This is a genomic window from Chryseobacterium sp. WX (assembly GCF_029542485.1).
In the GTDB taxonomy this organism is placed as follows: Bacteria; Bacteroidota; Bacteroidia; order Flavobacteriales; family Weeksellaceae; genus Chryseobacterium; species Chryseobacterium cucumeris.
On the sequence record NZ_CP120710.1, the window covers coordinates 4,092,922 to 4,150,592 of the forward strand.

The 57,671-nt window shown below is 34.3% G+C and carries 48 protein-coding genes and 2 pseudogenes (2 of these 50 only partly in view); 31 read left to right on the forward strand and 19 right to left on the reverse strand.

Annotated features, from left to right (window positions below; genetic code table 11):
• From PZ898_RS18550 to PZ898_RS18570, 5 genes are all read left to right on the forward strand, one after another.
• Window positions 1–744: the 3' portion of a tetracycline-inactivating monooxygenase Tet(X2) gene (locus PZ898_RS18550; RefSeq protein ID WP_008651082.1), read on the forward strand. 423 nt of this gene lie to the left of the window's left edge; only the last 744 of its 1,167 coding nucleotides appear in the window; its start codon lies off the left edge, out of view; it ends in the stop codon at window positions 742–744.
• A gap of 184 nt (window positions 745–928) precedes the next feature.
• Window positions 929–1,561 (forward strand): hypothetical protein, encoded by a 633-nt coding sequence (locus tag PZ898_RS18555; RefSeq protein WP_277693920.1) that lies wholly within the window; start codon window positions 929–931, stop codon window positions 1,559–1,561.
• Between the two features lie 235 nt (window positions 1,562–1,796).
• A complete protein-coding gene (locus tag PZ898_RS18560; RefSeq protein ID WP_069148676.1) occupies window positions 1,797–2,654 on the forward strand; it encodes a penicillin-binding transpeptidase domain-containing protein in 858 nt (285 codons plus the stop codon).
• Window positions 2,655–2,829: 175 nt separating this feature from the next.
• Complete coding sequence (locus PZ898_RS18565) at window positions 2,830–3,105, forward strand: hypothetical protein (RefSeq protein ID WP_139351754.1); 276 nt, start codon at window positions 2,830–2,832, stop codon at window positions 3,103–3,105.
• Window positions 3,102–3,605 carry a dihydrofolate reductase gene (locus PZ898_RS18570; RefSeq protein ID WP_038694170.1) on the forward strand — a complete coding sequence of 168 codons (504 nt, stop codon included), beginning with the start codon at window positions 3,102–3,104 and terminating at the stop codon, window positions 3,603–3,605. The genes PZ898_RS18565 and PZ898_RS18570 overlap by 4 nt, the downstream gene beginning before the upstream one ends.
• Window positions 3,606–3,808: 203 nt before the next feature.
• Here the strand turns inward: PZ898_RS18570 and catB are convergent, their stop codons facing one another.
• The gene (gene catB / locus PZ898_RS18575; protein WP_014043450.1) at window positions 3,809–4,438 is read right to left on the reverse strand and encodes a type B chloramphenicol O-acetyltransferase; all 630 of its coding nucleotides are present in this window, start codon (window positions 4,436–4,438) and stop codon (window positions 3,809–3,811) included.
• 362 nt (window positions 4,439–4,800) lie between these two features.
• On the opposite strand from catB, the gene PZ898_RS18580 reads away from it, so the two are divergent.
• The 4 genes from PZ898_RS18580 to abc-f all read left to right on the forward strand — a co-directional run bounded on the left by PZ898_RS18580 (window position 4,801) and on the right by abc-f (window position 9,904).
• Window positions 4,801–5,748, forward strand: a complete 948-nt coding sequence (locus tag PZ898_RS18580) for a phosphotransferase (protein WP_091101976.1) — start codon at window positions 4,801–4,803, stop codon at window positions 5,746–5,748.
• Between the two features lie 310 nt (window positions 5,749–6,058).
• Window positions 6,059–6,829, forward strand: coding sequence for a lincosamide nucleotidyltransferase Lnu(H) (lnu(H), locus tag PZ898_RS18585; RefSeq protein WP_064964663.1), 771 nt, complete (start codon window positions 6,059–6,061; stop codon window positions 6,827–6,829).
• 351 nt (window positions 6,830–7,180) lie between these two features.
• Window positions 7,181–7,951: a lincosamide nucleotidyltransferase Lnu(H) gene (gene lnu(H) / locus PZ898_RS18590; RefSeq protein WP_064964663.1), complete on the forward strand. Its 771-nt coding sequence runs from the start codon at window positions 7,181–7,183 to the stop codon at window positions 7,949–7,951.
• A 357-nt stretch (window positions 7,952–8,308) separates the two neighbouring features.
• Entirely contained in the window at window positions 8,309–9,904 is a 1,596-nt protein-coding gene (abc-f, locus tag PZ898_RS18595) for a ribosomal protection-like ABC-F family protein (protein ID WP_090410526.1), read from the forward strand.
• Between the two features lie 192 nt (window positions 9,905–10,096).
• On the opposite strand, the gene ere(D) is transcribed toward abc-f, so the two are convergent.
• Window positions 10,097–11,323, reverse strand: coding sequence for an EreD family erythromycin esterase (gene ere(D), locus PZ898_RS18600; protein ID WP_277693921.1), 1,227 nt, complete (start codon window positions 11,321–11,323; stop codon window positions 10,097–10,099).
• Between the two features lie 372 nt (window positions 11,324–11,695).
• Here ere(D) and PZ898_RS18605 point away from each other — a divergent pair, with 372 nt between their 5' ends.
• The gene (locus tag PZ898_RS18605; protein ID WP_010257826.1) at window positions 11,696–12,559 is read left to right on the forward strand and encodes an AadS family aminoglycoside 6-adenylyltransferase; all 864 of its coding nucleotides are present in this window, start codon (window positions 11,696–11,698) and stop codon (window positions 12,557–12,559) included.
• Between the two features lie 144 nt (window positions 12,560–12,703).
• Here PZ898_RS18605 and PZ898_RS18610 read toward each other — a convergent pair whose 3' ends face one another.
• Window positions 12,704–12,967, reverse strand: a complete 264-nt coding sequence (locus tag PZ898_RS18610; RefSeq protein WP_277693922.1) for a hypothetical protein — start codon at window positions 12,965–12,967, stop codon at window positions 12,704–12,706.
• Window positions 12,968–13,118: 151 nt separating this feature from the next.
• Here PZ898_RS18610 and PZ898_RS18615 point away from each other — a divergent pair, with 151 nt between their 5' ends.
• From PZ898_RS18615 to PZ898_RS18650, 8 genes and pseudogenes are all read left to right on the forward strand, one after another.
• Entirely contained in the window at window positions 13,119–13,415 is a 297-nt protein-coding gene (locus PZ898_RS18615) for a hypothetical protein (RefSeq protein ID WP_277693923.1), read from the forward strand.
• 236 nt (window positions 13,416–13,651) lie between these two features.
• On the forward strand, window positions 13,652–14,500 hold the full coding sequence (locus PZ898_RS18620) for a DUF5694 domain-containing protein (protein ID WP_277693924.1): 849 nt from the start codon (window positions 13,652–13,654) through the stop codon (window positions 14,498–14,500).
• Window positions 14,501–14,845: 345 nt separating this feature from the next.
• Window positions 14,846–16,561 carry a S41 family peptidase gene (locus PZ898_RS18625; RefSeq protein ID WP_277693925.1) on the forward strand — a complete coding sequence of 572 codons (1,716 nt, stop codon included), beginning with the start codon at window positions 14,846–14,848 and terminating at the stop codon, window positions 16,559–16,561.
• A 212-nt stretch (window positions 16,562–16,773) separates the two neighbouring features.
• The gene (locus PZ898_RS18630; protein ID WP_059137248.1) at window positions 16,774–17,139 is read left to right on the forward strand and encodes a hypothetical protein; all 366 of its coding nucleotides are present in this window, start codon (window positions 16,774–16,776) and stop codon (window positions 17,137–17,139) included.
• Between the two features lie 19 nt (window positions 17,140–17,158).
• The gene (locus PZ898_RS18635; protein ID WP_005807145.1) at window positions 17,159–18,067 is read left to right on the forward strand and encodes an IS1595-like element ISBbi1 family transposase; all 909 of its coding nucleotides are present in this window, start codon (window positions 17,159–17,161) and stop codon (window positions 18,065–18,067) included.
• A gap of 71 nt (window positions 18,068–18,138) precedes the next feature.
• Complete coding sequence (sul2, locus tag PZ898_RS18640) at window positions 18,139–18,954, forward strand: sulfonamide-resistant dihydropteroate synthase Sul2 (RefSeq protein WP_001043260.1); 816 nt, start codon at window positions 18,139–18,141, stop codon at window positions 18,952–18,954.
• A gap of 1 nt (window position 18,955) precedes the next feature.
• Window positions 18,956–19,456: pseudogene (locus PZ898_RS18645) on the forward strand (IS1595-like element ISBbi1 family transposase); the annotation flags it as partial.
• A gap of 38 nt (window positions 19,457–19,494) precedes the next feature.
• Complete coding sequence (locus PZ898_RS18650) at window positions 19,495–20,046, forward strand: hypothetical protein (RefSeq protein WP_059137249.1); 552 nt, start codon at window positions 19,495–19,497, stop codon at window positions 20,044–20,046.
• A gap of 56 nt (window positions 20,047–20,102) precedes the next feature.
• Here PZ898_RS18650 and PZ898_RS18655 read toward each other — a convergent pair whose 3' ends face one another.
• Window positions 20,103–21,104, reverse strand: a complete 1,002-nt coding sequence (locus PZ898_RS18655; protein WP_277693946.1) for an IS110 family transposase — start codon at window positions 21,102–21,104, stop codon at window positions 20,103–20,105.
• Window positions 21,105–21,539: 435 nt separating this feature from the next.
• Here PZ898_RS18655 and PZ898_RS18660 point away from each other — a divergent pair, with 435 nt between their 5' ends.
• Complete coding sequence (locus tag PZ898_RS18660; RefSeq protein WP_277693947.1) at window positions 21,540–22,367, forward strand: carboxypeptidase-like regulatory domain-containing protein; 828 nt, start codon at window positions 21,540–21,542, stop codon at window positions 22,365–22,367.
• A 107-nt stretch (window positions 22,368–22,474) separates the two neighbouring features.
• Here the strand turns inward: PZ898_RS18660 and PZ898_RS18665 are convergent.
• The 8 genes and pseudogenes from PZ898_RS18665 to PZ898_RS18700 all read right to left on the reverse strand — a co-directional run.
• Window positions 22,475–22,570: pseudogene (locus PZ898_RS18665) on the reverse strand (single-stranded DNA-binding protein); the annotation flags it as partial.
• A gap of 534 nt (window positions 22,571–23,104) precedes the next feature.
• The gene (locus tag PZ898_RS18670; protein WP_024564046.1) at window positions 23,105–23,944 is read right to left on the reverse strand and encodes a toprim domain-containing protein; all 840 of its coding nucleotides are present in this window, start codon (window positions 23,942–23,944) and stop codon (window positions 23,105–23,107) included.
• A gap of 115 nt (window positions 23,945–24,059) precedes the next feature.
• Entirely contained in the window at window positions 24,060–24,296 is a 237-nt protein-coding gene (locus PZ898_RS18675) for a hypothetical protein (RefSeq protein WP_123903502.1), read from the reverse strand.
• Window positions 24,297–24,359: 63 nt separating this feature from the next.
• Window positions 24,360–25,484, reverse strand: coding sequence for a hypothetical protein (locus PZ898_RS18680; protein ID WP_024564044.1), 1,125 nt, complete (start codon window positions 25,482–25,484; stop codon window positions 24,360–24,362).
• 50 nt (window positions 25,485–25,534) lie between these two features.
• On the reverse strand, window positions 25,535–25,762 hold the full coding sequence (locus PZ898_RS18685) for a hypothetical protein (RefSeq protein WP_024564043.1): 228 nt from the start codon (window positions 25,760–25,762) through the stop codon (window positions 25,535–25,537).
• 51 nt (window positions 25,763–25,813) lie between these two features.
• Complete coding sequence (locus PZ898_RS18690; protein ID WP_185226163.1) at window positions 25,814–26,524, reverse strand: hypothetical protein; 711 nt, start codon at window positions 26,522–26,524, stop codon at window positions 25,814–25,816.
• A gap of 2 nt (window positions 26,525–26,526) precedes the next feature.
• A complete protein-coding gene (locus tag PZ898_RS18695; RefSeq protein ID WP_024564041.1) occupies window positions 26,527–26,778 on the reverse strand; it encodes a DUF3853 family protein in 252 nt (83 codons plus the stop codon).
• Entirely contained in the window at window positions 26,778–27,062 is a 285-nt protein-coding gene (locus tag PZ898_RS18700; protein ID WP_185284395.1) for a DUF3853 family protein, read from the reverse strand. The genes PZ898_RS18695 and PZ898_RS18700 overlap by 1 nt, the downstream gene beginning before the upstream one ends.
• A 133-nt stretch (window positions 27,063–27,195) precedes the next feature.
• Here PZ898_RS18700 and PZ898_RS18705 point away from each other — a divergent pair, with 133 nt between their 5' ends.
• The 5 genes from PZ898_RS18705 (at window position 27,196) to PZ898_RS18725 (ending at window position 33,526) form a co-directional block, all read left to right on the forward strand.
• Window positions 27,196–27,645: a hypothetical protein gene (locus PZ898_RS18705; protein WP_088264813.1), complete on the forward strand. Its 450-nt coding sequence runs from the start codon at window positions 27,196–27,198 to the stop codon at window positions 27,643–27,645.
• Between the two features lie 2 nt (window positions 27,646–27,647).
• Window positions 27,648–28,337, forward strand: a complete 690-nt coding sequence (locus PZ898_RS18710) for a hypothetical protein (protein WP_185226549.1) — start codon at window positions 27,648–27,650, stop codon at window positions 28,335–28,337.
• 15 nt (window positions 28,338–28,352) lie between these two features.
• On the forward strand, window positions 28,353–29,618 hold the full coding sequence (locus PZ898_RS18715) for a site-specific integrase (RefSeq protein WP_185226548.1): 1,266 nt from the start codon (window positions 28,353–28,355) through the stop codon (window positions 29,616–29,618).
• A 112-nt stretch (window positions 29,619–29,730) separates the two neighbouring features.
• On the forward strand, window positions 29,731–32,931 hold the full coding sequence (locus PZ898_RS18720) for an N-6 DNA methylase (RefSeq protein ID WP_185226547.1): 3,201 nt from the start codon (window positions 29,731–29,733) through the stop codon (window positions 32,929–32,931).
• Window positions 32,921–33,526 carry a hypothetical protein gene (locus tag PZ898_RS18725; protein WP_185226546.1) on the forward strand — a complete coding sequence of 202 codons (606 nt, stop codon included), beginning with the start codon at window positions 32,921–32,923 and terminating at the stop codon, window positions 33,524–33,526. The genes PZ898_RS18720 and PZ898_RS18725 overlap by 11 nt, the downstream gene beginning before the upstream one ends.
• 570 nt (window positions 33,527–34,096) lie before the next feature.
• Here PZ898_RS18725 and PZ898_RS18730 read toward each other — a convergent pair.
• From PZ898_RS18730 to PZ898_RS18740, 3 genes are all read right to left on the reverse strand, one after another.
• Window positions 34,097–35,395 carry an HlyD family efflux transporter periplasmic adaptor subunit gene (locus PZ898_RS18730; RefSeq protein WP_120233592.1) on the reverse strand — a complete coding sequence of 433 codons (1,299 nt, stop codon included), beginning with the start codon at window positions 35,393–35,395 and terminating at the stop codon, window positions 34,097–34,099.
• 170 nt (window positions 35,396–35,565) lie between these two features.
• On the reverse strand, window positions 35,566–37,761 hold the full coding sequence (locus tag PZ898_RS18735; protein ID WP_277693948.1) for a peptidase domain-containing ABC transporter: 2,196 nt from the start codon (window positions 37,759–37,761) through the stop codon (window positions 35,566–35,568).
• A gap of 190 nt (window positions 37,762–37,951) precedes the next feature.
• On the reverse strand, window positions 37,952–39,466 hold the full coding sequence (locus PZ898_RS18740) for a thioredoxin domain-containing protein (protein ID WP_123279551.1): 1,515 nt from the start codon (window positions 39,464–39,466) through the stop codon (window positions 37,952–37,954).
• Window positions 39,467–39,992: 526 nt separating this feature from the next.
• Here PZ898_RS18740 and PZ898_RS18745 point away from each other — a divergent pair.
• A complete protein-coding gene (locus PZ898_RS18745; RefSeq protein ID WP_277693949.1) occupies window positions 39,993–41,720 on the forward strand; it encodes a response regulator transcription factor in 1,728 nt (575 codons plus the stop codon).
• A gap of 186 nt (window positions 41,721–41,906) precedes the next feature.
• Complete coding sequence (locus tag PZ898_RS18750; RefSeq protein ID WP_277693950.1) at window positions 41,907–44,099, forward strand: CocE/NonD family hydrolase; 2,193 nt, start codon at window positions 41,907–41,909, stop codon at window positions 44,097–44,099.
• Between the two features lie 443 nt (window positions 44,100–44,542).
• Here the strand turns inward: PZ898_RS18750 and PZ898_RS18755 are convergent, their stop codons facing one another.
• From PZ898_RS18755 to PZ898_RS18770, 4 genes are all read right to left on the reverse strand, one after another.
• Entirely contained in the window at window positions 44,543–45,502 is a 960-nt protein-coding gene (locus tag PZ898_RS18755) for a DUF3810 domain-containing protein (protein ID WP_277693951.1), read from the reverse strand.
• Between the two features lie 91 nt (window positions 45,503–45,593).
• Window positions 45,594–47,039: an MFS transporter gene (locus PZ898_RS18760; protein ID WP_062672479.1), complete on the reverse strand. Its 1,446-nt coding sequence runs from the start codon at window positions 47,037–47,039 to the stop codon at window positions 45,594–45,596.
• Window positions 47,040–47,069: 30 nt separating this feature from the next.
• Entirely contained in the window at window positions 47,070–47,807 is a 738-nt protein-coding gene (locus PZ898_RS18765; protein ID WP_082798740.1) for a lysophospholipid acyltransferase family protein, read from the reverse strand.
• Between the two features lie 3 nt (window positions 47,808–47,810).
• Window positions 47,811–48,269 (reverse strand): GtrA family protein, encoded by a 459-nt coding sequence (locus PZ898_RS18770; RefSeq protein ID WP_062672481.1) that lies wholly within the window; start codon window positions 48,267–48,269, stop codon window positions 47,811–47,813.
• A gap of 365 nt (window positions 48,270–48,634) precedes the next feature.
• On the opposite strand from PZ898_RS18770, the gene PZ898_RS18775 reads away from it, so the two are divergent.
• The 5 genes from PZ898_RS18775 to sprA all read left to right on the forward strand — a co-directional run.
• Window positions 48,635–48,898, forward strand: a complete 264-nt coding sequence (locus tag PZ898_RS18775; RefSeq protein WP_062672483.1) for a hypothetical protein — start codon at window positions 48,635–48,637, stop codon at window positions 48,896–48,898.
• A gap of 85 nt (window positions 48,899–48,983) precedes the next feature.
• Window positions 48,984–49,835 carry an ATPase gene (locus tag PZ898_RS18780; protein WP_062672485.1) on the forward strand — a complete coding sequence of 284 codons (852 nt, stop codon included), beginning with the start codon at window positions 48,984–48,986 and terminating at the stop codon, window positions 49,833–49,835.
• A 16-nt stretch (window positions 49,836–49,851) separates the two neighbouring features.
• Window positions 49,852–52,140, forward strand: coding sequence for an NADP-dependent malic enzyme (locus PZ898_RS18785; protein ID WP_062672487.1), 2,289 nt, complete (start codon window positions 49,852–49,854; stop codon window positions 52,138–52,140).
• Between the two features lie 226 nt (window positions 52,141–52,366).
• On the forward strand, window positions 52,367–52,951 hold the full coding sequence (ruvA, locus tag PZ898_RS18790; protein ID WP_120233586.1) for a Holliday junction branch migration protein RuvA: 585 nt from the start codon (window positions 52,367–52,369) through the stop codon (window positions 52,949–52,951).
• Window positions 52,952–53,008: 57 nt separating this feature from the next.
• Window positions 53,009–57,671, forward strand: partial view of a cell surface protein SprA gene (sprA, locus tag PZ898_RS18795; protein WP_277695611.1) — the 5' portion only. Its footprint extends 2,372 nt past the window's final position; 4,663 of the gene's 7,035 nt are visible here — the first part of the coding sequence; its start codon is at window positions 53,009–53,011; the stop codon falls past the right edge of the window.

The window sequence follows — 57,671 nt, forward strand, 5'->3', positions numbered from 1 at the left end:
CTTGAACCTGGTAAGAAGAAGTGGACACTAACTTTTGAGAATAAACCGAGTGAAACAGCAGATTTGGTTATTCTTGCCAATGGCGGGATGTCCAAGGTAAGAAAATTTGTTACCGACACGGAAGTTGAAGAAACAGGTACTTTCAATATACAAGCCGATATTCATCAACCAGAGATAAACTGTCCTGGATTTTTTCAGCTATGCAATGGAAACCGGCTAATGGCATCTCACCAAGGTAATTTATTATTTGCTAACCCCAATAATAATGGTGCATTGCATTTTGGAATAAGTTTTAAAACACCTGATGAATGGAAAAACCAAACGCAGGTAGATTTTCAAAACAGAAATAGTGTCGTTGATTTTCTTCTGAAAGAATTTTCCGATTGGGACGAACGCTACAAAGAATTGATTCATACGACGTTGTCATTTGTAGGATTGGCTACACGGATATTTCCTTTAGAAAAGCCTTGGAAAAGCAAGCGCCCATTACCCATAACAATGATTGGGGATGCCGCACATTTGATGCCGCCTTTTGCAGGGCAGGGAGTAAATAGTGGGTTGGTGGATGCCTTGATATTGTCTGATAATCTAGCCGATGGAAAATTTAATAGCATTGAAGAGGCTGTTAAAAATTATGAACAGCAAATGTTTATCTATGGCAAAGAAGCACAAGAAGAATCAACTCAAAACGAAATTGAAATGTTTAAACCCGACTTTACGTTTCAGCAATTGTTAAATGTATAAAATGGAATAAAACGGCACATAACAAACAAATTGGCAATAGAGCCGGTGAAGTACTTCTATTGAACTTTTGTGCAATGTTGAAGATTAGTAATTCTATTCAACATTTGTGCTAAAAGTCGGCTCCATCGCCAATTTGCCAAACGTTAGCTGCAATATTTCCAAAAATCCGCATAAAAATTAATTGATGAAAAACATAGACAATTTTGGACTTTCGTTAACCAATAAAGACTCTACAAAAAGAATTAAATTAAATGAAATTGATATAGAAGAAATTGTTGATTCTGGGATTTTGGATGCAATTCCTTATTTAGGTGATGCAATTTCAAGCTACAAAGGAGTAATGAATTTAAGAGACAAAATTTTCACAAAAAAATTCATTCGTTTTCTACAATCTTTCGAAAATCAAACAATCAGCGAGAAAGAATATAACGATTTTGTAAATCGAATTACAAATGATAAAAAATACAGAATTAAAGTAACAGAAACATTAATCGAATATATTGACAATTTCAAAAGTAATGATAAAATTGAAGTTTATAGTAATTTATTGACAGCATATATCGAAAATAAATTTTCTTGGGAACATTTTATTAAACTTTCGGAATGTTTAGAAAAAGTAGATTTAAATTATTTAACAATTATTCCCAAAATTGACACGACAGAAGATAAAGAAGTACAAGAATATAATGAAGATGAAACGACTGGTGAATCAAATTTGGAATCTTCAGGATTAGCAATTAGAATGAGTGTTTGGTCGTCAGATATTTATCCAACTAAATATGGGAAAGATTTATTTCAATATGGTTTGAAAAAATAATACTGCAGCTAACATCGTATTGCTAAAATGCGGGATTGAAGGCTCTTGCGTCGAAAATTTTGTAAAATTTAGTCGCAAAAAATGTTTCCGCCTCCATTTTTTTATTAATTTAGTCAGCGGAAAATATTTTTTGCTTAGTGCAGTTTTTAGTAGAAATTTCAGGTGTAAAAAGCCCGCACTTCAGCAATACGTTTCCCGTTACCTGCAAGCATAAAACAAAACCGTCAAACAAAAAATGAAATCAAGAAATCTAATCTTTTTTATTGCAATACTATCTTTTATTAACGGATGTTCGTCAAGTAAAGAAGCAGACAAAAAATCAAATAATTTACATCTAAACGATATGACTGTACGGAACGACTTCAAAGGCTACTTTGACAGTTGTGGAGTTGATGGCTCAATAGCTATTTATGACGTAGAAGGTCAAAAATGGATTGTATCAGACACGGTTGGAATAGAGATTGAAACGCTTCCAGCTTCTACATTCAAGATTATAAATTTATTGATTGCCCTTGAAACTAATACAATCAAAGATGAAAACGAAATAGTTAAATGGGTCGGAAGTACAGATACAATTAAATATGGGTACAGACCTGAGATTTATCACGATATGCCAGTTAAAGAAGCTTTTGAATCATCAGCAGGTTGGGTTTTTGTTGAACTTGCAAAGAAAATTGGAAAGGATACTTACAAAAAATACCTAACTGAGAGCAAGTATGGGAACAATAATTTGTCTCAAACAGAAGCCGATTTTTGGAATTTTGGAAACTTTGGAATTTCACCTAAAAATCAGGTTGAATTTCTAAAATCTTTATATGAAGAAAAACTTCCCTTTTCTAAGCGTAATACTGACATCGTGAAAAATGTAATGATTACAGAGCAAACAGACGACTATACTATAAGAGCTAAGACAGGTTGGACAAGAGAAAACAATACCAATACAGGATGGTGGACAGGGTATGTTGAAGCCAAAAAGGGGACTTATATTTTTGCAACAAGAATTCTTCAAAATAGAAAAATGAATAGGTCAGATTTCGGTAATTGCAGAAAAGAAATCACCAAAAAAGTATTTAAAGACTTGAATATAATTTAAAAGAATGCCAGCAGGTAACAGCACCTACCCAAAAGTGGCGGTTCAGTGGTTAAATCAAGCTTTCTGCATCTATCAAAGTTTGTGCTTGGTTGACAGTGAACCGCTTCGAAATCGCCACCTTCGGGTAGCTGCAAAACGTTACCTGCAAGCATAAAACAAAACCGTCAAACAAAAAATGAAATCAAGAAATCTAATCTTTTTTATTGCAATACTATCTTTTATTAACGGATGTTCGTCAAGTAAAGAAGGGATACTTCGCAATCCAATTAATTTCTCAAAAAAATTCACCCCAACGATCCACAAGGTGGTGGCTCCGGATGGAACCTATCATTGGGTAATTGGTTATTTTCTCACGGAAGAAGAGGCCAGGGGAACACAGGTTCACGATGCAGTAATTCCAAATCCCCGCATGGTGTTCATTTCACCTACAATTTACAAAGTACTTCCATGAAAGTAGCATTGATTGTTGCTGTTGATCAGCAATTCGGTATTGGAAAGAACAATGATTTGATGTGGCATTTGCCTGCAGATATGAAATTTTTCAAAGAAACAACCACGGGACATATTGTGGTTACAGGTAGAAAAAACTACGATTCCATTCCGGAACGTTTTCGGCCGTTGCCCAACCGCGAGAATGCGGTCTTAACACGCAATACCGAATATCATGCTCCTGGAGCAGTTGTTTTTTCTTCCTTGGAATCCTGTTTGGATCATTATAAAAATGAAGTGGAACGAACCGTTTTCATAATTGGAGGCGGACAAATTTACCGAGAAGCTTTAGCGCTTGATTGTGTTCAAGAGATGTTTATTACCCATGTGCAGGGCGAATTTGGTGCAGATACCTTCTTCCCGAAATTCGAAGCTGTCGCTTGGAATGTTGAAACGGTAGCAACCCAAGCAGTGGATGAGAAAAATGCCTATGCGTTTGAAGTGAAAAGGTATTGGAGGTAACGTGATTACTTGATGAGAAATAAGAAATCATTGTCTACCTACTTTCGTTATATTTGATCAAATAAAGAAACAAACCTGCACAAAAACATCAAGTATTATGCTGTTTTGTACAGAAAAGCCGTATCAATAAATAAGTTATGTGTAATTTTAGCCGCAAACGCAGTTAAAACAAAAAGGCTCCGAATTTCGGAACCTTCTTTTTATCATTTCATTTTTCTAAAAAACTTGTACAACAAATCGATTTTATTTGAACAAAGAATTGGCATTGCTTCAAAAAGGGTTTCTTCATCCCATTCCCACCATTTCATTTCCTGCAATTTTTGGATGTCATCATCACTAAATCTCTTTTTTATCAATTTGGCTGGATTTCCCCCTACAATTGAATAAGGTTCAACATCTTTTGTAACCAAAGCACGACTGCCAATAACAGCTCCATCTCCTATCTGAACTCCTGGCATTATCATAGCTTCACTACCAATCCAAACATCATTCCCAACAACTGTATCTCCTGCTTTTTGAAATCCATCTTGGCTTTTACTGAAAACATCAAATTCAGACATATAAAAAAATGGAAAACTGGAAATCCAATCATATTTATGACCTTGATTACCTGCCATTATGAAACTTGCACCGCTCCCTATTGAACAATAAGAACCGATAATTAGTTTATCGACATCATTCCTGTCCGGAAACAGATAACGAGCACAATCGTCAAATGAATGACCGTGATAATAACCAGAATAATAAGAATATTTACCCGAAATTATATTGGGATTAGTTATGTGGTCTTTGATTATTTTTCCTTTAAAAGGACTTTCGAAGAAATTTTTCATTATTTAACATATTTAATTTACAATAAGAGACAATAAGGAAACGAAGAATAATACTAAACTATTCTCTTCCTATACGTTGCGTAAAGTAAATATGCTAATCTGATAATTTCATCTGACAAAGATACAAAAAAACTACACATAACATCGCATTGGCAAAATGGCGGGTTAAGTACAAAATTCAACTTTTGTGCTTTTTATTCCGCCGAATGTGTTCCACATTCAGCTTTTTTTTAATAATTTAGCTTCTGTGGAAACACATCGGCTACGTTACTGCTAAATTGAACTTTCGGTTCAATTTATCCGCCACTTCGCCAATGCGTTTCCCGTTACCTGCAAGCTGAAAACAAAAATCCGTTTAAGAGATGAATGAACTATTGATAAAAATTTTACAAGAAAAATATCTTATTAATACGAACTATGTTTCTAAACAGCGAGGTGGTTGGGCTTCTTTAGCTTATAAAGTTGAGAGCGAAAACGGAAAGTTTTACTTTTTAAAAGTTTACGATAAAAGCAGAAAATCCACATCTTATTTAACTGAACACATAGATATTTATCTTCCAATAGTGAATTGGATTGAGAATCAAACGTCACTTAACGGAAAAATAATTCGATTAGTTAAAACTCAATTCGGAAATTTAAAGTGCGAAGATGAAAATTATCTCTACATTTTGTTTGATTACATTGATGGAGAAACAGTTGGGGAACAGAATTTGACAGAAGAACAAGTCATACAATTAGCCGAAATTGTTAGCCAACTACATAATTTAAAAAATTTTCCTTTTGATGTTGAACAGATTTCTGAAACATTTGAGCTTTCGTTCATCTCTAAATTATTGGATTGGACGGAAAGAAAATTTGATGATTTAAAAGCTGATATCCAGGAGGTTTTAAAACCCAATATTTTAACTATTAAAAATCAAGTGAATGAATGGAATAACTTGTCCGAATTTTTAAAAGGACAAAGTTTGAATAATTGTTTATGTCATACAGACATTCATCATTGGAATATAATCACTGACAAACAGCAATTGTATCTTTTGGATTGGGAAGGAATAAAGTTTGCACCACCCGAGGCAGATATATTCAGTATTTACGAACAACCTTATTTCAATTCGTTTATGAAGAAATATTATGAACTCAATCCCAATTATCAAATAAACGACAATACATTACGCTATTATCAGATAAGCAGAAAACTTCAAGATATTTTTGAATTCATTGAACAACTACAATTTGATAAACTTAATTTGGAAGAATATGAAACCAATTTGAATTATTTAAGGGAAGAAGTTGATAAAATAGCAACCTAAAAATATATACATTTCAAAAAGCCAGCCAGCAGGTAACAAGGGTTTTGCAAGAGAGCGGGTTAAGTGCTTCGTATGAAACTTTTTGCTAAATTTGTAGTTCGGTTCTTCGATTGAGCGTTTGTGCATAAAATCCGCTCCCTCGCAAAGCCCCGACCCGTTGGCGGTAATTTTACCAAACAGAATGTTGAACATAAAAAAGTATAATCCGATGAAGCTATAAGTAACTGTCCAAAATAAACAACGTAAAACTTTTTCATTGCTTTCAAAAAGTAGTGAAAATTTCTATTATCAACATTTAAAAATTAGAAAAATGACACAGTTACAAATGATTGACAAAACAAAATATATAGCTCAACAAGACGAAAATGTTTCCGCCGTTTTTATGTATGGTTCATTTACCAAAAACGAAGGAGACAAATATTCTGACATCGAATTTTACATCTTCTTGAAAAATAAAGAAAATTTCTCGACAGAAAAATGGGTAAATCAAATTCATCCTTTGGCTTTATATTTTACAAACGAATATGGAAGTGAAGTTGCTATTTTCGAGAATATGGTCAGAGGAGAATTCCATTTTTTAAAAACGGAGGAAATTGAAATTATCAAATCTTGGGACGGAATTGTTGAATTTAGCGATTTTGACCAAATGAACCTAACCGACAAAGATGGACTTTTAACGAAAACGCTTAATCAAATCAAAACGAAATCGCCCGAAAGAATAACAAATGAAAATATTTTGTGGTTAAGCCAATCATTACTGAATGTTGTACTGACAACAAGCAACTTGATTAAACGAGAAGAATTTGCTCACGCTCATCACAGTTTATCAAATGTGCAGAAATACTTGCTTTGGCTTATAAGAGCAAGAACAAGCAAAACGCAACATTGGGAAAGTCCGACTAAAAGTCTCGAAAAGGACATTGACACGATTTGGTATTCAGAGTATAAAAAAGTAACATCAGATTTAAATCCCAAAAACATCGTTTTGGCTTTTGAGAACTCATTAAATTTATCGGAAAAACTATTTGATGAACTAAATATTGAACCCAAACTGAAAGAAATCCTACACAAAATAAGATAAAAAAACTACCGCCAACATCGGTTTTGCAAAAGAGCGGGTTAAGTGGTTAATTCAAGGTTTGTGCATTTAATCCGCAAAACCATTTTTTATTTGCTTTTAAAATGTAAATTAGCAAATAGAAAAAATGGTTTTGCTTAAGTTAGTTCAAAATTGAAAGTTTAGTCTTTCTAATCCGCTCCTTCGCAAAGCCGTCAAACGTTGGCGGTAATTTTACCAAACAGAATGTTGAACATAAAAAAGTATAATCCGATGAAGCTATAAGTAACTGTCCAAAATAAACAACGTAAAACTTTTTCATTGCTTTCAAAAAGTAGTGAAAATTTCTATTATCAACATTTAAAAATTAGAAAAATGACACAGTTACAAATGATTGACAAAACAAAATATATAGCTCAACAAGACGAAAATGTTTCCGCCGTTTTTATGTATGGTTCATTTACCAAAAACGAAGGAGACAAATATTCTGACATCGAATTTTACATCTTCTTGAAAAATAAAGAAAATTTCTCGACAGAAAAATGGGTAAATCAAATTCATCCTTTGGCTTTATATTTTACAAACGAATATGGAAGTGAAGTTGCTATTTTCGAGAATATGGTCAGAGGAGAATTCCATTTTTTAAAAACGGAGGAAATTGAAATTATCAAATCTTGGGACGGAATTGTTGAATTTAGCGATTTTGACCAAATGAACCTAACCGACAAAGATGGACTTTTAACGAAAACGCTTAATCAAATCAAAACGAAATCGCCCGAAAGAATAACAAATGAAAATATTTTGTGGTTAAGCCAATCATTACTGAATGTTGTACTGACAACAAGCAACTTGATTAAACGAGAAGAATTTGCTCACGCTCATCACAGTTTATCAAATGTGCAGAAATACTTGCTTTGGCTTATAAGAGCAAGAACAAGCAAAACGCAACATTGGGAAAGTCCGACTAAAAGTCTCGAAAAGGACATTGACACGATTTGGTATTCAGAGTATAAAAAAGTAACATCAGATTTAAATCCCAAAAACATCGTTTTGGCTTTTGAGAACTCATTAAATTTATCGGAAAAACTATTTGATGAACTAAATATTGAACCCAAACTGAAAGAAATCCTACACAAAATAAGATAAAAAAACTACCGCCAACATCGGTTTTGCAAAAGAGCGGGTTAAGTGGTTAATTCAAGGTTTGTGCATTTAATCCGCAAAACCATTTTTTATTTGCTTTTAAAATGTAAATTAGCAAATAGAAAAAATGGTTTTGCTTAAGTTAGTTCAAAATTGAAAGTTTAGTCTTTCTAATCCGCTCCTTCGCAAAGCCGTCAAACGTTATCGGCAATACGAAATAAAGTAGTTCAGAAAAAATATTATATTTGCAACATAAATAAAAAGTAAGCAGAAAATGTAAAAATTAATTTCTTAGACAATCTAACAATCAGCTCAAAAAATTGGGCTCCCACTTTTGTTAAACTCAAAAAGAAATTAATTATGCTTACGATTCAAAATTTATCCTATTCACATCCCAATAAAAATACGCTGTTTACTAATTTAAGTATGACAGTAAACCATTCCGATAAAATTGCATTAATTGGCAATAATGGTGTTGGAAAATCTACTTTACTCAAACTTATAGCCAAGGAATTAGAACCTGATGACGGACAAATTTCCTCCGAAACCAAACCCTATTATATTCCTCAAATTTTCGGTCAGTTTAATGATTTGACAATTGCCCAAGCCTTACAAGTTGAAACCAAACTCAATGCTTTACACGAAATTTTAAACGGAAGTGTAGATGAAAAGAATTATAGCCTTTTAAATGACGATTGGACGATAGAAGAAAAATGTCAAGAAGCCCTAAGCTATTGGGATATTTCTGATTTATCACTATCTCAAAAATTAAGCGAATTAAGTGGAGGACAAAAAACAAAAGTCTTTCTCGCAGGTATATTTATTCATCAACCATCATTTGTTTTATTAGATGAACCCAGTAATCATCTTGACAAATCCAGTAGAGACTTACTATACGATTTTATTCAAACCTCAAGAGCAACTTTTATAATCGTTAGCCACGACCGAGAGTTACTTCAGTTATTAAATCCTATTTGTGAGCTCAACAGAAATGAAATTAAAGTTTATGGCGGAAACTATGAATTTTATAAAGAGCAAAAAGAAATTGAACAAAACGCCTTAAGTCAAGATATTCAGAGCAAAGAAAAAGCACTTAGAAAGGCGAAAGAAAAGGAGCGAAAAACAATTGAACGACAACAAAAATTAGATGTTCGAGCAAAAAAGAATTTAGGAAAAGCTGGACTTCCCAAGATAGTATCAGATGCTTGGAAGAATAATGCTGAAAGAAGCTCAGCAAAAATTGCCGGAGTTCATTCAGATAAAATTAATGGTATAAAAGAAGAACTTCAAGATTTGAGGCTTTCCGTTTCTGATATAGAACAAATGAAATTTGAATTTGATTCTTCCAATCTTCATAAAGGTAAAAATCTGTTTATAGCAGAAAATATCAATTTCGCATATAGAACAGGAGGTTTATTATGGGAGAAACCTCTAAACATTCAAATTGTCAGCGGTGAACGAATTGCTATCAACGGAAAAAATGGAACAGGAAAAACCACACTTATCCAAATAATACTCGGAAAACTTAAACCAACGGAAGGAAAAATATTTATTGCTGAAAGTCATTCTGTTTATATTGACCAAGATTATTCTTTAATCAATAATCATTTACAGATTTATGAACAAGCTCAAGAATTTAATCAAACCGGCCTTCAGGAACACGAAGTAAAAATCAGATTAGACCGTTTTTTATTTTCAAAAGATGATTGGGATAAGCCTTGTCATACATTGAGTGGCGGAGAAAGAATGCGGTTAATGTTGTGTTGTTTAAACATTGCTAATCAATCTCCCGACATTATTATCTTAGATGAACCTACCAATAATTTAGACCTTCAAAACATCGAAATTTTAACCAATGCAATCAATGAATATGAAGGAACTTTAATTGTAATTTCCCACGATAAAACGTTCTTACAAGAAATAAATATTGAACGAACTATTGAATTAATGAAGTAAAGCCGATAACATCGGTTTTGCAAGAGAGCGGGTTATTGTTTCCGTTCAAAGATTTTCGTTATATTTAAAGTTCCGTCTTCGCTTGGAAGTCTTATGCTAAAATCCGCTCCCTCGCAAAGCCGCGGTTATGTGAAAGAATAAAACGGCACCTCCAAAAAGAAAGTGCCGTTTCGAAATTAAATTTATAAATTCTCAATCCACTACTTCTGAAACAGTTGATTTTTCTATTAGAAAAATTCCGTCAAAAGCTTCTTCTATTTCAGTTTTTAGGCACATCGAATCAAATCGAATCTTATTACAATTTTTTAATTCCGTACTTCTGTTCATTAGTAAACAGCATTCTTTTCCTCCAAATTCTTGCATAATAAATTCAACAGAATCCGACTCTGGAAAATCAAGTGGAAATTTATCAACCCTAAAGCCAAATTGATAATCATTATCAGGATACAATGCCGCAGTTTCTCCACGTAGATTAGTTATTGCAAATGCTTTATATTTTTCTCCAAAAGTCATCGAAAGTCTTTGCCCCATTGGATAACAACTAATAAATCCATCAAAATCTACCGGAGTTTTTTGAATGTGAGCATTGTGGGCAACCAAAATAATCTTTTTACCAAGTGAATTTTTCAAAAACCAATCAATGCTTTCTGCCATATACTGGTCTTTTGCTCCCATATCTCCTTCAATTCCCCTTTCAGTAATGAAACTTTCCATAGCATCAGCATTATAATTCATATAAATCAAGCCTTTAACTTGATGAACTATCGATTGAAATTCTAAACTTTCTAATTTTGGTTGAAGAGTAATCAAACGAATGTAAACTTTTAATAGCAATGCTTTTAATTCATTATGTTCAGCTTCATCAAAAAGCGATAAATTTAACGCAAGCTGAGAAGTCGAATAGAAATCAAATTTCTCAGCAAGATTTAAAATCTTCTGTAAGACATCAGAAGAAACGATTGAAAGTCTTTGCAAATAATCAGATACAATACGAAAGTTTGGAAAATAAGAACCTCCATTTTTAGGAATATCCACACTTAAAAAGGTAATTTGATTATTATTGTCTTGATTATACCGACGAAGCCATAGCAAAGTATCTTTAAACTCATTTGGATAATAAAAGTGTGACAGTAACTTATCCAAATCGTCGAATGGAATTTGTGATTTTATCCACTTATCAACTTCTAATCCTTCAGAAAAACCAAACTCAAATGCCAAGGTGTCAAAATCACATTCAGTTACTAAAAACTCAATAACTTGATGCCTGAATGTAAAAAACTCTTTTATGAAATGTGAGTTTTCGCCTAAACCAACAATTGTAGAAGAATCAAAATATTCTCGAAATCGAAAAAGACTTTGTTTTATGGATGTATTATTTTCCGAATTAAACGGAAAAGTTAAGGGTTTTATATTTTTCATTATTACCTTATTTTAAATTAAAAATTAACGTACCAAATAGCAACCGTCTCAAAAAGACGATTTAATAATTTACTTTAATTTTTAATTACCAAGGCTTGCTGAAATACATAAAATGTGAATTATTTGAATACAAAGATACTAAAAATTCCTTCACATAACATCGCATTGGCAAAATGGCAGGTTAAGTGCTAAATTGAAAGTTTCTGCATTTTATTCCGCCGAATGTGTTCCACATTCGCTTTTTATTTGTAAGTTAGCTCTGTGGAAACACATCGGCTACGTTCTCGCTAAATTGAACTTTTTGTCCAATTTATCCGCCACTTCGCCAATGCGTTTCCCGTTGTACGACATAGTAAAACCGAACCAAACAAAATGAAAGTCAGAGAAGAAAAGTTAAGAACAATTATAGAATGGTCGGAGAAAAACGAAGATGTAAGAGTTCTTCTTCTGACAAGTTCACTTGTAAATCCTTTAGCACTTGTTGACGAATTTAGTGATTTAGACATTGAATTTGTTTTTGAGGATAATACAAATTACATTTCAGACAAAAGCTGGACGCTTAAATTCGGAAATCCAATTGCTATGATTGAAGAAGACGAAAGTTGTTTTAACCATAAACACGCAATGAAAATGCTACTTTATGAAGACGGTGTGAAAGTAGATTTTAAACTTTACAGCAAATCAAAATTTATAAAGGAAACGCAAGAGAAAGAATTACCAGAAGATTGGGATATTGGTTATAAAATTTTAATTGATAAAGATGGTATTACAAAGCAAATGCTGAAACCAACTTATCAAATTTCCATTATCAAAAAACCGTCTGAAAAAGAGTTTCAAAATCTAATAAACGATTTTTGGTGGGACACAACTTACGTGGCAAAGTGTCTTGTGAGAGATGAAATATTCTATGCGAAATTTATGTCGGAAACCGTTATTCGCACAGAATATTTAATTCCTTTAATTGAATGGCACATTGCAAGTGAACACAATTGGAACATAACGACCAATAAATATGGACGACTTTTCAAAAAGTATCTTAACCAGGAAATGTGGGCTAAAACAGAACAAACATTTTCAGGGAGCAATATAAAGGAAAATTGGACTGCTCTATTTTCAATGACTGATTTAGTTTCAGAAATAGGAACTGAATTGTCAAAAAAATTAGAGTACAAATACCCGGATAAATTAGAAAATGACATACGAAAATATTTAGCTGGACTAAAACCCAAAACATAACTACGTCGTACAACATCGTATTGGCAATAGGCGGGCTGAACGGCTTCGTATCAACGGAAGTGCAAAATTCAATTTCTGTTCTTCGATTAAAGTTCAGTGCTAAAAATCCCGCCCATCGCCAATACGCGGCACGTTAGGTGCAAGTTAGCGCAACCCATTAACCTTAGTGCTTGTAATTGAAACTACACTTTCTTCGTTTGAAGATAAAATATCAACTCTATCCCAATCTCTTACCATTAAAGCAAATCCTTCTGTTTTTGGCTTGATGAACTTTTTATCTTCCAACCACTTCATAATTCCTTTACGTTTCAATTTGATGTTGAAACAAACCTCGCAAGATGAATAACCTGCACCTAACAAAGTATTTCCGCTATGGCTCTGAATGTTATTTGTTTCACTATTTTTCATAATATTTAGATTTGTAATTATTTGTAGTTTTTGTTTTAGTTGTCGCCACAGCAGAAATACTCTGCCGTTGTGCGACATTATGAAAAACAAAACGTTTATAAATATTAGTTATTAATTTAATTAATAATTTTTGGGATTATAGTAAATAAATATGAACGAAAACTACATTCAATACGCTGGAGGTTATAACAAAGACAATATTGATTTTACCGATATTGAAAAAGCAATTATTGAAATTCAAGAAACCGATGACGAACACGGAGCTTTTTGGGTTTCTGTAATAACTGACGATGAAAATGTTATTGAAACTGACAAAGAGTTAAATTTAGCAATTGTATTTGACGGAAATCAGTCAAATTATAAAGCTAAAGATTGGTTAGAAGTAAAAGAATTCTACAAACTACTTTTAGCTGAAAATTTTGACGAAATAAAACAAAAAATAAAATAACGATCGCACAACATCGTATTGGCGAAATGGCGGTTTAAGGGAAATATAGAAAGTGTGTGCATTTTTAGTCGCAACAGCTTTTTATATTTCCTTTTTTCATAAATTTAGAAAATAATAAAAAGCTGTTGCTTAGCTTAGTGCAAAATTGAAAGTTTAGGCTTTCATATCCGCCACTATCGCCAATACGCGGCCCGTTAACTGCAACCCGAGAAAAACGCACCGAACAAAAATCACAAATGAAATTAAAACTAATAATCTTCTATCTTTTCGCTCTTATTACTTCTGCTTCAAAAGCACAAATAAATCCTGACAGCATTTTAATAAAAAACCAAAAATTGCCAAAAATTCTACTTGTTGGAACTTTTCATTTTGCGTATTTCGACCAAGACCAATATAAAACGGAAGAACTTAACAGAGTAAATATCTTATCCGAGGAACGACAAAAAGAAGTTTTAGAACTTGTAGAGTATATCGCTAAATTTAAACCAAATAAAATTTTTGTAGAAGATTTTAATAAGGACAATGTTCTTATGGAAAACTATAAAAATTATCAAAAAGGAAAATACAAACTAACTGCGGACGAAATTGACCAAATTGCATTCCGACTATCCGACAAGTTTCGATTAGATACAATTTATGCAGTTGACTCAAGAACAATTGCTCACGACCTTTTTGAAAACGACAGCACAAAAAATTATATCAAATCTTTAAAGAAAAATGTAACTAATGAAAAAATATCGCCTACTCTTACAAAATATCACAAATGGTATGAATTAGACGACAAGTATTTATTAGAAAATTCATTATTGGATTATTTTAAGCTATTAAACTCTGAAAAGTACCAACAAAGAGGATTTTATAGTATGTTTTTAACTTCATTTAAAAGTGAAAACATAGAAGGTGCAGATGACTTAACTTTAGATTTAGTAAGCAGAAATATCCGTATTTTGCATAAAATAACCCAAAATATAACTCCTGAAGAAGATAGAATATTGATACTTTTTGGTTCATCTCATACCGAATTTTTCAAAGTATTTTTTGAAACTTCACCCGAATATGAACTAATCAATTTTAATGAACTTTGAAAAACGGGCAGCAGTTAACAAGGGTTTTGCAAAATGGCGGGGTTAAGTCTAAATTGAAAGTTTCTGCATTTTAATCCGCAAAAGCCAATTTTATTGGCTTTTTTTCATAAATTAGCCATTAGAAATTGGCTTTTGCTACGTTCCGTCTAAATCGAAACTTTCGTCTTCGATTTTCCGCCACTTCGCAAAGCCCCGAAACGTTAGCAGAAATGTTAAAAAAAGACACCGCCAAAAATTAACACTCATAAATAAATTTTGGCAAACATTTAAAACAACTCTTTAAGATTTTTCTAATTTTTTATTTTTTATTTTTTATTTGCAAATGGTAATCAGAAAATAATTTTTATGAAATCAAAAATCCTACTATCTTTTATTTTATTATCCAATCTTTTTTTTGCTCAAGCAAAAGAAGAAATTGAAAAACTTAAAGATTTTACAAAAATCTATTCTGTTATTCGCCATTTCCATCCAAGTGATGAATCTGCAAAAATGAAATGGGACCTCTTCGCTACTTATGGTGTCGAAGAAATTTTAAAAACTAAAAATCAAAAAGAGTTTCAAAAAAAAATAGAAGAACTGTTTCTTCCAATTGCACCATCCATCACATTTGGAGAAAATGAATATCAATGGAAAGGTTCAGAAGAAAAACCTATCTATTGGTGCAATTTGGGACTTGCAAGTGGTTCTAAAAGTGAAACTTATAAAAGATTTCGTAAAAACTTAGACGAATCCAACATAAAAATCAAGGATTTACCTATTCCTGAAAAGTTTTATAAACTGAAACTATCTAATAATTTTGTTGTAAATATTCCTTTAATCGTTTATGAAATAAATGGAAAAACAATTCCAGAAGGAAACATAGAAAAGTATAATGAACTAAATCCCAGTTCTTTCGATAAAAATACTGCTATTGCAAATTTTATAATTATGTGGTCTGGTCTACGACATTTTTTTCCGTACCAAGACGAAATGAAAATAGATTGGGATAAAATACTGGATGAAGGTCTAAAAGCAACCTTTAAAAATAAATCAGAAGAAGAAAATATGTTTACCTTGAGAAAAATCTCTCACTATTTTAATGATGGACATATGTGGATTACTTATCCAAAATATTCACAAATTAATTCGTTTTCCCCTGGAATAAAAACTAAATTTATCAAAAATACAAACCAATTAGTAATTACCAATATTTTAGGAGGCATTCCGAATTTAAAAAAAGGAAATATTATTACCAAAATAAATGGACAAGATACCAAAACGGTTATTGACAGTATTAAACAATATTGGTCTGGTTCAGACCAATACAATATAAATAATACAATACTCCGTGAATTATTTAAAGGAAAGGAAAACACTAAACTTTCCATTAACTTGGAAGATGGAAAATTAATTACGCTACAAAGAAATTATAAAATTTACCAAAACATAGAATTTTTCAATCAAGATAATTCTTTTGAGATGAAAGAATTAGATAAAGAAATTCTTTATCTAAACTTACAAAACCTTACAACAGAAAACGTAGAATCCAATATTGACTATCTAAAATCATTTAAAAAAATAGTATTAGATTTAAGAGGATATCCAAAAAAAGGAAAAGGTGGAGCAAATTCAATGATAAGAAATTTCTTTTGGGATAGAAATAACGTGAAGTTTATGGCGTATCCGAAGATTGAAAATCCTTTTTTTGAAAATGCTACTTTTACTGAATTTTTTGGGTGGAATCATAAAAAAAAGTACGAATTGAATGCTAAAATCGTCTTATTAATGTATGAAGGAAACGGAAGTTATCAAGAATCAATTCCACAATATCTAAAGGGAAATAATTTTGTCACAACGATGGGTAGAAGAACTGGTGGTGTAAATGGAAATATAAATTATGTGAATCTTCTCAATGGAATGACCTACTCATTTACAGGAATGAAAGTTAGAAATCCAGATGGAAGTCAATTTCATTCAATAGGAATAGATCCCGATATTATCATTGAAGAGAATATTGAAGACATAAAAAACGGAAAGGATACATTTATAGAAAAAGCAATTGAATATCTAAATAAAGAATAACACTTCTGCTAACATTGTATTGGCAAAATGCGGGGTTCAGTTTTTAGTTGAACTTTTCGTCATTTTTAGTCGCAAAAAAACTTTTCGTTTTCCAATTTTTTTGTAAGTTTGAAAAACGAAAAAGTTTTTTGCTTCGTGCAGTTTACGTTGTTCATTTTCAGCTTCTTTTACCCGCACTTCGCCAATACTTTTCCCGTTAGCAGAAATGTCAAATGAAAGTACTGCATAAAACACTTTTCTTAATTATTATCTTGTTTGCAATTAGAATTTTTGCAAGTCCACAAATTCCGGATTATATCATTTATAAAGGTGACACTATACCAACGTATAATTTAATTTTAGAACAATTTTTACAAAAGAAAAATCCAAATGAAGAAAAACTTTTTGGGTTAAGTTTCAGAAGCTCTGAAAATATTGGGGTTTCAACAAATTGTTGGAGAGGATATCAAGCGATATACGAAATAATAGACAATAAACTTTATTTAACAAATATTATTTCTTGTGGTGAATTATACGAAAAATCCAAAATAAATTTATCTGATTCTCCGCAAACACACCTAATATTTTTAGTATATTAGCGCTCAAAAAGCAGGGATTATGAACATATTCAGTTTTACGGCTCATTTCGGTTCGGAGGAAGATTGTCGTTTGCATTTCAAGGAGCAGCGTGATAAGGAAGGGGTTGTCTGCAAGCGATGCGGGGGCACTTCCCATTATTGGTTACAGGGTAAATGGAGTTATGAATGCAAAGGTTGCCGTTTCCGCACCTCGTTGCGCAGCGGTACGATCATGGAGAGCTCCAAGCTGCCGTTTCTGGTGTGGTACAAAACGATGTTCCTGATGAGTTGCACAAAAAAGGGATTCTCCACCAACGAACTCCAGAAGCAATTAGGATTGAAGCGTTACGAACCGGTATGGGCGATGGTACACAAACTCCGCAGGGCGATGGGCAACCGGGATGCAAGGTATACACTGGAAGGGATGATAGAACTGGATGAGGGTTACTTTTCGGTGGCCAGTAAGGAAATCGAGCGAGGCAAGGGTACACGTGGCCGGGGAGCCGAGGGAAAGCAGAACGTTGCGGTGATGGCCGAAAGCACCCCGTTGGAAGATATCGAAACGGGCAAAAAGGAGAAGCATGTGCGTTATTTCAAGGCCAGGGTACTGGATAGCCATCAAAGTGAAGGAATCAACGGCGTGGTCAGGGACTGCATGGAGGATGATGCCATCGTATTTTCGGACAAAAGCACTTCTTACGTTGACATCTCCGATCTGGTGGAATTGCACGTCACCGAGAAATCAGACGCCAAAACCACCAAGGAAACACTCAAATGGGTGCATATCGCAATCAGTAATGCAAAACGGACATTGCTGGGCAACTACCATAAAATCAAAAGGAAATACTTACAGTTGTATCTCAACGAGTTTATTTACAAATTAAACAGACGGTATTTTGGAGACAAACTCTTTGACAGACTAGTAATTGCGAATATAACAGGTGCATAAACGGATAATCAGAATCTTTAAACATCCTAATTAACTACCTGCGGATTTTAGGTATTATTATAGAAGCCCCCATGAATAAATCGCTCATCATTTTCGGCATCGTCAACATAACCTCGGACAGTTTCTCCGATGGAGGCCGGTATCTGGCGCCAGACGCAGCCATTGCGCAGGCGCGTAAGCTGATGGCCGAGGGGGCAGATGTGATCGACCTCGGTCCGGCATCCAGCAATCCCGACGCCGCGCCTGTTTCGTCCGACACAGAAATCGCGCGTATCGCGCCGGTGCTGGACGCGCTCAAGGCAGATGGCATTCCCGTCTCGCTCGACAGTTATCAACCCGCGACGCAAGCCTATGCCTTGTCGCGTGGTGTGGCCTATCTCAATGATATTCGCGGTTTTCCAGACGCTGCGTTCTATCCGCAATTGGCGAAATCATCTGCCAAACTCGTCGTTATGCATTCGGTGCAAGACGGGCAGGCAGATCGGCGCGAGGCACCCGCTGGCGACATCATGGATCACATTGCGGCGTTCTTTGACGCGCGCATCGCGGCGCTGACGGGTGCCGGTATCAAACGCAACCGCCTTGTCCTTGATCCCGGCATGGGGTTTTTTCTGGGGGCTGCTCCCGAAACCTCGCTCTCGGTGCTGGCGCGGTTCGATGAATTGCGGCTGCGCTTCGATTTGCCGGTGCTTCTGTCTGTTTCGCGCAAATCCTTTCTGCGCGCGCTCACAGGCCGTGGTCCGGGGGATGTCGGGGCCGCGACACTCGCTGCAGAGCTTGCCGCCGCCGCAGGTGGAGCTGACTTCATCCGCACACACGAGCCGCGCCCCTTGCGCGACGGGCTGGCGGTATTGGCGGCGCTGAAAGAAACCGCAAGAATTCGTTAACTTTTCGGTGGCCAGTAAGGAAATCGAGCGAGGCAAGGGTACACGTGGCCGGGGAGCCGAGGGAAAGCAGAACGTTGCGGTGATGGCCGAAAGCACCCCGTTGGAAGATATCGAAACGGGCAAAAAGGAGAAGCATGTGCGTTATTTCAAGGCCAGGGTACTGGATAGCCATCAAAGTGAAGGAATCAACGGCGTGGTCAGGGACTGCATGGAGGATGATGCCATCGTATTTTCGGACAAAAGCACTTCTTACGTTGACATCTCCGATCTGGTGGAATTGCACGTCACCGAGAAATCAGACGCCAAAACCACCAAGGAAACACTCAAATGGGTGCATATCGCAATCAGTAATGCAAAACGGACATTGCTGGGCAACTACCATAAAATCAAAAGGAAATACTTACAGTTGTATCTCAACGAGTTTATTTACAAATTAAACAGACGGTATTTTGGAGACAAACTCTTTGACAGACTAGTAATTGCGAATATAACAGGTGCATAAACGGATAATCAGTAAATTTATCTAATTCTCAAAATAAGATGAAGGAAATTTTTGGCGATAAAGTGGAAAACAACAGAGTTTTTATTAATTGGTTTACTGGATTAATCAATTTTCCTGACAAAACAGAAAAAAATAAAATTCTCCGTTGGGACGGAGTTTTTTATAAAATATTTGAATACGAAACTGTTTTAGGTTTTCAAAATGGAAATTTAATTAGTCAAGGAAATGTGAAAAATTATGCAAAAATCAAAAATGGAATTAATCGAAAGGATAAAAGCAAAGTTTCTAAAATTATCTTTGAAAAACTGAAAAAGAAAAATTGGAAAAGTGATTATGATTGTTCGGAAAAATATCTAATTACAATTTCTGAAAATGGAAAAATATCAAATGTGAGAATGACCTATTCAAATGAAGAACGAAAAGAGTTCTATGAGGAAGATGAATATGAGTATTGTATCAGCAAAGTGAGAAATGCTTTAACTGGACTACAATTTGATATTTTGAAGGATAAAGGAAAACCAATTTCAGAAGATATTTATATAGAAATTTGGCAAGAGAAAAATGGGAAGCTTGAGGATTGGACGCGCTAAAGAAGACACTTCTGCTAACATATTCTATGACAAAAACCAAACAAAAAGTGATAAAATTAAGCTGCAAATTTATGCAGGTTCACAAAGTTTGATTTCCGTTGGATGACGGCAAAGATTCTGTACACCATTTTACATTTTATGTTGTTTAAGACCAGCATAGTATGCTTTCCTTCTGCTTTTTTCCTGTTGTAATAGTCCTTGAGTTCCGGATCGTATTTTATTGCCGTAAGAGAGGCCATGTGCAGCAGTGTTTTCATTTTTTTATCCGCCAGGTGACTGACTCTGGTTTTTCCTTTAATACTTGTGCCGGAAGAATGCTCGAAGGGCGCCACACCTGAATAACACGCAAATTTTCGTCCGCTTGTAAATGCCGTAAATCCTTTTGTCGCCATTAAGATATAAACCGAAGTAATATCCCCGATACCCGGAATGCTTTTTAGAAGTTGCTGCTGTCCGTACAGGTTTTCGTCTTCCCGAATCAGTGTTCTGATCTTCTCATCCAACATTACAAGTTGTTTTTTCAGGTGTTTTACCGTTTGGTTATTAATTGCTTTTACGCTGTTGAAAACCTCTTTTGTCAGGAACATTTCGTTTTCCTTTGTTCTTTCAAATGTTTTAATGGCTGCCACGGTTTTTTCACGCTCGGTAAACACTATTTTCAGTTGCTGCAGACTGAGCTCAGGAAGGGTGGAAAGCGCGATTTTATCCGTGTTTCGTTTGGCATAATGAGCAATCTCTTTCGCATCTACCTTATCGCTTTTGCCACGGGTAATCCCCAGAGAACGTTTGATTTCCAGAGCAGGAACCTGGGCGTAATCCAGGCTGTTTTCGCTTAAAACCAACGCAAGCAGCGAGGAATAAATGCCGGTGTTTTCGAAGACGAAAAGAGTCTCATTCATCTGGCAGCCGGTTTTTTTCAATGTTTTTAAAAACTTATCGACCGATTTTTGAGTGTTCAGTATCTGACCCTGTTCGAGCTGTGGATCTTCTTTTACGATGCAATAATCGAGGGTTAATTTTGCTACATCAATTCCGATGTAAGTTCTGTAATTTTTCATAATTTAGTGGTGTTAAATTGATGTTGAATTGCTTTAAAATCTTTATTAGATCTGGGTAATCTGGTATTCTATCTAAAGCTTTTTCAACCTTTTAAAACAAGGCAGAGGACTGATATGTTAGATGAGACTTTTAATCTCTAAAGGTATTTCTAGTTCACCTCTGTCTTGTTAATTTTAAAGGTATTAATTTATGGGTGTAAAGTAAAGATGGGTTTTGCAAGATGCGGGGTTGAAGGAAATCTCAGAAATATTCTAAAAAGTACCCGCAAAAAACTTTTCCATTTTTTAGTTCTTTCGTAATTTTAAAAAATGGAAAAAGTTTTTGCTAGGGTTCGGTTCTCCTCTTGAAATCTCGGTTGCAGTAGCCCGCACCTCGCAAAGCCCTTTTCCGTTGTACGCAATTTTACAACAAACGGGTTTATACAAACTAACTAAATGAGTAAACTATTTAAATTTTTAGCAATAATTTTTTGTGGTATTTTAAATGCCCAAACAATAAATGGTAAGATTATTTCGAAAGAAAACAATAGCGCAATTCCTTTTGTTAGAATAGGAATTGAAAATGAAAATTTTGGAGCAATTGCTGACGAAAAAGGTAATTATTCAATTGACTTGACAAATGTTGATCAGAATAAAAATATTACAGTGCAAGTTGGAGGATTTGAAAATTTTTCTCAATCAGTTCAAAATTTTATAAGTGGAAATCACATAATTTCTCTTAACGAAAAAGTAGTAGATATTCAAGAAGTTAAATTAAATCCAAAAAGATATTCCGAAAAAAACTGGGGAACTAATGCAAAAACCAAAAAAGTACAATTTGGTTTTAATCCTGCAAGAACCAAAGAAGATAAATCTAAAGAATTTGGTGTTTATTTTAATAATAACAAAAAATTAAAAATTCAAAAGATCAATATTAATATTGTAAATTTGAAAACTGATAAACCTCTTTTGATAAGTTTCAATGTATATTCAGAAAAAAATGGACTTCCTGACAATTCTTTGTTAAGTGAAAATCTAACAGTACAATTAACAGAAGCCGACATAAAAGCAGGGACATTTACCTTTGATATATCTAAAAGAAATGTATGGATTTCTAAACAAAATTTCTTTGTATCAATGCAAGTAATAAATAATTTTGATGGATGGATTTATTTGAGTGGAGCATTATTCAAAACCGTTTATTATAGGAGCTATTATGACAGATGGGAAAAGAGAACAATTGCTCAACCCTCATTGAATATTGATGTGAAAATAGAAAAATAAAACTGCGTACAACATAGTATTTGCAAAATGCGGGATGAAGTCTTGAATTGAAAAGCCTAAATATTTAGCCGCATATGCTTTTCAATTCCACTTTTTTTAGTAATTTAGTCATTGGGTGCTACCGAAAAGTTTACGACCTGTTTATCGTTTTTCAAGGTGTTGATTTCTGCATTTTTGGTAATTCTACCTACGATTGTGTTCATAATCTTAAATTTTAAAATGTTAATATTTTGTTAATTTTTGTTTTGTCAAAGGTCAAATGTTGGGAGTGAATTGATTTGGTATCGAGGACACTCGGCATTTTTCTTTTTTTATATTAAGTTAGAAAACAGTATTTTTTGCTGGATTTTTATTGTTTTTCCGTTGATTTCAAAGAACGTCTATGGTTGATTTGATTCGTACAACTGAGGTTCCGGCTTTTTCTTTGCGCATGAACATAGGACGGCACCATCCATACAAAACCCGATTCGGTTCCGCTGGATAAAGGCAGAAAATTCCGAATCGGGCTTGAAATCTTTTTGTCCGAAGGATTTAGGAGTGTCTGGAAAAATTGTTGGAGCTTGTGGAAAGAATTTTTTTAGAAACCCAAAAAGATTTTTTTGTGTGGGTGGTGCCGTCCTACATTTGCAAACGTAAAAGCCCAACCGCAGTTGGGAAACTTAATCAATGGACGTGGTTGTTAATGGAAAACTAAAGGAAATTCATTGGAAAATGGTTTCTCCAATGATTTAAACTGATCAAATATTACAAAACCACTCGTTCAAGTCCTTAAAATTATGATAAATTAAAGAGCAATCCTCTACATTTTTGTATTGACTTTTAATTTTTAATTTAACCGATTTCCCATTCTTATCATTGTCTAGAAAAAGTGAAATTTTCTCATATTGTTTCAGTTTTTCTTCCACCTTGAAAAACATTGCGGTTGAATTTAAAGTCAAGTAATCACAGTTTGAATTATCTGATTTGTCTAAATTTCGGTAGGTCAGATAATCGAAAAAGCCCTCAAATATGAGAATCTCGTTCTTGAGATTGTTATCATTAACAATCAACGTCACATCCTTTTTTCCCAAACATATTTTTGACTGTGGATTGCGAATCTCAAAACCTCCGGACTTATTCTGAAATCCAATTCCGAAATATTTTCTTCCTTTCAATTCGTAGTGAATTTCCTTAACCCTATGCTTTTGCTCAAAAACTCTTCGGGACTTCAGATACTGAATTAATGCAGGATGCTGGATTTCTTTGATTTCTAAAATCTGATTGCATGTTTGACCAGTAGTTTCGTGATATTTTATTTCATTTTGAACTCTAAAATCCAATGTTGAAAGGCATTTCAATGCTTCTGAAACGGAACATTTCTTTATCTGTTGGACAATTGAAATCACATCGTAACTTTTTCCATTTCCAAAATCGAACGCCTTGTTTTTGACAAAATCGACCGCCAGACTTGGAATTTTTTCCTCCCGGTCCAACGCAAAATAAAACGCAGTTTTCGGATTTTCTTTGACCGGAAACAGCCCGAACGACTCCAAAACCGCCCGAATTCCGACGTTTTGCTTGACTTTTTCGCAATTCATTTTTTTTCTTTTAATGCAAATTACTTATCCACATTTCCCTTTTAAATAAAAAAGACTTTTAATTTACTTTTATATTACTTTTAGCAAACGGCATTCTTCTTTTGCCACAAAGGATTTAATGGTGTTTTTCGGTGAGTTCAATTCCGAAAACTAGTGAGTTCAATTCCGAAATCTGGGTGAGTGCAATTCCGAAATAAAGCCTGTTTTGGGGTGAGTGCAATTCCGAATCGATTTTTCCATTTATTCTGATAACCGTAGTTATCCACAAAACAGCTAGGTTATCCACAATTTTTGTGTTTTCTAAATCTTCGGGTGAGTGCAATTCCGAATTCGATGCTGTTATTTTGTTCATTTTTAACATTTCTTTAACTTTAGTGAGTGCAATTCCGAATTGGTGGTGAGTGCAATTCCGAAATCAGACAATCATCGGATAGCCATTAGGGAATATTTCTCCCATTTTTGTATTTCTATACAAATGCTTTATGTGTGCCTGAATTTCAATAAGAAATTTTTGACCTTTAAAGTCGGTCGATGCTATCTTTCTCATTCTGCAGTTCCTAATAAATTCCTTGAAGGCTCTTTCAATCAGTTCCCTTGTCTGCGGTATATTTTCGTATTGATGGAAAAACTGGACTGTTTCGGCTTCGTCTAATCTATATCGTTTTTTGAAATAGAGCAATCTTCGGTTAATTTTATGACTTTGGTTAAAATTCTCTTGGTTTGATTCTATAAGTTTTTTTGCTTCTTCAAATGGATGAGAAAATCCTTTGGTTAAGATAGGAACAATAAATATGGAATCCTTTTCATACCTGTATTGGAAAGAAAAACTATTGTATCTGTCGAGATTGATTTTGATGGGCTTTAGAAATTTGAAGCAGAAATCTTTGGTATTTTTATAATTTAACCCAAACTTTTTATTGAAATTACCCAGCTTCAGCATTGTTCCCGATTCGGGAATTTTTGAAAGCCAGATGGAGAAAATAATGTGTTTGTTGTTTCTGATATTATACACCAGATGATAGAGTACATAATTATATTCGGGAATAACCAATAATTTTTTCAGCCAGTAACTGCTAATTAGAAATGTGGTAAAACCTCTTTGGTCATAGGTTGGCGTAGAAATAAGTCCGCCAAATGTTTTGATTTCTTTCCCTTTTGAATTAAGCGATTTGTACCATCCCATCTTAAATTTGGCGAGAAACTCATAGGCATCCACAACCTGCTTTGTGGAACCACTCGGAGAAATTTTACTGTTCCGGATTTTGATGGAGGCGAAAATGTTATTTTCTGTTTCAAATTCTTCATCAAATAGGGAAAGTTGCTTCGGACGGTCTTCGGGACGAAACTGTTCATTGCCGATAATTGCAACGATATTGAAAATGACTCGAAGCGCATTGATTGGGATGTCCGCCGCTTGTTGGTCATCAAAAATAAAGTCGTCCACGAAATGATTTCCCAGCCGAATCTTGTCGGGAACTTTTTCTCCCTTGTCCTCAAACTTCTTTCGGACATGGCGCAAATCTTTTTCAGATAAAGACATTTTCTATTCTTAATGTTCCTGATTTCTTATTTCCTGATTTCAGATGGTAATTATTTGGTTCGAACAGTTTTCTTTACTAGTTTTATTTTCTCACTTTTCAGTGTTTTGTCTCCATCAATGAGATTGTAGTGTTTGTAGGAATCAACACCAGTTGCTTTGAACACCCTTTTTTCGGCTTCTCCTATATTGGGGATCCTCACTTTCTGGATACCCAGATATTCGTAAGATATTTTATTGATGGTTACTTTTTGACCAGGTTTTAAGTCAGATATTTTCATTGTTTTAAGTTTTTACGATTTGTTAGAAATGAAATCGACTTTTTATTGATTTCATGATGTTTTCGGTCGTTTGATATTTGGAATGGAATCGACGGAAACTGTATCATCATTTTGACTATTCTTCAAATAGGGCAGGATACTTTTTAATGAGGATTTCCAGTTGGAAATGGGTCTTCCAGAACTATTCCGCCAGTCGTTTTCTAACCACGAATGATATTTTTCTTCAATTACAGAGTCCAAAAGAGGCTGATAATCCTCTAAAGTTGTTGCAAACTGAATAAATTCTTCCAATTCGGGAATAATTTTTGACTTGCTGCTTTTGGAAGTATCAGTAATGGAAACTTTATCACTAGATTTACTGATTTTGGGAACAACTTCCTTGGACGAATCGCTTCTCTTTAAAGTTTCATGTTTTTCAACAATCTCCAAACTTGGTACTTTTTCGATTTTTTCCTTCTCTATTTTCTCCAGTATGGGAATATCAGATAAGTAATTTAACAGAATTCTGTAATTACAAGGAAATCCACTTTTGGACTCAAATTCAACAAGACCCAACTCGCGAAGTTTATCTTTGGTCGGTTTTACGGTTTTTCTAGTTATTCCCAATGCATTACCGAGTGCAACATCGGAAATAACGACCTTATAACTATCGTTGTCCTTTCCTAATTTCAAAAGGTACAGATAGAGCGAAATTGCCGAAGAGCCAAGTCTTGCCTTCTGATTGAAGTCCCAAAATCGGTCGATAAGTTCCAAGTAATACATTTCTAACTGCTTGCAAAAAGTTCTATAGCCTTTTTCTTGTCGATGATGATGATGTTTCCTTTCTGAATGATGGCTTCATCCAAAATTCCTGAAGATTTAATCTTGGATGCTTTTGAAATGGAACAGCCCAGAATTTTTGCCAAACCTTTTAAACCGTATTCATACATATTTTCAGAATTTAAATTTTTAGATATCTCTAAAAATTCTTTTACGGTCAGATTGCAAAGAGGTGTTTGTGGGGTTATGTTTTCCATCAGCTGTTATCTTTAAAAAGTTCTAATGCTTTTTCCGAATCAATGATAATTTTTCTCCCATTTTGAATGATGGCTTCATCAAAAATTCCCTTACTTTTCAATTTTCCTGCATGATTTTTAGAGCATCCCAATATTCTTGCTAATCCAGAAAGACCGTAAACATACTTTTCATTAAATACCTTTTCTTGTGGGGGGGGTTCTGATGATTCTTGTTTTCTGGCATCTAAAATTTCCACAAATTCTCCTATGGTCAATTGCCAAATTGGTCTATTATAATCTTCCATTTTGAAATTTTTATTGTAATTTATTCTAAAAAAATACTTATTTGTATATATTTAACTATATTTGTATTGCAAATATAGAATAAATATTGAAATATATCTATATTTTAATCTCAAAAACAAAAAAATTTTAAAGATGACTATAACTGAAAGATTGCAAAATTACATGACCTACAAAGGGTTAAACCCCAATAAAATCACTGTTGAAGCTGGTTTGTCTGTTGGTTTAATTGGCAGAGCTATAAAAAACAACTCGGGACTCAACTCAGATACTATTGAAAAAATACTATACACTTATCCCGATTTGAATCCGGAGTGGTTTATTTCGGAATCTGGTGAAATGCTAAAAACAAACAACCAAAACATTAATAATAATGGCTCAGGAAATAATGTAAACAGCAACATTAATGGAAATATTAGTGGAAATGTTACTATTTCGCATAGCGAGTTTTCTAATATGATAGAACTTCAAAAAGGCTATCAAGAAATACAAAAAGAACTAACAGAAAGATTGAAAACCAGTCAAGAGCAACTATCGGACAGCATGAGACAGGTTACTATACTTCTTGAAATTTTAAAAAAATAACTATGAAGAGGATTTTAATAATTAGTGCTATTTTATTTGGGGGAATCGTGATTGCTCAGCAGAAGAAAAATGCTTTTAATAATTGGAAAAGTAGAGATGGAGAAATCGCACAAAAGGTTTTTACAAAATATCAGGAAAAAGAAAATAAGAAAATAGAAGATGAAAAAGCAGATTTGATAAAAACTCAAAGAAAGTTGAAAATTGAGATAGTAAATGCGGGGGACTTTGAGAAATACAATCAAAACATGTGGCTTCGTATTGTAAAAGTGAATAATGGAAATTTAGAACAGATTGTTAGTAAAAGTATTACGGAAATTTCAGTTGTTACAAATACAATGGGAAAGAATAATTGGAAAGATGAAGCGGGAGGCTTTAATTATAAATCTTTCAATGAGTTAATGAAGATTTCCCAAGAGTTTACAAATTATAGAAATGAAGCAGGATTATCAGAAAATTCATTAAAGCCCATTGAATTTATTGAAACCAGCGAGCCTGTTTTATATTTCTCTTTAAAAATCTATACCCATAAAGGCGGTTCAGAACAAACAACTTCTTCAACATTGTCCAAAACAATAAATATTTATGCCGATAACCAACTTATAAAAACTTTAAAATACTCCTTAGATGACTTGATAAAAGCAGAAGGAGTGTCAATACGGGACTTTAAATTGGGTTCTATTGAAAGTAGATAATCAATTTTTTCTAATATGAATATAAAATATCACGCTCAATTTCTTCTTGATAGGGAAAAAGACAACCCTACTGCAAAACTGCGATATCGCATTAAGTGGGATGGCAACATTGTGGCTTTCAATTTGGGATATAGGGTAGAAGTACAAAAATGGAGCACAGAAACACAACGCTGTAAAGCAAATACAACTCATGGAAACAAAAAAGTCTCGGCAAGTGTTATAAATAGAAAGATACAGTTATTTGAATCCGCTTGTGAGAAAACTTTTCAGAAATATGAAATTGATGATTTGATACCTAACCAAGACCAGTTTAGGGAATGGTTTAATGTTGAGATTGGAAGAACGCCTAAGGAAGAACTGAAATCTGAAAAGAATTTTTTTGTGATATATGATATGTTTGTTAATGAAGAATCAATTAACAGTCAATGGAATTTCAGGACTCTTCAAAAAATGAAAACGCAGAAAAAAGTATTGGAAGAATTTGACCATGATATTTCGTTTGAGAAATTTAATGAGCAATATCTTTCAAATTATCAGCGATATTTAGAAGGGAAGAATCACAAGAATTCAACAATTTCAAAAGAGCTTGCTGCATTGAAGTGGTTTTTGAAATGGGCTATGAAGAAAGGTTATACAAAAAGTGGAGAGTTTGAAAAGTTTAAACCAAAAATTAAAAATGTTCAAAAGAAAATCATTTTTTTGAACAAGTCTGAGTTAAAGAGATTTACTGAATATGAAATACCTACGGATAAAAGCTATCTTGAAAAAATAAGAGATGTTTTTTTATTTCAATGCTTTACGGGATTGAGATATTCGGATGTGTTTAATTTGAAAAGATCTGATGTAAAGGACGGTTACTTAGAGATAACAACACTCAAAACAGCAGATAATTTGATAATAGAATTGAATAGTTATAGCCGAAAACTTCTAAACAAATATATCGATGTAGAATTTGAGCATAATAAAGCTTTGCCTGTAATCAGTAATCAAAAAATGAACGATTATTTAAAAGAACTAGCTGAATTAGCTGAGATAGATGAACTAGTTACCCAAACTTATTTTAAAGGTAATGAAAGGATTGAAGAAGTTTTACCAAAATATTCACTTATGAGTACTCATGCAGGTAGGAGAACCTTTGTTTGCAATGCTTTGTCTTTGGGAATTCCACCTCAAGTGGTTATGAAATGGACAGGACATAGTGATTATAAGGCAATGAAGCCATATATTGATATTGCTGATGAAATAAAAGCAACAGCTATGGAGAAGTTTGATTCTTTTTAACGAAAATCTTTCTCGCCTAATAAGTGAATGAACAAAAATTCCTTGAAAGAAAAGTTTTTTTTAATAAGTTTAAAGTATCTTTGAAGATTGTGTACTAATTGTATGTAGTAATATGGCAACACTTGATATTCTTGAATTTCTTGATTTAGGTAGAGCAAAGTCTATTCAATCCGATAGTGAAAAACTATCGGATAGTGAAGCTGTTATCCTAAATGAAGTAAAAGAAAAAGATTTTGGTGTTGATTTAATTTATTTCAATACAGACGAAGAAACCAATAATAGTTTTCCTGCTGTTTTTCTGAAAAAAGTTGCAAATTTCAATGATGAAATATATTTAAAAGACATTGCTGAAACACAACGTAAAATTTGGAACTACAAAAAAGTATTGTTTCTGTATGTATATTCGGAAACGGAAATCCGTATCTACAATTGCTCTGAAAAACCACTTATAGTAACCAAAGATGATTTTGATTACAAAAATGAGTTACAAGAAATTGAAATTAATTCCTATCAATATTCCGACAAACAACAGTTGCAAGAACTCAATAAGCTATTTTCTAGAATTGCCATCGATACAGGAATTATCTGGACTTTAGAAGACGCGAAAATTGTTCGGGATAAAATAAATTTACAAAAAAGAGTTGATAAATATTTAGTAACCAGTTTGGTTAATACGGCTGAATATTTAAGGAGTCAAGGGTTAGAAATAGATTTCATTCATAGAATTATTCTACGGTCACTGTTCCTTTTATATCTTGAAGACAGAGGTGCTGCTGAAAAGGATTTTTATAGTCAAATCAAAAAAGATGCTGAATCATACTTTGATATTTTAGACGATGTAACAGCTACTTATGATTTATTCAAACGACTTGAAAATCATTTCAATGGTAATGTATTTACATTAGAACAAGGCGAAAATATTTCAAGAGAACAGCTTCAAATAATTAAAACTTGTTTCATTCGTGGGAACGAAAAAAACTATAACGCACAGTTCTTTGATGATTGGAGGCAATTTAGGCTTTTTAATTTCAAAATAATACAAATTGAGTTACTAAGTGAAATTTATGAAAATTTCTTAGCTGAAACCGATCCTACATTAAAAGAAAATTCTGGCACTTACTATACACCACCATCATTAGTTGAGTTTATTTTAAATGAAAAACTTCCAGTAAATAATGGAGAAACAGAATATAATGTGAAAACATTGGATCCAAGTTGCGGTTCTGGAATTTTCTTGGTTGAGAGCTTCAAACGATTGGTTAAACGTTATGAAAATGCTCATAGCATTGATAACCTTTCGGACTTTGACACTTTAGTTAAGCTATTAAAAGAAAATATTTTTGGAATTGAAATTCATCCACAAGCAATAAAAGTTGCTGCGTTTAGTTTGTATTTGGCTTTGGTTGATAAATTAGACCCTAAAAATCTATGGCAAAATAAAAATTATCGTTTACCTTATTTAGTAAACGACCCAAAGGAAAAGAATGAGCAGAAGAAAGGTCGAAACCTTTTTTGTCGGGATACTATTTCTGACTTGTCATCAATAGATGAATTGCAGAACTTTCGGCTTGTTGTAGGAAATCCTCCTTTTGGCGATAAGAACTTATTAGATACGATTAGAAATTATTGTAATAAAGAAAATTTTGCAAAAGAAAAGGTATTGCCATTTTTACATAAGGCAACTTTCTTTGCTCCTCATGGTGAAATTGCATTAATATTTAACACAAAGGTCTTAACCAATACAAGAGGAACTTACAAGAATTTCAGAGAATGGCTTTTTAATCAATGCTATGTAGAAAAAGTTTTTAACTTTTCAATCTTACGTAAAGCTAAAAAGAATTTCGGCGGACAATTGTTCGGAGATGCAACAGGTCCAATAAGTATTGTATTTTACAAAAATCATCAGCCTGATAATCGAAATGATACTATTGTTTACTATGCTCCAAAAACTTGGGTAAGGTCTAATGTTATTGAAGGATTGTCAATAGATTCGACTGATATTAAATATATTCCAAGAGAAGAATGCCAAAAGCCAGATACCAAAATCTGGAAAGTGGCAATGTGGGGAGGAATGAATGATTGGAATTTAATAAAAAAATTGAATAACTCAAAGTTTCAAACAGTCGAGAATTTTATTGTTGACAATAATATTAAATCTGGAGTTGGATTTCAATTGCTTACACAAAAAAAGGACACTCCTAAATATTCCGAAACACTTACATCGTTGGATTATTTGGATGCGGAGTGTGTAAATAAATATTTTACACCAAACGAAAAACTAAATTCTGTAAGAAATGCAATAAAAACATCTAAAGCTATTAATTTTTATAAAGAATTTTACAACGTAAATAACATTACAGAAATTGAACAATTAACTGCTTTTAGAAGATTGGGAGATATTGACGCATATATTAATCCTCACATTATTTTAAAGAAAGGTCTTGAAAACAATAGTGTTTGTGCTTCATTTATTGAAAATCAATGTTCGTTTAGAGATGGTGTTTATGGCTTTTACACAAATGAAAGTAAAATTGATGAGCTTTATAAGTTATTGAGTTTTTTCAATTCAAAATTTAGCACTTATTATTTGTTTATGACAATTTCATCGTATGGAATTGAACGCGAGCAAATAATGAAGAATGAATATTTGTCAATTCCTTTTTCGTTAAATGATGAACAAGGATTGAAGATTATAGAGGCTACAAAAGAACTTTTAATCAAAATGAAATCAAAATCTTTTTTAAATAATGATTTTGAAGAACAGGATTTGAAAAATTTCATTAATGAAAATATTGATTCTACAATTCTTAATGGTTTCAACTTTGAAGAATATGAAAAAGTATTAGTATCAGATGCAATATTGTATAACTTAGATTTATTTCATAATCAGGAAAAGTCAAAAGCAATTTTACCTGCGACCGAAAAACAACCTGAAGAATACGCTCAAATAATATCTTCAGAACTCAATGAATTTCTTGAAGGACAAAATGTATTTGCAAATGCAACTGTTTACAATCTAAAAGGTTTAAAATCATCGCCTTTGATGATGATAAAAATATCCCACGAGAAAACTAAAAAAGAAATTTCTATCTCTAATGAAAACATTGGTGATGAATTAATGAGACTTGACCAATATTTGTGGGAACAGAAAGCGAAAAACATATATTTCAGAAAAAAACTCAATTACAAAAGAGGGGATGACATTTATATCATTCGTCCTAATCAACGTAGATTTTGGTCTCAATCAATGGCTTTTGAAGATGCCTCCGAATTAATTCTTGAAATTTTAAACGGAGTACACGATGAAGCTTAGTGAGATTTACAGAAGGGCTTTTGAGGATGATTGTATAGAATTAGTTGTTAATGCATACAATTTAGCCATTGTAGAAAAGAAATATCAAACCGATTGGCTTGAAAATGATTTTTCAGAATTATTATGTTATTATGTCAATGAAAGTCAATTTTCTATAGATAAAGGCATTACTTGTAAAACTGAAAATAAGCTGTTTTCTAATGCAGAAAATCAGACAAAAGGTTTTGCAGATAAATTACCGAGAATTGATTTCGTTTACTTTAAAATATGGAAAGAGCAAAGGTTTCATTACTACATGGAAGCTAAAAGACTAAAAGAAAAAGACTCCAAACTGAAAAGATCTTATATCAAGGAAGGAATGCAAAGGTATCTTTCTGAAAAATATCCAATGGGTTGTATGTTAGGGTATTTACTTGAAGGTAATGCTGACGAAACTAAAAACGGGATTAACTCTCTTTTAATAAAAGATAAAAGAAACTCTGAAGTGCTAAACCTTGAATCTCACAATCTTATAAAATCCTATTATGAATCCAATCATTCCAAAATTGGAATTCTTAAGCATTTGATTTTTGACTTTACAAATAATCAAAATTAGTCCCTACTTAAAAAATCAGGGACTAAAACAGGGATTATCTAAACATATCTATTGGTTTTTGATTGGTTATAAAATTTCATAAACCGCTAATAATCTGTTTTTTAATTATTTACTGTGTTTTATTGTGATATAAAGATACTCCCGTCTTCGCTACAATAAACCGCAATCATTGAATTACGATTGCGGTTTTTACTTTTAAAAGAATTATTCTTTTATCTTATAATTCTTTCACATGAATTTTATTTTTTCACGGTTTCATTCTTTTGATGGAATATTAAGGGAATAATTATACTTTTTCAGCTTCATTATAATGTTCGGCTAATTTTCATAATCAAGTAACATTATGATATTCCCTGTATTCGTTATTTTCTTGTCTTTTTTTGAATGATTATTTTTTTGCGACAAAACCCCTTTGCCTAGATAGATTGTGGCTATAATAGGCTGTTTAAATGAATGAGATTGATTGAGCTTCTGCAAAACATTATCAGTCGACTGGGAAATTTAAAAATACATAATAAAACCCCGTTTTACAATTTGAAAAACGGGGTTAATTTTTTAGTAAAAGGTTCATTAAACCTGATATCCAAGTAACTTTCTGATTTGATAGAAGAATCTTTCAATCAGTCGCAGATCCTGTGTTACAATTTCTGCACTGCCTCTAAGCTCTTTATCGAATGTAAGTGTTTTGTTGTAGCTGGTTTTTAATCCTTTCGGTAAAATTACATCTACATAATAATTTCCTTTGTCATCAGGAATAAGTGATATATTCTGTACCTTTCCTTCGATGATACCGTATTCCTGGAATCGGTAATTGTCCAGTTTAATAAGTACTTTCTCACCAGGAGTTATTTTTCCTGAATTTGTGGTAGGGACTGACATTCTGCCCACTAACTGCTCTTTATTTTTAGGAAGAATAGAAAGGATGGGTTCTCCTACCTTTACAAACTGATTCTCTCCAAAGAACTGTTGGAAACTGGCAACCCCATCAGTGGATGAAATCACAAGATAATTCAGTTCCCACTGTTTTAAAGATTTTCTCAGCTGTTCAAGAAGCTGCAGAGTTTGTGAAGAGTATGTAATTCTGTCTTTTTCTGTATTAATGGCAGTTCCGCTTTTGGTCTTATTCAGATTGGAAATTCCTTCATCCATTTGGGATATGGAGATTTTAATATTCTCAAGGTTTTGCTGAGCCTGAAGATATTTGATTTTTTCATTTTCAAGTTCCATGGCTGAAATAACCCCTTGGTTGAATAGCTCCTGAGATCTGTTGAAGTTTTTCTTTGTCAGATCATATTTTATAGATTCCAGGTTCTTCTGCTGTTTCAAGGTAGCAATTCTTATTTTGTATTCTGAAATGCTTTGATTGGCGGCCAGGTTTTCTGGTGCATAAGGCTGTAGCCTTGTAAAAAGAGCTTCATCCTGAAATGCTTTTGCGAAACTGTTATATTCTCCCTGCAATTCACCCAGCTTAAATCTTGAAGCCTGGGCGATAGGGAAGGTATATAATTTATCAGGTGTGATAGAGTCTACCAGTTTTTTAAGCTCTAAAATGTCTTTGTAGTTAGCTGCAGACTGCATCACCATAAGAACATCATTCTTTTTAACTTCCTGATGATCTTTTATGAATATTTTCTCAATTTTGGAACTGGTTCGTGCTTCTATTTTCTCAGGAGGATTCTGGGAAGTTACAATAATAGGAGCCGGTACAAATTCCGGGTATTTTATAATGTAGCTCATTAAGAGAATTAACAGGAGGATAATAAATATCACTGTATTTCCCCAGCGGATCATCCAATGTGGTGGCTGGGTAAGAATATCCTGTACACTCTCGGAACGGAGTTCAATATTGTCTAAAACGTCTTCTTTCATTGTTTTGAGGTGAAATTTCCCCCAATATTTCAGGGGAATATAATTTAAATAAATGAGTAGTTTCCATCATACCTATTCCGGTGCTGAAGTATTTGCATCAGGAGGGTATTTAAAATTTTTCATTCTTAATATTAGTCTCTAATAAGCTTTTCGAATTCTACTAGATACCATTAGCTGCCTAATTCAAGCTGATTTCTTACAAGTCTGTAATATTCTCCCCTTAAATCTACCAGATCGGCATGGCTTCCTTCTTCAACTACTTTTCCTTGATCCAGTACAATGATTTTATCAGCATGTCTTACCGTTGAAAGTCTGTGGGCAATCACCACTGCTGTTTTGCCCTTAAAGAACTGCTCAAGATTTTCCATAATCACTTTCTCATTATTAGCATCTAATGCAGAGGTAGCTTCATCAAATAAAATATATTCTGGAGATTTGTATACAGCTCTTGCAATGAAAAGTCTCTGCTTCTGACCACCACTGACACCAACTCCTTCATTTCCGATCTTTGTATTATAACTTAATGGAAGGCTTTCAATAAAATCTTTAATATTGGCTATCTCTACGGCACGTCTAAGTTTTTGTTTATCTATATGATCTTCACCTACAGCAATATTATTGGCGATAGTATCATTGAATACATATCCTTCCTGCATTACAACTCCACAATGATCTCTCCAGTATCTTGGGGAAATATTTTTCATATTGGTATTTCCGATTCTGATTTCACCCTGGTCCGGATCATAAAATTTCATCAACAGTTTCAATAAAGTAGTTTTTCCACTTCCGCTGGCTCCCACAATAGCTGTGGTCTGTTGATAAGGAATCGTAAGGCTTAAGTTTTCAAAAACCGGAACGTCAGAGCCAATATACCTGAATGACATATCTTTTATTTCGATATCTTGCTTCGGAACATCTGTGACGTACTGCTCATTTTTATCTTCTTCATCATCTTTATCATGGATTTCTCCTAATCTTTCAAGGGAAATTTTAGCATCCTGAGTTTGTTTAATAAAGTCGATAAGCTGAAGAAGCGGGCTGTTTAACTGTCCAATAATGTACTGAACAGAAAGCATCATCCCCAAAGTAAGATTTCCACTTAAAACGAGTTTAGCAGAAAGGAAACTCACCAGGATATCTTTCATCTGATTGATAAAGTTTCCTCCAACAGACTGCCATTGTTCTAATGAAAGAGATTTTATTCGGATCTTAAATAGTTTTACCTGAAGAAATTCCCAGTCCCATCTTTTTTGCTTCTCTGCATTATGCATTTTGATTTCCTGCATACCGTTGATAAGCTCAATTACTTTACTTTGTTCCTGAGATACCTGAGAGAATCTTTTATAATCAAGCTCTTTTCTCTTTTTGAGGAAAAAACTGATCCAGCCAATATATAATACGGCCCCTACAAGATAAACGATGAAAAGTCTGTAATCGTAAAATAATAATACAATACTAAAAATAATAAGGTTGACCAATGAGAATAATGTATTCAGCGAAGAGCTTGTAAGAAGCTGCTCAATTCTGTGATGGTCATTAATTCTCTGCATGATATCTCCTGTCATTCTGGTATCAAAGAAACTTATCGGAAGTTTCATTAATTTGATAAAGAAATCGGAAATGATCGAAATATTAATCCTTGCCGAGAGGTGAAGAAGAATCCAGCTTCGGATTGTCTCAATTCCCATTCTTCCCAGGAATAGCATAATTTGGGCAAGTAGAACTACATAGATAAAATTAATATCCTGATTCTGGATCCCGACGTCTACAATACTTTGGGTAAGAAACGGGAATATAAGGGAAAGTAAACTTCCACCTAAAAGTCCAATAGCCAATTGTATAACAAGTGTTTTATACTTAAAAAGATATTTGGACAAGAATGTAAAGCTTGCCTTACTCTCTTCAGCATCAAACTCTGTCTGAAAGAATGCAGGAGTAGTTTCAAGAATCAGTACAATTCCTTCTTCTGTATTTTCATTGGCATTTTCTCCAATCCAGGACTTGATGAATTCTTCTCTGGTATAAGTAATCAATCCATAGCTTGGATCTGAAATATATACTTTGTTATTTTTGTCGATTTTATATACAACAACAAAATGGTTTTTATTCCAGTGTGCTACACATGGAAAAGGTACTTCTTCTGTTAGGGTATTGAAATCGATCTGGACACCCATTGACCGGAATCCAAGATTTTCTGCGGCATCGCTCAGCCCAAGAAGGCTGCTTCCTTCCCGTGTTGTTTCGGAAAGGTTACGAATCTGCTGCAGAGATATACTTTTACCATAATACTTACTGACGATTCTCAGGCATGTAGGGCCACAATCTTTGGTATCTGGTTGCTTATAAAAAGGAAACTTTTTTTTCAAAACTACTACTCATTATAAAATGCCGTCAATAAATGACGACATTTTTGCTTTAATTCAATTATAATTCAATGAAATGGTAAACTGGAAATAGTCCCATTGATCACCGTTTTTCTACTCTTTTACATCTTTTCAGATGGTTATTTTGTTTTTCCTAAGATAGTGAAATTTTTAAATGAATGAGATTTATTTACTAGATCTCATCATCCTCTATTAATTCATCAATAAAGAATAAAATATCTTCACGATCATACTTGTCTGGAAACTGATATCCATTGATGATAAAGATAGGAGTGAAGCTTAATCCTGCGTTACTGTTTTCTATGGACATTTCTACTAATGGATTCAGATTTTCTGATGTTACCTTTCCTCCGGAGAGCACATTGATTTTGCTTTCATCCTTAGTTTCAAACCATTCTTCTACAGCATGTAGAAATTCTTTTTCGGGCTTATTATGATAGATATGAGTTAAATCTGAAATAAGCTGAGTGTATTTTTCTGGAGCTCTGTCTGGGCTGTAATTGAATCTCATCTGTAGTGAAATATTCTCCGGATATTTTTCCAAAAGTCCTTCCACAAGCTTATGTGCATCTTTACAGAAACCACAATATGGGTTGGAAACGATAGAAATACGAAGCTTGGCATCTTTTTTTCCAACTGCAAAAGTTTCAGTATCCTGGAATTCTATTTTTGGATTTTGCTCCATCTGGTTTTTGAAAAGTTCATAGTTTCTCTTGAATCTGAGATTTTTTGCATTCGATTTTTGAAGAGCTTCTTTTTGTTCAAGAAGAGTGTTGAAATAGATAACTGCAGAAAATACAAGAGCCCAAAGAATAACAGTCAATAAAAGAGCTCCCACACTGAAAGACAGATTCTCAAAAAATAAACTGCTGATTACAATTTGTCCAACCAGAATTGAAATAATCAAAAGACATACTCTACAAAATGTTTTTTCTACAAATGCCTGGATGTATAAAGAATATCCGATGGCAATTACAGAAACGAATGTGAAACCTTTTACGATATACGCTGTTGCCGGTAAGAACAGACCTAGTACGGTAAGTCCTGCAAAATAAATCAGAGAAAAATCTGCAAATTTTAAGCCCAGAATACTGGTTTTATCCTGTTTGATGATCTTATCACACGAGTTGGCTGTCTGACTTGCTGCAGCACCTCCGCCTCCACATATACTTCCGATGACAGTAGAGGTATTCCCGAATTTCTGATTGAAAATTTCCAGGGAAATATAAACTCCTGCTAAGGAAAGTACATTAAATAGAGCTTCGTAAATGGTTTGGCTAATAAAAGAATAGGCAAGAACAGTTGCAAAAATAATATAAAGAACCGGTTTGAAATTGAAAGCCAGTTTACTTTCTGCATTTTCTGTTTTCTCAAACAACAGTACAAAATCTGTTGATTTATTATAAAGTTCTTCTTTACCGAAGGTTTTTGCTTTTTCTGAATATACAGAATAATTGCTTCCTGCCTTTTTTACCAGGGAAAATGAATTCTCAACAATCGCAATAAATTCTTCCGGAAGTTCATCCCAATATTCTTTGTCAAGTTCGTAAGCGTCATTTTTTACTCCCATAAAGTTGAGTGTATCACTAAATGCCAGTGCAGATGGATAATTGGGATGGGAATTGAACTGGAAAATAAATTCCTGTTTATCGAGTTTTAGATGGTTAATTAGTTTGTCAAAAATCATATTAATATTTTTATCTAAAATACACAGATGTTTTAAATATACAAAAAAAAATCTCCTTTATTAGTGAGATATAAACGGATGTTGGTAGATTTTATTTGATCTTCAGTATTTTATTTTCTTGAATCCGGAAATGGAAAGCAGATTTTGTAATATGGCTTTTGTATTATTTCTTTGTGTAATTGATGTTTTTAGTATTTTAAACGGTATCATTTTACGAAGGTAAGATCCATTTCCCACAGGCAGGTATTCTAAAGTTTTCATGGTTAAGTGTACATTAAATGTTGCCTGTGGGAAGTAAAGGATCTTTTTAAAACAAAGTATTTCGTGTTTTTACCTGAGGCAAAGATGCATTCATAACGCTGGGAATGCAAGAAAGGGATGTCGGAATTGATAAATTTTGGGATGTTTATTAGCGGTTTTTAATAAAGTATTAAATTAATATTTTGATTTTTAATACTTTATATTTTCTGTCATGAAAATGTATTAAAAACTAAAAAAGTGTAATATTGTGCCTTTAAAAGAATATATGCGCAAGGCTTTTTTTATGTTTCTATTGATGTTTGCTGAGAATTTCTGCTTTTCTCAAAGCATTAGTGGATTTCATATACCGGATTCATTACAAAATAAAAATGCTGACCAATTACAGAAGGCTTATGATAGGACCTTTCGTATCGATAATAATAAAGCAGAATTCTATGCCAATGTTATTTTAAGTAAAGGTAAAAAGCAGAAAAATAATGATCTGATCTATGACGGCTATTACAAACTGGCTCACAGTAAAGGTTTAAAATCGGAAAACGGACATCCTTACGCGGATACACTTATCAGGATTACCCAGTATGTGAATACCAGGGATTACCCTGCGAAGGCTCATATTATTAAAGGTATCCTGTTCAATTATGAATCCAGATACGGGGAGGCCTTAGATCAATATGTTCAGGCAAAAAAATTAGCTGGTAAAAAGAACCCGGATCAGTTTTTTTATGTGAAAAAACTGGTTGGTATTTTAAAATCGGCAACGGGTGAAGATCAAGAAGCTCTTCCTCTGTTTCTGGAATATTACCAGTATGAGAAGGAAAAAATGCATACTGATAAGAGAGATGTAAAAAGCTATATCGGATCTATTTTTTCTGTAGCAAACAGCTATAATAAAAACAAGCAATATAATAATGCCTTGCCTTACATCCATTTGGGAATTGAAGAATGTAAAAAATTTAATGACTATACCCATCATCCTTATCTGATCTCTTCCTTAGGAATAGCTAATTATTACTTGAAAAACTATAAGGAATCTTATAATAATCATTTGTTGGCTGAGCAAAAATTCAAAAAAAACAATGATGACTGGAACCTTGGGATTACTTATTATTTTCTAGGTAAAATCAATGGTGATCTTCACAAGGAAACTGAAGCAGTGCGTTATTTCACAAAATCAGATTCTATCTTTTCAGTGTCTAAAAAGTTTGATCCGTTTATGAGAAACGGATATGAGTTTTTAATTGATTATTACAAGAAAAAAGGAGATAAGGAAAATCAGCTGAAATTCATTAATAAACTGGTGGCGACGGATAGCTTTCTTACTAGTAGTAAGCAGTATTTGTCCAAAGAGATTTATAAAAAATATGACACACCGGCTCTGCTGGAAGAAAAAGAAAGACTTATTGATGAATTGAACAATAAAAACTCTACCCTTTATTTTGTTTTGTGTGGTGGTGTTTTAGTATTAGGTGCTTTATTCTTTTTACTTATCCGGAACAGACGAAATGCAAAACACTATAAAAAACAGGCGGACCACCTTTTAGAAAAATCAAGATTAATGGAAGCTTCTGCTGTAAAGATTGATCCGATCGCAGAGAAAACAAAAGAGCAAAAGGCTAAAAATATTCTCCCGGACAAACAGCTGCAGGATATAAAAGTGAAACTGGAGGCATTTGAACTAAATAAAGATTTTTTACGTAAGAATATAACGGTAGACAGTTTGGCTAAAGATTTTAATTCAAACAGAGATTATCTGTCAAAGTCAGTGAATGAGCTTAAGGCAAAGAACTTTTCACAATATCTGAATGAATTGAGAATTAATTATATTGTAGAAGAGCTCAATCATAACGAGAAAATACGAAAATATACCATTGCAGCTATAGCTGATAGTATAGGTTATAATAATTCGGAATCGTTTTCCAATGCATTTAGAAAAATTACAGGAACACTGCCTTCCTATTATATAAAACTATTACAGAAACAGAGAGTAAATTAAGTAGTCTACAGAAAAATGTGTACGATATTGATCAATTTTGGTAGACCTGTTTTCTTTAAATCGTATAAAAGTATTTGTTTTGCCTACTAAAATATATAATAATCTAAAGTGCACAGTATGGGAAGTCGCATGGCTAAAGAGCTTTTTTTAACAAAGATAGTGTTGTTGAGTCTGGTATTGTTTTCAATGAGTTTTCATTCTCAGCAGTATTATTTTAAATCTAATCCAAATATAGAGGGAAGTTTTTTTTATAACGAGATCAAAAAACTTAATAAAGAAGTTTTAAGAGATTATAAGGACAAAGACAAAGCTATATTTAACGACAACATATTCCGGCTGCATATCCTTGATGGAGATTATCAGAAAGGGATTTATTATTTAAATGAAATTAAAAATAATCCGGATTATGCCAATCTTGACTACAGAGAAATTATCGGACTTTCATTTGAACTGTATGCATTGTCAAAATCAGTCCCGGGGCCAACTCCTTATAATGAAAAATACAGAAAAGTTTTTGAACAAAAAATTGATGCCCTGCCAGAGAAAACGAAAATGTATGTTAGCAGTTTCTTCAGGTCTACAGAAAAGGATCTAAAAGACAAAGTAATAAATGCCCTGAAAAAAAGCATAAAGAATGACAGCATTTCTCTGGCTGATGCCGTAAAACTGTGCAGGCTGTATACTTCGTACCTTGTCGTAAAAGAAACAAATCCTGTTGTGCTTCCTTTCATCAAAAAAGCAGAACAGCAGCAGTTTGAAATTAAAGATAGTATTGTCATTAAAAGCAATAAAGGGAATGAGATTTCTTTACAGATGATCAGGTATAAAGGATCTGAGGCCAAGGTTCCTACCATATTGAATTTTGGTATTTACAGAGGAAGAAAAATTGATTACGCTGAAAAGTTAAATGCCATGAAAGGCTACGTTATTGTATATGCTACCAGCAGGGGAGTGTACTTAAGTAAAGACAATCTTGCACCATTTGAATTTGAAACGGAAGATGTTAATGAAGTCATAGACTGGATTATTAAACAATCATGGAGTGACGGAAAAGTAGGAATGGCCGGAGGAAGCTATAACGGATTCAGTCAATGGGCTGCTGTTAAAAACATGCATCCAGCCCTGAAAACAATTGTTCCGTCAGCATCCGTAGGTTTTGGAATAGATTTTCCGATGGAAAATAATGTCTTTAATACTTATATGATCAGATGGCTGGAGTATGTTTCCAGAAGCCGTTATGTAGATTATGATGATTCTGATACATTAAAATGGCAGAGCCTTGTTAACAAGATGTATACAAATGGTACGGCATTTAAAGATCTGGATAGTCTTAATGGAAATAAGAACGTTTTTTTTCAGAAGTGGGTGCAGCATCCATCGTTTGATACATTCTGGACTTCTAAAATACCTTATAAAAGAGACTTTGCAAAAGTCAATATTCCGGTTTTGACATTTACCGGATATTATGATGATGACCAGAGAGGTGCCTTTTATTACTACAATGAACATTATAAGTATAACAAAAATGCTGATCATTATTTAGTTATTGGTCCTTACGATCATTACGGAGCGCAGGGGGCTATTAAAAATAACCTGAGAGGATATACCATAGATCCGGCTGCCAATATTGATCACAATACCTTATCCTATGAATGGTTTGATTATATTTTGAAAGGAAAGAAAAAGCCGGGGTTCTTAAAAGGAAAAGTAAATTACCAGGTGATGGGAACCAATCAATGGAAAAGCGCTGCAAATATTGATGAAATAAGTAATAAAAAATTAAAACTGTTTCTCAGCAGATCAAAACTGCAGGAAGTAAAACCGGCTTTAGATAATACCTTACAGACGATCAGTTTCACAAATAGGAAAGATACGTTACAAAATTTCGACAGGTATAAAATAATGGATATGGCAATTGATCCCGCTGTTTTAAAAGATAAACTTGTTTTTGAAAGTGATGCATTGCAGGATCCTGTGGAGATCAATGGCAGTTTCACCGGAAATCTGAAAGTTACCATCAATAAAAAAGATATTGATGTTAAAATAATCCTCTATGAGCTAACTTCTAAAGGGGAATATATTCAGCTTTCTAGCTACTTAGGGCGGGCAAGTTATGCAAAAAATAAGGAGAAAAGACAGTTGCTTGTTCCGGGCAAAATATCTGAGATTCCTGTTAATAATACCTATTTCGTCAGTAAAAAAATAGAAAAGGGCAGTAAGCTGATTATTGTTTTGGGGGTCAATACATCTCCTTTCGAACAGATGAATTATGGAACCGGAAAAGATGTTAGCCTCGAAACAATAGCTGATGCTAAAGAGCCTTTGGAGATCAAATGGTATAATGATAGTTATGTGGAAATTCCTATTTTGAGACAATAAACGGAATAGATATAAAAATGAATGGATTTTTATGTCAGAATATCCTGTGATTTTGAAGTTCAGATTTTTAGAAATATCATATAAAATACTGAGGATAACTCCAACTTTAAAGCATAGAAAATAAAGCTGAGAAATAATATTTTTTATTTAAACAAATGTTTTATTTTGTTATTATTTTATAGCTTGTAGTGGGTTTTGCCCTTGTTTTGTTTATTAAATTTCTCTATTCTATGTAATTTGTAACAAACAGAAATGAACTCAAAAAAACTTAAAAAATCATAAAGTTTTCATAAAGTTTTAAAAAAGGAGGGAAATGTTTTTGTATTTATAAAATATGTCGTACTTTTACATCGCCTTGAATGAGGGAACAAGTCAAGGTAATAAATTTTTTTTCATCATTTGTGTTTTTAGAATCGTATCGCCTGATACGATTCTTTTTTTATTTATGATTCATAATTTAAGAGCAGATCAATAAAGTAAGAATAGGTAACTGAGCCTTCTTGTTGATTACTTTTCAGAAACAGGTTATTGGTAAATCCAAAGAAGTCATCCAACCATCCCTGATGCTGAAAAACAAAACTTTTTTCATAAGCACGGTCTCTTTTCATAGCTGGAGAGTACTGATGAAGAATATTCTTTACAAAGTGTGGGTCTTCCTCCACAATGAACCTTAAAAGACTTTTTAAAGTGAAAAATTCAGTACTGTATCTCAACTCCTGATTATCGGAATGAATGCCTATTAAATACCCTACGAAATTAGCTTCCTGCTCTCTGGCAAAACCCAGTTGATGCGAACTTTCGTGAGCTGTTGTAAAGGGAATGAATGTATGAGGTAATTCACTGTTAAACTGAGCTTCAGCAGTAAAAGGATTATAGTATCCCAGAATTCCTGTAAAGTTCATTACTTTTTTGAATAAACTGGGCTTGATATCCAGAATTTGAGGAGCTTTTTTATCTGAAATATAAGAAGGCAGTTTGGTCTGTTGGTACAGGATTTCCTTTTGTATATCCGTAAGGTCGGTGATGATAAAAACACCATTTTTATCCTCATGAACATACTGTCTGGTTTGCTTACATTTTTCAAGATAGATAAGGGCTAATTTTTTTGCCTTATTCATATTGGGCTCCTCCTGACTGGAAAGTTTTTTAATAATTGGAGTCTGGAAATACAGCATTCCCCAGAAGATTTGATAAATAAAATAAAAAACATTTATACAAATAAGAATCCTTATCAGTGAATCATTTCTTCGCTGTTTACTGAATGAAGTAATCAAATAGTATAAAAGAAATATTCCCAATAGAATATAAATCAAATCTCCAACAGAAAACGGAACCCAGCTGAACAGCATCTGATGAAACTCTTTCTGAAGTTCAAAAAAACTTTCAAAAAAAGAAATCATCACTTTGGATTTTGAGAATCCATAAAACAAAAGAAATTGGGCAAGTAATACACCTGCCCAAAATCTCTTTTTCTTATATATATTTGTTATTATATTAATGACCACTGCCTTTGGATATTTTATCAAGATCAATGCCCTGGGCTTTCAGAATCCCACTTACACGGATCGCATAGAATGCAAGATAAGCAAAACAAATCACCCCTACGATATAACTGAAATGAATATTGGTAATATCTGCAATATAACCCTGTATAAAGCTTACAATACCTCCACCCATAATCATCATAATAAGGTATCCTGAACCCTGATTGGTATGCTTTCCAAGTCCGTTGATAGCCAATGCGAAAATACAAGGCCATAAAGTAGAGCAGAAAAGACCTACACTGGTAAATGCATATACAGATACCATTCCTGTAGTGAACATCCCTATAAGTAGAGCTGTGATCCCTGCCAGAGAGAAGATCAGAAGCATTCTTGCCGGGTTTCCTTTGCTTAAAATATCACAGATAATCATTGCGATAATGATAAACCCATATACATAGAACGGAGAAAGATCATGATCGGCAATAGCGTTTACCAATAAAAATACACCGAATGCAAGATAAGGAGCTAAGAATCTTAAGATCTTTTTGAATCCAGCATTGACGTCAAATGCTTCTACAGCACCTGTCCAACGGCCAATCATTAATGATGCCCAGTATAAAGAGATGTAAGGGGCTACCTCTTTCGTTTCAAATCCCAAGCTTTTTTCCATATACGCCGGAAGGTTACTGGCTGTGGAAACTTCTACGCCTACATAGACAAAAATAGCGATCATTCCCATCACCAGCTGAGGATACTGGAATGCTGACTTTCTATGTTCTCCCGGAGTTGTATCATCGGTGTCCTCAGTGTTTGTTGGAGTTACTGCAGGAAGGGAAGAGAATTTAAGCATTAAAGCTACCAGAGCAAAAGCTGCTCCTAATATCAGATAAGGTGTTTTTACACTTTCTATACTCGCTTCAGTATTGGCTGCGCTTGCAGAACCAAAAATAGCAAATGCAACGATAAGAGGTCCAATAGTAGTTCCTAAGTTATTAATCCCTCCTGCCATTGTTAGCCTCTGAGATCCCGTTTCCGTAGGACCTACTTCAATAGCAAGCGGATTAGCAACAATCTGCTGAAGAGAGAATCCTAAACCTACAATAAATAACCCTGAGATCATTAAAGGGAAAGAATGCATATTGGCAGCCGGGTAGAACAATAAGGTTCCCAATGCGGAAATCAGAAGCCCCACAATAAGACCATTCTTATATCCGATTTTATTGATCAAATCCTGTTTAAGGCTCTTTGATACAAGCATATAAATTAAAGAACCTACAGTATACGCTACATAAAAGCATATCTGTACAAGCATACTTTCAGTTTGGGATAGATTGAAGGCTTTTTGGAAAACAGGGATCAGAATATCATTACTGGCTGCTACAAATCCCCAAAAGAAGAATACAGTAACCAACGGAATGAATTGGGCCCAATTGGTTTGTTTAGAATAATTTGACATATTTATTATAGATTTCACAAACAAATATAACTATTTCCTTTCAACGGAATACCTGATTAAGGTTTTTTTTATTTTCTCATAAGCCTCTGCCTTTAAGTCTTTTGGCGAATCTGTAGGCTCAATGATTCCATTAAAATATACCTTTACTCTTCCGGGAAAGCCTTTTGAGTTTTCAAAAGGGAACATTTCCTTGAGTCCCACAAAGGTATAAACAGCTATAGGAGAATGATGTTTTGAAGACAGCATAAATGCACCGTCCTTAAAATCATCAAGGATAATCGAAGTATCATCTGGCACACCGCCTTCAGGAAAAATCGCGATACTGTTGCCTTCTTCCATTTTCTCAGCACACCTGCGGTATACATCTGCACGACTTTTTGCACTGGCTCTGTCTACCATTACACATATCCTTTTATATATGGTTCCGAAAATCGGAATTTTTACCAGTTCTTTTTTTCCTACAAAGCAAATTGGATGATCAGGGAAGAGAATGCATACAAGCATAATATCCATAATGGACGTATGATTGGAGATAAAGACGTAAGGTATATTCTTGTCTTTTTTCTGTTCTGAAAGTTTAATTAAATCATACCTGAAGCCCATTCCGTAAAACATGCCAAAACACCAGAGTCTGACAAGTTTATAACCGTATTTATAATGCTTTTTATTAAAGGATAAAATGTAAACGGGGATTCCAATGCTGACTGTCAGAAAAAATGCCAACAGAAGCAACCAGAATCTCCAGAGATAATTTAAAATTTTTGTCACAGCTTAACCGTTAAAAATTACTTTCTTCTTTATCGAATAATTCAGAATAGAAACCAGCAATATTGCTGCAATTTTGCTGATCATTTCCGGGCTCAAGGTATAAAAAAATAAATTGATATTATCTTTAAATATGAAACTATAGAATATTTGGAAAAAGCCTAAGCTGAGTAATGTTGAAAAAAAGGAGACCACCATAAAATAAGCAAACTCTTTTCTCTTTGAATGTTTTCCTCTTTCAAATACAAACCAGATGCTCAGAAAGTAATTGGTAATAATACCGCAGCTTGTGGAAAAAATGTTACTTAAAGGATAATGTACCCCATAAAAGTTGGTTTCTTTTACAAAGAAGTGCGGAAGATAGGTGCTGAAAATCTTAAAGCTTCCTATTTCTACAATGGCACTCAGTCCTCCTGCAATGATGAAGAACAAAACCTGTTTCTGGCGTAAGAGTATTTCTTTCATTTAATGATTATAAAACTAAAAATGTTTGTACATATTGGATAGCATACCGGGCGGGTTTATATCTCAGCAGATAAACACCTCAGCGAATTCCCTCTGATACTAATGGTTTTGAAATCTCAATAATCCCATGGCTTTACAATATGAATATGCAAATTTATAACTATATGTTAAACACTGAAAAAAGTTGTTAAAATATTTTTTTTAATAAAAATTATTTCTAATTTTAATATTCAGAATGATGTAATTAAGACCTGATAATAAATTCATTTTCAACTCCTTGTGTTGATGGTTTTTTCTATCTTGTAGTGCGCGGTTAAGCGTATATACTCCAAACATTTTATGACCCATTTTTTAATAATATTTGTATGAAACGTCAAAACAAATACAGAAAATTCCAGCTTCAACAGAAAAATATTGAGGCTCTTGAGAAAGAAAATTCCCGCTTCAAAAGAGTGTATTCAGAATATGAAAATATGTCAGACGAATTGTGGAATCTTGAAAACTCCAGCGGAGAACCGGTACCTGATGATTTTATCAATGCAATGGTATTACAGACTTCCTATCTGGAAGATGAAATAGAAGATTGGCTTATACAATTCAACGAAAAAAAAACACAAATCAAGCATTAATGATTTTAGACAGCTTCCAGGTTGTTTTTAAACGCTAATTGAAGATAAATTCATAATTTAGCACCCTTAAATTAAAATCTAAAATATGGTTGCTATTGTAGATAGTGGTTCTACTAAATCGGATTGGGTAATACTTGATGACTTTAAGAAAGTTTTTCTGAAAACAGAAACAATCGGTTTCAATCCGAATTTTATCAACAGAGAACTTATCGCTCCTGAAATACAGAAGAATAGCAATCTGATATCGGTTAAAAATTCAATTACCAAAGTCTTTTTTTATGGTTCCGGATGCGGTGTGAAGAAAAACTGCGAGACCATAGAGGAAGAGCTGAAAAAGGTTTTTGGAAAAGCAGAGATTATTGTGAAGGAAGACCTGATGGCTGCAGCCTATGCGGCATACAGTGGGAAACCTGCTATTGTGTGCATTCTTGGCACAGGATCAAATTCCTGTTTTTTTGACGGTGAAAATGTAAAGATAGAACTGCCTTCACTAGGATTCCTGATTGGGGATGAAGGAAGTGGAAGTGCTATCGGAAAGCAATTGGTGCGCAGATATTTTATGAAAAAACTGCCTGCAGATCTTCATAAAGAATTTGAAGCAGATTATCAGCTTACCGTGGAAGATGCATTGAAAAATATGTATCATACTCCGAGGCCAAACGCCTATCTGGCGAATTTTACCAAATTTGTAATCGAAAGAAAAGATCATCCTTATTTCAAAGACATGGTTTTTGAGGAAATGAAAAGTTTCTTCGAATATCAGGTTCTTCCTTATGAGGAAGCGCATGATGCCGAGATCAATTTTATCGGTTCCATCGCTTATTATTATGAAAATACATTACGTTCTGTAGCTACAGAACTTAATTTAAATGTGGGACATGTTGTGCAGAAACCAATTGAAAGCTTAGTAGATTACCACATTAAATATATACTTTAACAAAAAACAAAATTTTATGTCAAGTAACAACAATCGTGACGAAAAGAACTTTAGCCAGGCAGCGCTAGATTATCATAAAGCAGAACCCAAAGGAAAAATTGAAGTGATCCCGTCAAAGCCACACTCTTCTCAAAGAGATTTGTCATTGGCTTACTCTCCGGGAGTAGCAGTTCCTTGTATGGAAATTCATGATAAGCCGGAAACTGTATATGATTATACAGGAAAAGGGAACCTGGTAGCAGTAATTTCTAACGGTACTGCCGTACTTGGACTGGGAGACATCGGTGCTGAGGCTTCAAAACCGGTAATGGAAGGGAAAGGGCTTTTATTCAAGATCTTTGCAGATATCAACGTTTTTGATATTGAGATCGATGAGAAAGATCCGGATAAATTTATTGAAATTGTAAAAGGGATTGCTCCTACTTTTGGAGGTATCAATCTTGAAGATATTAAGGCACCTGAAGCTTTTTATATAGAACAAAGACTGAAAGAGGAATTGAATATTCCTTTGATGCACGATGACCAGCATGGAACAGCCATTATCTCGGCGGCTGCATTGATCAACTCTCTGCAGATTGCCAATAAAGATATTGATAAAGTAAAAATGGTGGTGAATGGAGCTGGAGCTGCAGCTATTGCATGTACCAAACTTTATATTTCATTAGGATTGAAAAAAGAAAACGTCCTGATGTGTGACAGTAAAGGAGTAATCAATCATAAAAGAGAAAACCTTACTCCTGAAAAACTGGATTTCATCGCTCAGACAGATATCGAAACATTAGAAGATGCTGTAAAAGGATCTGATGTTTTTGTTGGATTGTCAAAAGGAAACGTAATGACTCCTGAGATGTTGCAGAGCATGAATGAAAATCCTATTGTATTTGCTCTTGCCAACCCGGATCCGGAAATTGCTTATGACCTTGCACTGGAAACCCGTAAAGATGTGATCATGGCAACGGGAAGAAGTGATTATCCTAACCAGGTAAACAACGTATTGGGATTCCCTTATATCTTCCGTGGAGCATTGGATGTACAGGCTACAGGAATTAATGAAGCCATGAAACTGGCTGCTGTACACGCTATTGCTGATCTTGCCAAAGAACCGGTGCCGGAAGCTGTAATTTTAGCATACAATGTTCAGAATCTTCAGTTTGGAAGAGAATATTTCATTCCGAAACCATTTGATAACAGACTGATCACAAAAGTATCAAGTGCTGTGGCAAAAGCAGCTATTGAAAGTGGTGTTGCCAGAAAAACCATTACGGATTTTGATGAATACGAGCACCAGCTTTTAGACAGAATGGGTAGAGATGAAAGATTGGTAAGAATGATGCAGAGCCGTGCGAAATCCAATCCGAAAAGAATCACCCTTGGAAATGCAGAAGAATACAATGTTTTGAAAGCGGCTCAGATTCTTTATGAAGAAGGAATTGCTTACCCAAGCCTTTTAGGAGATAAAAAATACATCAAGGAGCAAATGGAGCGTTACGGAATTACTCTGGATGTTCCTATCATTGATCCAAGTGATGACGATCAGAAAGAAAACAGAAAAAAATACAGAGAAACCCTTTGGAAACTTCGTCAGAGAAAAGGAATGAACGAGTACAAAGCGAAAAGATATGTACGCCAGAGAGACTATTTCGGGCCTTTGATGCTGAAGCATGGTGATACGGATGGACTTATTGTAGGATTCTCTAAAAACTATACTTCCGTTTTACGTCCTGTTTTAGAAGTTATTGAAAAAGATAAAGGAGTAGATAAAGTAGCGGCAATGATGATGATCCTGTCTGAAAAGAAACCTATTTTCTTCGCAGATACTTCTATCAATCAAAACCCTACAGCAGAAGATCTTGTGAATATTGCTAAAATGGCAGAATTTACAGTAAAATCTTTTGCCATTGAACCAAGAATTGCAATGCTTGGATTTGAAAACTTTGCTGCGATTTCTGAAACTTCCAAGAAAGTAGCGAAAGCAGTAGGAATCCTTCATGAAAAATATCCGAAAATGGTTGTGGATGGTGAAATTCAGCCAGACTTTGCAATGAATGCAGATCACTTGAGCGATTATCCATTCTCAAAATTAGGAACTACTCCTGCCAACACATTCATCTTCCCGAATCTGGAAAGTGCAAACCTTTCTTACAAAATCCTGAGAGGAATGAAAGTAGCACAGGTTATCGGACCTATCTTAATGGGATTAAAGCAGCCGGTACACGTACTTCAGATGCGTTCGAGCGTTGATGAGATCGTAAACCTTGCTACCATTGCTGTTCTTGATGCTCAAAGGAGAGAAAAGAAATCGTAATATAGAATGAGCGGTATAACTGGAAACAGTAATCCATCTCTATTATTTAAAAAATGACACTGTAAACCGTGTTCAGATAGTAAAAAGACTCCATATTTTGGAGTCTTTTGTTTTTCTGTTAATTCCTTGAATTCTTATTTGAAATTTAAGTTAAAAATCATTCGTACATCAAATGAAAACATTAATTAGTTTAAATTGCTATATTTGGGAGTTTTAAAAATTAATAATGATATTTTCTTTACAAGGCACTGTTCAAGAACTTACGCCTACCTACGCTGTCATCAATGTTCAGGGAGTTGGTTACTATGTGGGAATCAGTTTGATGACCTCACAGACGCTGGTTTTGAATCAGCAGACCTTTTTATTTATTCAGCAGATCATTCGTGAAGATGCTCATCTTCTCTTTGGATTTAACACACGTTCAGAAAAAGAAATGTTCAATCTGTTAATAAGCGTTAATGGAGTAGGAGCTGTTTCAGCCCTTATTCTGTTGTCAACATTGAGTCTTGATGAGATTGCTTCTGCTATACTTTCCGGAAACAGTGCATTGATCCAAAAAGCAAAAGGAATTGGTGCAAAAACTGCCGAAAGAATTATTGTGGATCTTAAAGATAAAGTACAGAAATACAGCGATCCAAACGCGAATATTTCTGTGATGGTGGATAATAAAATTAAGGAAGAATCGTTATCTGCATTAGAAGTTTTAGGCATTCCTAAACGAACAAGCGAGAAGATTGCGGATAAAATTATCAAACAAAATCCAACCATCTCGGTAGAAGAATTGGTTAAACAAATCTTAAAAAACATTTAACATTTGGTGGCGAATATTAAGTATCTTAACATATTTTTGTTCCTGTCGTTCCTGTGTATGTCTGTGAGTGCTTTTGGGCAGGCACAGAAAGATACAGCGATCATAAGAAAACAATATGAAGTGGCCGACCCTACGAGGTATGAAGCCTATTACGACATAAAAACAGGGATGTACTATGTATATCCAAAAATCGGAAATACCATTACAGGTCCTCCTACAGCCATGTCTCCGGAAGAATATAAAGAATATATGCTTGCCAGTCAGACCAGAGCTTACTATAAGGAGAAATCAGATAAGTACAATCTTCTTTTCAGAAAAGATAAATCAGATGCAAGGAGAAAAGGACTTATTCCTTCTGTAATGATCAATAACAAGCTTTTCGAAACCATTTTCGGAGGTAATAAAATTGAAATCATCCCTTCAGGGTATGCATCCCTGGATTTTGCAGGACTTTACCAGAAAATAGATAACCCAATGATCCTGCCTCAGAACAGGACCAGTTTTACCTTTGATATTGATCAGAGAATTCAGTTGGGATTATTGGGAAAAGTAGGGGAAAACCTTCAGTTAAAGGCCAATTATGATACCCAGAGTGGTTTTGCTTTTGAAAACAGAATGAATCTTGTATGGCAGGCAAAAGGAAGCTGGAAAGATCTTCAGAGCAAAGGTCTTGGAAATGTAGATAAACCGAATGAAGGAGGAGAAGATAAAATCATCAAAAGAGTTGAATTTGGTAATGTAAACATGCCGCTTTCAACCAGCCTTATCCGTGGTTCACAATCACTGTTCGGGGTGAAAACAGAATTCCAGTTAGGAAAAACATTTGGAACCGTAGTTCTTTCCCAGCAGCAGGGTGAAGCCCGTAATATTGTAGTACAGGGAGGTGGTGTGATGAACAATTTTAAAGTCAACGCCATTGACTACGAAGAAAACCAACACTTCTTTATAGGACATTATTTCCTGAATAAGTATGATGATGCCTTACTTAATTATCCGCAGATCAACTCAACCATCAACATTACCAGAATGGAAGTCTGGGTATTGGATCAGGGGAACAGTAATCTGGCATATCAGAAAAGTATTATCGGGATCAGAGACCTTGGAGAAGGACCCGGAGGAGTTACGCTGCCGGATAACTCGCTGAACGGTCTTTATGATGCTGTTTCATCGGTAGCAGGAACCAGAGAAGCAGGTAAGAACTATGGAACTATTTTCCAGGGGCAGGTGCTTCCTGGAGATCCCGCTCCTTACGATAACGGAGAACAATTCATTTACAATACAAAAGCCAGAAAGCTGAACAGTAATGAATTTACTTTCCAGCCACAGTTGGGATATATTTCATTAAATCAGAAGCTTAATGACCAGCAGCTTTTAGCCGTTTCTTACTCATACACCGTTAATGGAAGCAATAAAGTATACAAAGTAGGGGAATTTTCTGAAGAAAGCCCGGTGTTGATTACCAAAGTATTGAGAGTAAACAATAAGGTGAATACGCAGTCTCCGATGTGGGATCTGATGATGAAGAATATCTATTCTATAGATGCAGGACAGGTATCTCCGGATGGATTTATCCTTAACGTCTATTACCGAGATCCAAAAACTGGAGGTAAGGTAAATTATCTTCCGGACACTCCTGTAAAAGATCAGAACCTATTGAAGTTATTTAATTGGGACCGTCTCAATATGAACGGCGATATTCAAAACAATAAAGACGGAAGTAAGGGAGATGGTATTTTCGACTTTGTGAATGGAATTACCATCAGACCGGAAACAGGAAGAGTCATCTTTACCAAAGTGCAGCCTTTCGGTAAATATCTGGAATCAAAATTAGGTACAAGTGATCCTCAATATGTTTTTCAGGATCTTTATACCAAACAAAAACAACAGGCGATTTCCAGTAACCTTGCGCAGAGGTATACCATGGAAGGACGCTACAAAGGTGTTCAGGGACAAGGTATTTCTCTGGGTGCTGTAAACGTTCCTCAGGGATCAGTAAAAGTGGCCGCAAATGGGGTACAGCTTACAGAAGGAGTTGATTATACCGTAGATTATATGCTTGGTACGGTTACCATCATCAATGAAAATGTAAAACAGTCCGGACAGGCGATCAATATTTCACTGGAAAACCAGTTGACATTTAATACCCAAAGGAAAAGATTCTTAGGATTAAACTTAGAAAGAAGATTCAGTGAAAACTTTATCTTGGGAGGAACAGTAATCAATTACTCTGAATCTCCATTGACTCAGAAAGTGAACTTTGGCCAGGAAGCGGTAAACAATACCATGGCAGGGATCAACCTGATGTATAACAATCAGGCTCCTTATCTTACAAGACTTACCAACAAACTTCCGATGGTGAAAACCGAAGCTCCATCCAACTTAAACTTCAAGATGGAAGCGGCCTACTTGTTACCTGGCTTGAATAAAGGAACAAATAATCAATCTTACATTGATGATTTTGAACAAACAACTTCTAAAATATCATTAAAAGAGCCGGCAGCATGGAGCCTTGCTTCAAAACCGGAAAAAAATACATTGCCGCCATTTAACACTGTACCGGCCAATGATGATCTAACAAGCGGATATGGAAGAGGATTATTAACATGGTATAATATTGACCCTAGATTCTGGGGAGTGGGAGGAAAAGCTCCGGCAGGAATTACACCACAGTCTGTATCCAATCACGCTTCCAGAAGAGTACAATATTCGGAGATTTATAATAACAGAGATTTCGTAGCAGGAGAACAAACCTTCACGAATACTTTCGATATTTCATATTTTCCTAAAGAAAAAGGACCATACAACGTAAACCCGTTAACAGAACAGCCACAAAGCAGATGGGCGGGGATCATGAGATCGATCAGTGTTCCCAACTTTGTTACTTCAAACATTGAATATGTTGAATTCTGGATGATGGATCCTTATGCAGATGGTAAAACGCTGGGTACTGATCCAAAACTTTTACTTCACTTAGGAAACGTTTCAGAAGATGTATTGAAAGATGGAAAAATGCAGTATGAAAACGGACTTCCAACTCCAGGTAATCCTTCTTCTACAACGAATTCAAACTGGGGAACACAACCAAAACAGCCACCAATTTTATATGCATTCTCTACAGAAGGAGATGAAAGAAAAACACAGGATGCCGGATATGATGGTCTTACTTCTGATCAGGAAGCGATGAGATTCGGAAATACTTTTGTAAACCCCGTAACCAATATTGCTGACCCTGCAGTGGATGACTTCGTATTCTATCTTTCTGATAAATTTACAGGAAGTCAGGCAGCTTCAGTAGTGGAACGATATAAATATTTCAGAAACCCTGAAGGAAACTCAGAAGCAAACTCTCTGAATGTAGCTTCGCAAACTCCGGATGCTGAAGATATCAACAAAGATTACAACCTGGATCAGACTGAAAATTATAACCAATATGTTATAAAGCTTGACCAGCCAAGTTTGTCACTTGGAACGAATAATATTGTAGATGTAAAAACAGTAAAAGCAACATTCCAGAATGGACAGAGTTCAGATGTTAAATGGTACCTGTTCAGAATTCCTGTAGCGAATTATGATCCGGCAGAAGGAACACACGAAGATGCAGTACTAAATAATGTAAGATTTGCAAGATTAATGCTTGCTGGATTTGATCAGACCTCTACTTTGAGATTCGGGACAATGGATCTTGTAAGATCAGACTGGAGAAAATATACCAGTAAAATTGCCAGTGTAAATGTTCCTAATTCCGACGAAGGAACCGGAACTGTGACAGATCCAAACTTTGAAATAGGAAGTGTAAATATTGAAGAAAATGCATTGAACCAACCTCCATATGTATTGCCTCCGGGAATTGACAGACAGGTATTGAGTGGAAATGCAGGAGCTCAGAGACAGAATGAAGCATCACTTTACATGAAAGTGAAAGACCTTAAAACTGAGGCAAGAGGAGTATTCAAAAATACAACATTGGATATGCGAAGATACAAAAAGCTGAAGCTGTTTGTACATGCTCACGATCCATTGAACAGAGTGATTGGATTGGATGAGAATACCAAATTCTTTATTCGTTTCGGAAGCGATGCTACTGATAACTATTACGAGTATGAATCATCTTTAAGAATGACTCCTACAACAGCAACAGCTCCTATGGAGATCTGGCCAATGGAGAACGAAGTTGATTTTGATGTTCAGAACTTTGTAGATGCAAAGATCAGAAGAGATAAATCTGGTGTTGCTATTACAAATAGAACCGTTGACACAGGATATCAGGAACCTTATAAAAATATTTATATCAAAGGTAGACCAAGTTTAGGAAATATTACCACCATTATGATTGGGGTAAGAAATGCAGATCCAAGAACAAACTCTACCATAACAAGAGTTCTTTGGGTTAACGAAATCCGTCTTTCTGAAATTGAGAATGATGGTGGATATGCAGGAAATGCCAGCTTAAACTTCAATATGGGAGACCTGGCAACAGTGAATGCCAATGCCTCTTATACCTCAGTTGGTTTCGGAAATATCGATTCAAAACCTGCTGAAAGAACACAGTCTACTCAATCCGCATTCAGCATCAATACGGCGATCAATGTAGATAAATTCCTTCCGGAAAAAACAGGGGTGAAAATTCCTTTAAACTATTCTTACTCGCAGACTATTGAAGATCCAAAGTACAATCCTCTGGATACCGATGTAGAATTTAATAAGGCACCAAATAAAGATC

What these genes read in the sequence shown, in the direction of transcription:
- PZ898_RS18615 (WP_277693923.1), top strand. Translation starts at nt 13,119, where the DNA reads ATGAACGAAAACTACATTCAATACGCTGGAGGTTATAACAAAGACAAT.
- PZ898_RS18565 (WP_139351754.1), top strand. Translation starts at nt 2,830, where the DNA reads ATGAAATCAAGAAATCTAATCTTTTTTATTGCAATACTATCTTTTATT.
- PZ898_RS18560 (WP_069148676.1), top strand. Translation starts at nt 1,797, where the DNA reads ATGAAATCAAGAAATCTAATCTTTTTTATTGCAATACTATCTTTTATT.
- PZ898_RS18745 (WP_277693949.1), top strand. Translation starts at nt 39,993, where the DNA reads ATGCGCAAGGCTTTTTTTATGTTTCTATTGATGTTTGCTGAGAATTTC.
- PZ898_RS18710 (WP_185226549.1), top strand. Translation starts at nt 27,648, where the DNA reads ATGAAGAGGATTTTAATAATTAGTGCTATTTTATTTGGGGGAATCGTG.
- PZ898_RS18675 (WP_123903502.1), bottom strand. Translation starts at nt 24,296, where the DNA reads ATGAACAAAATAACAGCATCGAATTCGGAATTGCACTCACCCGAAGAT.
- PZ898_RS18725 (WP_185226546.1), top strand. Translation starts at nt 32,921, where the DNA reads ATGAAGCTTAGTGAGATTTACAGAAGGGCTTTTGAGGATGATTGTATA.
- PZ898_RS18670 (WP_024564046.1), bottom strand. Translation starts at nt 23,944, where the DNA reads ATGAATTGCGAAAAAGTCAAGCAAAACGTCGGAATTCGGGCGGTTTTG.
- abc-f (WP_090410526.1), top strand. Translation starts at nt 8,309, where the DNA reads ATGCTTACGATTCAAAATTTATCCTATTCACATCCCAATAAAAATACG.
- PZ898_RS18680 (WP_024564044.1), bottom strand. Translation starts at nt 25,484, where the DNA reads ATGTCTTTATCTGAAAAAGATTTGCGCCATGTCCGAAAGAAGTTTGAG.
- PZ898_RS18625 (WP_277693925.1), top strand. Translation starts at nt 14,846, where the DNA reads ATGAAATCAAAAATCCTACTATCTTTTATTTTATTATCCAATCTTTTT.
- PZ898_RS18555 (WP_277693920.1), top strand. Translation starts at nt 929, where the DNA reads ATGAAAAACATAGACAATTTTGGACTTTCGTTAACCAATAAAGACTCT.
- PZ898_RS18685 (WP_024564043.1), bottom strand. Translation starts at nt 25,762, where the DNA reads ATGAAAATATCTGACTTAAAACCTGGTCAAAAAGTAACCATCAATAAA.
- PZ898_RS18740 (WP_123279551.1), bottom strand. Translation starts at nt 39,466, where the DNA reads ATGATTTTTGACAAACTAATTAACCATCTAAAACTCGATAAACAGGAA.
- PZ898_RS18715 (WP_185226548.1), top strand. Translation starts at nt 28,353, where the DNA reads ATGAATATAAAATATCACGCTCAATTTCTTCTTGATAGGGAAAAAGAC.
- PZ898_RS18760 (WP_062672479.1), bottom strand. Translation starts at nt 47,039, where the DNA reads ATGTCAAATTATTCTAAACAAACCAATTGGGCCCAATTCATTCCGTTG.
- PZ898_RS18690 (WP_185226163.1), bottom strand. Translation starts at nt 26,524, where the DNA reads ATGTATTACTTGGAACTTATCGACCGATTTTGGGACTTCAATCAGAAG.
- catB (WP_014043450.1), bottom strand. Translation starts at nt 4,438, where the DNA reads ATGAAAAATTTCTTCGAAAGTCCTTTTAAAGGAAAAATAATCAAAGAC.
- PZ898_RS18750 (WP_277693950.1), top strand. Translation starts at nt 41,907, where the DNA reads ATGAGTTTTCATTCTCAGCAGTATTATTTTAAATCTAATCCAAATATA.
- PZ898_RS18660 (WP_277693947.1), top strand. Translation starts at nt 21,540, where the DNA reads ATGAGTAAACTATTTAAATTTTTAGCAATAATTTTTTGTGGTATTTTA.
- PZ898_RS18655 (WP_277693946.1), bottom strand. Translation starts at nt 21,104, where the DNA reads ATGAAAAATTACAGAACTTACATCGGAATTGATGTAGCAAAATTAACC.
- PZ898_RS18705 (WP_088264813.1), top strand. Translation starts at nt 27,196, where the DNA reads ATGACTATAACTGAAAGATTGCAAAATTACATGACCTACAAAGGGTTA.
- PZ898_RS18700 (WP_185284395.1), bottom strand. Translation starts at nt 27,062, where the DNA reads ATGGAAGATTATAATAGACCAATTTGGCAATTGACCATAGGAGAATTT.
- sul2 (WP_001043260.1), top strand. Translation starts at nt 18,139, where the DNA reads ATGAATAAATCGCTCATCATTTTCGGCATCGTCAACATAACCTCGGAC.
- PZ898_RS18580 (WP_091101976.1), top strand. Translation starts at nt 4,801, where the DNA reads ATGAATGAACTATTGATAAAAATTTTACAAGAAAAATATCTTATTAAT.
- PZ898_RS18630 (WP_059137248.1), top strand. Translation starts at nt 16,774, where the DNA reads ATGAAAGTACTGCATAAAACACTTTTCTTAATTATTATCTTGTTTGCA.
- PZ898_RS18785 (WP_062672487.1), top strand. Translation starts at nt 49,852, where the DNA reads ATGTCAAGTAACAACAATCGTGACGAAAAGAACTTTAGCCAGGCAGCG.
- PZ898_RS18570 (WP_038694170.1), top strand. Translation starts at nt 3,102, where the DNA reads ATGAAAGTAGCATTGATTGTTGCTGTTGATCAGCAATTCGGTATTGGA.
- PZ898_RS18610 (WP_277693922.1), bottom strand. Translation starts at nt 12,967, where the DNA reads ATGAAAAATAGTGAAACAAATAACATTCAGAGCCATAGCGGAAATACT.
- PZ898_RS18780 (WP_062672485.1), top strand. Translation starts at nt 48,984, where the DNA reads ATGGTTGCTATTGTAGATAGTGGTTCTACTAAATCGGATTGGGTAATA.
- PZ898_RS18770 (WP_062672481.1), bottom strand. Translation starts at nt 48,269, where the DNA reads ATGAAAGAAATACTCTTACGCCAGAAACAGGTTTTGTTCTTCATCATT.
- ruvA (WP_120233586.1), top strand. Translation starts at nt 52,367, where the DNA reads ATGATATTTTCTTTACAAGGCACTGTTCAAGAACTTACGCCTACCTAC.
- PZ898_RS18730 (WP_120233592.1), bottom strand. Translation starts at nt 35,395, where the DNA reads ATGAAAGAAGACGTTTTAGACAATATTGAACTCCGTTCCGAGAGTGTA.
- PZ898_RS18720 (WP_185226547.1), top strand. Translation starts at nt 29,731, where the DNA reads ATGGCAACACTTGATATTCTTGAATTTCTTGATTTAGGTAGAGCAAAG.
- PZ898_RS18605 (WP_010257826.1), top strand. Translation starts at nt 11,696, where the DNA reads ATGAAAGTCAGAGAAGAAAAGTTAAGAACAATTATAGAATGGTCGGAG.
- PZ898_RS18695 (WP_024564041.1), bottom strand. Translation starts at nt 26,778, where the DNA reads ATGGAAAACATAACCCCACAAACACCTCTTTGCAATCTGACCGTAAAA.
- PZ898_RS18620 (WP_277693924.1), top strand. Translation starts at nt 13,652, where the DNA reads ATGAAATTAAAACTAATAATCTTCTATCTTTTCGCTCTTATTACTTCT.
- PZ898_RS18635 (WP_005807145.1), top strand. Translation starts at nt 17,159, where the DNA reads ATGAACATATTCAGTTTTACGGCTCATTTCGGTTCGGAGGAAGATTGT.
- PZ898_RS18650 (WP_059137249.1), top strand. Translation starts at nt 19,495, where the DNA reads ATGAAGGAAATTTTTGGCGATAAAGTGGAAAACAACAGAGTTTTTATT.
- PZ898_RS18775 (WP_062672483.1), top strand. Translation starts at nt 48,635, where the DNA reads ATGAAACGTCAAAACAAATACAGAAAATTCCAGCTTCAACAGAAAAAT.